The sequence below is a fragment of the Agrobacterium cavarae genome (assembly GCF_004310285.1).
Taxonomy (GTDB): domain Bacteria; phylum Pseudomonadota; class Alphaproteobacteria; order Rhizobiales; family Rhizobiaceae; genus Agrobacterium; species Agrobacterium cavarae.
Genome location: NZ_SISF01000031.1, coordinates 54,921 through 112,591 on the forward strand (window position 1 = coordinate 54,921; position 57,671 = coordinate 112,591).

49 protein-coding genes (2 of these 49 cut by a window edge) are annotated in these 57,671 nt (G+C 60.1%); 28 read left to right on the forward strand and 21 right to left on the reverse strand.

Annotated elements, in window-relative coordinates:
- From EYC79_RS13695 to EYC79_RS13775, 15 genes are all read left to right on the forward strand, one after another.
- Positions 1–1,163: the end of a transglutaminase family protein gene (locus EYC79_RS13695; protein ID WP_130978356.1), read on the forward strand. Its footprint begins 2,188 nt before the window's first position; only the last 1,163 of its 3,351 coding nucleotides appear in the window; the start codon falls outside the window, past its left edge; its stop codon occupies positions 1,161–1,163.
- A 1-nt stretch (position 1,164) separates the two neighbouring features.
- Positions 1,165–3,585: a circularly permuted type 2 ATP-grasp protein gene (locus EYC79_RS13700; protein WP_062439529.1), complete on the forward strand. Its 2,421-nt coding sequence runs from the start codon at positions 1,165–1,167 to the stop codon at positions 3,583–3,585.
- Positions 3,586–3,588: 3 nt separating this feature from the next.
- Complete coding sequence (locus EYC79_RS13705) at positions 3,589–4,467, forward strand: transglutaminase family protein (protein WP_130978357.1); 879 nt, start codon at positions 3,589–3,591, stop codon at positions 4,465–4,467.
- A gap of 209 nt (positions 4,468–4,676) precedes the next feature.
- A complete protein-coding gene (locus tag EYC79_RS23470; RefSeq protein ID WP_165457037.1) occupies positions 4,677–6,032 on the forward strand; it encodes a vWA domain-containing protein in 1,356 nt (451 codons plus the stop codon).
- 436 nt (positions 6,033–6,468) lie between these two features.
- The gene (locus tag EYC79_RS13720; RefSeq protein WP_111849410.1) at positions 6,469–8,931 is read left to right on the forward strand and encodes a glycogen/starch/alpha-glucan phosphorylase; all 2,463 of its coding nucleotides are present in this window, start codon (positions 6,469–6,471) and stop codon (positions 8,929–8,931) included.
- A complete protein-coding gene (gene glgB / locus EYC79_RS13725; RefSeq protein WP_062598901.1) occupies positions 8,931–11,138 on the forward strand; it encodes a 1,4-alpha-glucan branching protein GlgB in 2,208 nt (735 codons plus the stop codon). The genes EYC79_RS13720 and glgB overlap by 1 nt, the downstream gene beginning before the upstream one ends.
- Before the next feature lie 120 nt (positions 11,139–11,258).
- Complete coding sequence (gene glgC / locus EYC79_RS13730) at positions 11,259–12,521, forward strand: glucose-1-phosphate adenylyltransferase (protein ID WP_062427843.1); 1,263 nt, start codon at positions 11,259–11,261, stop codon at positions 12,519–12,521.
- 5 nt (positions 12,522–12,526) lie between these two features.
- Complete coding sequence (gene glgA / locus EYC79_RS13735) at positions 12,527–13,969, forward strand: glycogen synthase GlgA (protein ID WP_062427973.1); 1,443 nt, start codon at positions 12,527–12,529, stop codon at positions 13,967–13,969.
- A complete protein-coding gene (locus EYC79_RS13740) occupies positions 13,970–15,601 on the forward strand; it encodes an alpha-D-glucose phosphate-specific phosphoglucomutase (protein WP_111849406.1) in 1,632 nt (543 codons plus the stop codon).
- A 367-nt stretch (positions 15,602–15,968) separates the two neighbouring features.
- A complete protein-coding gene (gene glgX / locus EYC79_RS13750; protein ID WP_130978358.1) occupies positions 15,969–17,939 on the forward strand; it encodes a glycogen debranching protein GlgX in 1,971 nt (656 codons plus the stop codon).
- 229 nt (positions 17,940–18,168) lie between these two features.
- Entirely contained in the window at positions 18,169–18,654 is a 486-nt protein-coding gene (locus EYC79_RS13755) for a MaoC family dehydratase (protein ID WP_062427840.1), read from the forward strand.
- A gap of 113 nt (positions 18,655–18,767) precedes the next feature.
- Positions 18,768–19,805 carry a DUF2332 domain-containing protein gene (locus EYC79_RS13760; RefSeq protein WP_130978359.1) on the forward strand — a complete coding sequence of 346 codons (1,038 nt, stop codon included), beginning with the start codon at positions 18,768–18,770 and terminating at the stop codon, positions 19,803–19,805.
- 124 nt (positions 19,806–19,929) lie between these two features.
- Complete coding sequence (locus tag EYC79_RS24060) at positions 19,930–20,028, forward strand: QVPTGV class sortase B protein-sorting domain-containing protein (protein ID WP_112520939.1); 99 nt, start codon at positions 19,930–19,932, stop codon at positions 20,026–20,028.
- Positions 20,000–21,370, forward strand: a complete 1,371-nt coding sequence (locus EYC79_RS13770; RefSeq protein ID WP_130978360.1) for an APC family permease — start codon at positions 20,000–20,002, stop codon at positions 21,368–21,370. The genes EYC79_RS24060 and EYC79_RS13770 overlap by 29 nt, the downstream gene beginning before the upstream one ends.
- A 76-nt stretch (positions 21,371–21,446) precedes the next feature.
- Positions 21,447–22,079 carry a LysE family translocator gene (locus tag EYC79_RS13775; RefSeq protein WP_130978361.1) on the forward strand — a complete coding sequence of 211 codons (633 nt, stop codon included), beginning with the start codon at positions 21,447–21,449 and terminating at the stop codon, positions 22,077–22,079.
- A 122-nt stretch (positions 22,080–22,201) separates the two neighbouring features.
- Here EYC79_RS13775 and EYC79_RS13780 read toward each other — a convergent pair whose 3' ends face one another.
- From EYC79_RS13780 to EYC79_RS13800, 5 genes are read right to left on the reverse strand one after another with little or no spacing between them, the layout of a single operon-like run.
- A complete protein-coding gene (locus tag EYC79_RS13780; RefSeq protein ID WP_112520936.1) occupies positions 22,202–22,750 on the reverse strand; it encodes a sarcosine oxidase subunit gamma in 549 nt (182 codons plus the stop codon).
- On the reverse strand, positions 22,743–25,703 hold the full coding sequence (locus tag EYC79_RS13785) for a sarcosine oxidase subunit alpha (protein ID WP_130978362.1): 2,961 nt from the start codon (positions 25,701–25,703) through the stop codon (positions 22,743–22,745). The genes EYC79_RS13780 and EYC79_RS13785 overlap by 8 nt, the downstream gene beginning before the upstream one ends.
- Positions 25,700–26,014: a sarcosine oxidase subunit delta gene (locus EYC79_RS13790; protein ID WP_113261852.1), complete on the reverse strand. Its 315-nt coding sequence runs from the start codon at positions 26,012–26,014 to the stop codon at positions 25,700–25,702. The genes EYC79_RS13785 and EYC79_RS13790 overlap by 4 nt, the downstream gene beginning before the upstream one ends.
- 9 nt (positions 26,015–26,023) lie before the next feature.
- Positions 26,024–26,395, reverse strand: a complete 372-nt coding sequence (locus tag EYC79_RS13795) for a hypothetical protein (RefSeq protein ID WP_245495286.1) — start codon at positions 26,393–26,395, stop codon at positions 26,024–26,026.
- 32 nt (positions 26,396–26,427) lie between these two features.
- On the reverse strand, positions 26,428–27,681 hold the full coding sequence (locus EYC79_RS13800) for a sarcosine oxidase subunit beta family protein (RefSeq protein WP_112520933.1): 1,254 nt from the start codon (positions 27,679–27,681) through the stop codon (positions 26,428–26,430).
- 307 nt (positions 27,682–27,988) lie between these two features.
- Between EYC79_RS13800 and rpsU the strand changes: the two genes are divergently transcribed.
- Positions 27,989–28,219, forward strand: a complete 231-nt coding sequence (gene rpsU, locus EYC79_RS13805) for a 30S ribosomal protein S21 (RefSeq protein WP_062427830.1) — start codon at positions 27,989–27,991, stop codon at positions 28,217–28,219.
- Positions 28,220–28,652: 433 nt separating this feature from the next.
- Positions 28,653–29,477, forward strand: a complete 825-nt coding sequence (locus EYC79_RS13810; protein ID WP_236760235.1) for a tetratricopeptide repeat protein — start codon at positions 28,653–28,655, stop codon at positions 29,475–29,477.
- A gap of 354 nt (positions 29,478–29,831) precedes the next feature.
- On the opposite strand, the gene EYC79_RS13815 is transcribed toward EYC79_RS13810, so the two are convergent.
- Genes EYC79_RS13815 through EYC79_RS13825 form a run of 3 tightly spaced genes read right to left on the reverse strand, consistent with a single transcriptional unit; the run spans position 29,832 to position 35,076 of the window.
- Positions 29,832–32,921: an efflux RND transporter permease subunit gene (locus tag EYC79_RS13815; RefSeq protein WP_130978364.1), complete on the reverse strand. Its 3,090-nt coding sequence runs from the start codon at positions 32,919–32,921 to the stop codon at positions 29,832–29,834.
- Entirely contained in the window at positions 32,918–34,003 is a 1,086-nt protein-coding gene (locus EYC79_RS13820; RefSeq protein WP_130978365.1) for an efflux RND transporter periplasmic adaptor subunit, read from the reverse strand. Before EYC79_RS13820 ends, EYC79_RS13815 begins: the two co-directional genes overlap by 4 nt.
- Positions 34,000–35,076 carry an efflux RND transporter periplasmic adaptor subunit gene (locus EYC79_RS13825; protein ID WP_130978366.1) on the reverse strand — a complete coding sequence of 359 codons (1,077 nt, stop codon included), beginning with the start codon at positions 35,074–35,076 and terminating at the stop codon, positions 34,000–34,002. The genes EYC79_RS13820 and EYC79_RS13825 overlap by 4 nt, the downstream gene beginning before the upstream one ends.
- A 227-nt stretch (positions 35,077–35,303) precedes the next feature.
- Here EYC79_RS13825 and EYC79_RS13830 point away from each other — a divergent pair, with 227 nt between their 5' ends.
- Positions 35,304–35,957 carry a TetR/AcrR family transcriptional regulator gene (locus EYC79_RS13830; RefSeq protein ID WP_130978367.1) on the forward strand — a complete coding sequence of 218 codons (654 nt, stop codon included), beginning with the start codon at positions 35,304–35,306 and terminating at the stop codon, positions 35,955–35,957.
- A 129-nt stretch (positions 35,958–36,086) separates the two neighbouring features.
- Here EYC79_RS13830 and EYC79_RS13835 read toward each other — a convergent pair whose 3' ends face one another.
- Entirely contained in the window at positions 36,087–36,614 is a 528-nt protein-coding gene (locus tag EYC79_RS13835) for a GNAT family N-acetyltransferase (RefSeq protein WP_130978368.1), read from the reverse strand.
- 175 nt (positions 36,615–36,789) lie between these two features.
- Here EYC79_RS13835 and EYC79_RS13840 point away from each other — a divergent pair, with 175 nt between their 5' ends.
- Positions 36,790–38,355 (forward strand): DUF1963 domain-containing protein, encoded by a 1,566-nt coding sequence (locus tag EYC79_RS13840; RefSeq protein WP_130978369.1) that lies wholly within the window; start codon positions 36,790–36,792, stop codon positions 38,353–38,355.
- A gap of 151 nt (positions 38,356–38,506) precedes the next feature.
- Here the strand turns inward: EYC79_RS13840 and EYC79_RS13845 are convergent, their stop codons facing one another.
- Positions 38,507–39,085, reverse strand: coding sequence for a hypothetical protein (locus EYC79_RS13845; protein ID WP_130978370.1), 579 nt, complete (start codon positions 39,083–39,085; stop codon positions 38,507–38,509).
- A 248-nt stretch (positions 39,086–39,333) separates the two neighbouring features.
- Here EYC79_RS13845 and EYC79_RS13850 point away from each other — a divergent pair, with 248 nt between their 5' ends.
- Positions 39,334–40,497 carry a S41 family peptidase gene (locus tag EYC79_RS13850; RefSeq protein WP_130978371.1) on the forward strand — a complete coding sequence of 388 codons (1,164 nt, stop codon included), beginning with the start codon at positions 39,334–39,336 and terminating at the stop codon, positions 40,495–40,497.
- Positions 40,498–40,614: 117 nt separating this feature from the next.
- On the opposite strand, the gene EYC79_RS13855 is transcribed toward EYC79_RS13850, so the two are convergent.
- On the reverse strand, positions 40,615–41,571 hold the full coding sequence (locus EYC79_RS13855; RefSeq protein ID WP_165457038.1) for a LysR family transcriptional regulator: 957 nt from the start codon (positions 41,569–41,571) through the stop codon (positions 40,615–40,617).
- Between the two features lie 93 nt (positions 41,572–41,664).
- Between EYC79_RS13855 and EYC79_RS13860 the strand changes: the two genes are divergently transcribed.
- Complete coding sequence (locus EYC79_RS13860) at positions 41,665–42,531, forward strand: aldo/keto reductase family oxidoreductase (RefSeq protein ID WP_130978373.1); 867 nt, start codon at positions 41,665–41,667, stop codon at positions 42,529–42,531.
- Between the two features lie 51 nt (positions 42,532–42,582).
- Here the strand turns inward: EYC79_RS13860 and EYC79_RS13865 are convergent, their stop codons facing one another.
- On the reverse strand, positions 42,583–43,485 hold the full coding sequence (locus EYC79_RS13865; RefSeq protein ID WP_130978374.1) for a LysR family transcriptional regulator: 903 nt from the start codon (positions 43,483–43,485) through the stop codon (positions 42,583–42,585).
- 90 nt (positions 43,486–43,575) lie between these two features.
- Here EYC79_RS13865 and EYC79_RS13870 point away from each other — a divergent pair, with 90 nt between their 5' ends.
- A complete protein-coding gene (locus EYC79_RS13870) occupies positions 43,576–44,592 on the forward strand; it encodes an NADP-dependent oxidoreductase (protein WP_116491902.1) in 1,017 nt (338 codons plus the stop codon).
- Positions 44,593–44,664: 72 nt separating this feature from the next.
- Complete coding sequence (locus EYC79_RS13875; protein ID WP_062598923.1) at positions 44,665–44,967, forward strand: putative quinol monooxygenase; 303 nt, start codon at positions 44,665–44,667, stop codon at positions 44,965–44,967.
- Between the two features lie 57 nt (positions 44,968–45,024).
- Here EYC79_RS13875 and EYC79_RS13880 read toward each other — a convergent pair whose 3' ends face one another.
- The 5 genes from EYC79_RS13880 to EYC79_RS13900 all read right to left on the reverse strand — a co-directional run bounded on the left by EYC79_RS13880 (position 45,025) and on the right by EYC79_RS13900 (position 48,993).
- Positions 45,025–45,351: a hypothetical protein gene (locus EYC79_RS13880; protein WP_130978375.1), complete on the reverse strand. Its 327-nt coding sequence runs from the start codon at positions 45,349–45,351 to the stop codon at positions 45,025–45,027.
- Positions 45,352–45,502: 151 nt separating this feature from the next.
- Positions 45,503–46,564, reverse strand: coding sequence for a sensor histidine kinase (locus tag EYC79_RS13885; RefSeq protein ID WP_245495287.1), 1,062 nt, complete (start codon positions 46,562–46,564; stop codon positions 45,503–45,505).
- Positions 46,565–46,919: 355 nt separating this feature from the next.
- Positions 46,920–47,738, reverse strand: coding sequence for a GGDEF domain-containing protein (locus EYC79_RS13890; RefSeq protein ID WP_112956116.1), 819 nt, complete (start codon positions 47,736–47,738; stop codon positions 46,920–46,922).
- Positions 47,739–48,152: 414 nt separating this feature from the next.
- Complete coding sequence (locus tag EYC79_RS13895; RefSeq protein WP_130978376.1) at positions 48,153–48,686, reverse strand: hypothetical protein; 534 nt, start codon at positions 48,684–48,686, stop codon at positions 48,153–48,155.
- A gap of 85 nt (positions 48,687–48,771) precedes the next feature.
- Positions 48,772–48,993 (reverse strand): aa3-type cytochrome c oxidase subunit IV, encoded by a 222-nt coding sequence (locus tag EYC79_RS13900; RefSeq protein WP_062427815.1) that lies wholly within the window; start codon positions 48,991–48,993, stop codon positions 48,772–48,774.
- A 429-nt stretch (positions 48,994–49,422) separates the two neighbouring features.
- Here EYC79_RS13900 and EYC79_RS13905 point away from each other — a divergent pair, with 429 nt between their 5' ends.
- The 3 genes from EYC79_RS13905 to EYC79_RS13915 are packed head-to-tail and all read left to right on the forward strand — an operon-like array spanning position 49,423 to position 51,886.
- A complete protein-coding gene (locus EYC79_RS13905; protein WP_062439430.1) occupies positions 49,423–49,962 on the forward strand; it encodes a TRAP transporter small permease subunit in 540 nt (179 codons plus the stop codon).
- 27 nt (positions 49,963–49,989) lie between these two features.
- Entirely contained in the window at positions 49,990–51,492 is a 1,503-nt protein-coding gene (locus EYC79_RS13910) for a TRAP transporter large permease (RefSeq protein WP_113261836.1), read from the forward strand.
- Positions 51,493–51,502: 10 nt separating this feature from the next.
- Positions 51,503–51,886 (forward strand): hypothetical protein, encoded by a 384-nt coding sequence (locus EYC79_RS13915; RefSeq protein ID WP_130978377.1) that lies wholly within the window; start codon positions 51,503–51,505, stop codon positions 51,884–51,886.
- Positions 51,887–51,888: 2 nt separating this feature from the next.
- On the opposite strand, the gene EYC79_RS13920 is transcribed toward EYC79_RS13915, so the two are convergent.
- Entirely contained in the window at positions 51,889–52,995 is a 1,107-nt protein-coding gene (locus tag EYC79_RS13920; RefSeq protein WP_062439429.1) for a TRAP transporter substrate-binding protein, read from the reverse strand.
- Positions 52,996–53,397: 402 nt separating this feature from the next.
- Here EYC79_RS13920 and EYC79_RS13925 point away from each other — a divergent pair, with 402 nt between their 5' ends.
- Positions 53,398–54,153, forward strand: coding sequence for a gamma-glutamyl-gamma-aminobutyrate hydrolase family protein (locus EYC79_RS13925; RefSeq protein ID WP_130978378.1), 756 nt, complete (start codon positions 53,398–53,400; stop codon positions 54,151–54,153).
- Between the two features lie 22 nt (positions 54,154–54,175).
- On the opposite strand, the gene EYC79_RS13930 is transcribed toward EYC79_RS13925, so the two are convergent.
- The 3 genes from EYC79_RS13930 to EYC79_RS13940 form a co-directional block, all read right to left on the reverse strand.
- Positions 54,176–55,138, reverse strand: coding sequence for a 2-hydroxyacid dehydrogenase (locus tag EYC79_RS13930; protein ID WP_130978379.1), 963 nt, complete (start codon positions 55,136–55,138; stop codon positions 54,176–54,178).
- Between the two features lie 175 nt (positions 55,139–55,313).
- On the reverse strand, positions 55,314–56,336 hold the full coding sequence (locus EYC79_RS13935; protein ID WP_062427810.1) for a LacI family DNA-binding transcriptional regulator: 1,023 nt from the start codon (positions 56,334–56,336) through the stop codon (positions 55,314–55,316).
- A 123-nt stretch (positions 56,337–56,459) separates the two neighbouring features.
- Positions 56,460–56,969 carry a MarR family winged helix-turn-helix transcriptional regulator gene (locus tag EYC79_RS13940; protein ID WP_062439424.1) on the reverse strand — a complete coding sequence of 170 codons (510 nt, stop codon included), beginning with the start codon at positions 56,967–56,969 and terminating at the stop codon, positions 56,460–56,462.
- 79 nt (positions 56,970–57,048) lie between these two features.
- Between EYC79_RS13940 and EYC79_RS13945 the strand changes: the two genes are divergently transcribed.
- Positions 57,049–57,671 carry the 5' portion of a creatininase family protein gene (locus EYC79_RS13945; protein WP_130978380.1) on the forward strand. Its footprint extends 172 nt past the window's final position, so 623 of the gene's 795 nt are visible here — the first part of the coding sequence; the start codon lies at positions 57,049–57,051; the stop codon falls past the right edge of the window.

A 57,671-nucleotide genomic window follows, 5' to 3' on the forward strand; every position in this document is an offset into this window, starting at 1 on the left:
TGGTCGTCGGTGGCGCAAACCCCAATGACAGCCCGTTCCTGCGCAGGCCTGATCTGTTGAAGAGCCTCGTGCTGCACTGGCAGCGCCACCCCTCGCTCTCCTACCTCTTCTCCGGCCTCTTCATCGGCCCCACCAGCCAGGCACCGCGCATCGATGAAGCGCGCCATGACAGCATGTATGAGCTGGAAATCGCCATGGCCCAGGTGCCGGCACCGGGCGAAGGCGTGCCGCCCCTGCCGTGGCTGGTCGACCGTCTGTTCCGCAATCTTCTGGTCGACGTGACCGGCAACACCCACCGCTCGGAAATCTGCATCGACAAGCTGTTTTCGCCGGATGGCCCGACGGGCCGTCTTGGCCTTGTGGAATTCCGCGGTTTTGAAATGCCGCCGAATGCCCGCATGTCGCTTGCCCAGCAATTGCTGGTGCGCGCGCTCATCGCCCGCTTCTGGAAGAACCCGATCGGCGGCAAGTTCGTCCGCTGGGGTACAGCACTTGCTGACCGCTTCATGCTGCCGCACTACATCTGGACGGATTTCCTCGACGTTCTCGCCGATCTGAGAGAAAACGGTTTCGACCTGAAGCCGGAGTGGTTCGTCGCCCAGCTTGAATTCCGCTTCCCCTTCTTCGGCGAGGTGGAATATGAGGGCTCGAAGCTGGAACTGCGCCAAGCGCTGGAACCCTGGCATGTCATGGGCGAACAGGGTGCCATCGGCGGCACGGTGCGCTATGTGGATTCCTCCGTCGAGCGCCTTCAGGTGCGCCTCGAAACCACCAACCCGGCGCGCTACACCGTGTCCTGCAATGGCCGCGCCGTGCCCTTGAAGCCCACGGGCGAATCCGGCGTTTCTGTCGCAGGCGTGCGCTTCAAGGCGTGGCAGCCGGCCGCCGGTCTGCACCCGGTGCTCCCGGTCAACTCGCCCTTAACATTCGATATTTATGATACATGGTCGAACCGTTCGATCGGTGGCTGCATCTATCATGTTGCCCATCCGGGCGGGCGCAACTATGACACCTTTCCGGTCAATGGAAACGAGGCGGAAGCGCGTCGCCTGGCGCGTTTCGAGCCATGGGGCCACACGGCCGGTCAATATACCGTCTGGCCGGAAGCCGTGTCGCCGGAGTTTCCGCTGACACTCGATCTGCGACGCCCGCAAGGAGTATAAGGTGGCGAAGGCACCTGCAACGGAACGCAAGACCGGAGAAACCGGCATGGGATCCATGCTGGGCTATCGCGCGTTGCCGGGCGTTGCCGATGAGATGCTGGATATAGACGGGCGCATCCGCCCCGTCTGGCAGCCCTTCGTCAATGCCCTTTCGCGCATGGACGAGCGTGAACTGCACGACCGCTTCTCGCGTACCGACCGCTACCTGCGCGATGCCGGCGTCTTCTATCGCGACTATAGCGCTCAAGGCGTCGGCGGTGGCGGCAGCGAACGCAACTGGCCGATCTCGCATGTCCCGGTTCTGATCGACGATGCCGAATGGCAGGTCGTCACCAAAGGCCTCGTCCAGCGCGCCAATCTGCTCGAGGCCGTGGTGGCCGATATCTATGGCGAGAACACGCTGGTGCAGCAGGGCTATGTGCCGCCAGCCCTCATTGCCTCCAATCCGGAATTTCTGCGCCCCATGGTCGGGGTAAAACCCGCCAACGGCCATTACCTGCACTTCTGCTCCTTCGAGATCGGCCGTGGCCCGGATGGCAACTGGTGGGTGCTGGCCGATCGCGCCCAGGCTCCCTCCGGCGCGGGCTTCGCGCTCGAAAACCGTGTCGCCACCACCCGCGCCTTTTCCGATATCTATGCGGAGGCGCATGTCCATCGCCTCGCCTCCTTCTTCGGCGCGTTTCGCGATACGCTGCAATCGCACCGCCAGCATATGGATGAGCGTATCGCGGTCCTGACCCCCGGTCCGGCCAGCGAAACCTATTTCGAGCACGCCTATATCGCTCGCTATCTCGGCTTCATGCTCCTCGAAGGTGAAGACCTGACGGTCGTCAACAACCGCGTCATGGTGCGCACCGTCGCAGGCCTCAAGCCCGTCGGCGTCTTGTGGCGGCGTCTCGATGCATCCTATGCCGATCCGCTGGAGCTCGACCAGAACTCCCATATCGGCACGCCCGGCATGGTGCAGGCGCTGCGCGCCGGTTCTCTCAACATGGTCAATGCGCTCGGCAGCGGCATCTTGGAAACCCGCGCGCTGCTTGCCTTCATGCCCGCCATCTGTCGCCATATCCTCGGCGAAGATCTCGCCATGCCGTCGATTGCCACATGGTGGTGCGGCCAGCCGACGGAGCGTCAGCAGGTGGCCAGCAATATAGAGCGCATGGTCATCGGCCCCGCTTACTCGCGCCTGCCCTTCTTCGACGACAACGGGCAGTCGGTGCTGGGTTCGAGCCTGCGCGAAACCGCCAAGGATTCGATCAGCGACTGGCTCGCAACCGACGGCCACAAGCTCGTCGGCCAGGAAGTCGTCACGCTGTCCACCACGCCCGCCTTCGTCGATGGCAAGCTTGTGCCACGGCCCATGAGCCTTCGCGTCTTCGTTGCCCGCACCCAGGATGGCTGGCAGGTGATGCCGGGTGGCTTTGCCCGCATCGGCCGCAGCAACGATGTCGCGGCGATTGCCATGCAGGCCGGAGGCCGCGCGGCGGATGTCTGGATCGTCAGCGACAAGCCGGTGGAGCGGACCACGCTGCTGCCCCCGGAAGAAAATTTCATCCGCAATATCCCCGGCAGCCTGCCGAGCCGTGCCGCCGATAATCTCTTCTGGCTCGGCCGCTATATCGAACGCTCCGAAGGCGCGCTGCGCATCCTGCGCGCCTGGCATGCACGCTATGCCGAATCCGCCGATCCGAAGCAGCCGCTGCTTGCCCATGTCACCGACTATCTGGAAACCGTCGATATCGACGTGGAGGAGCCCGTCCCCTCCAGCCTGATCGCCAACATCAACAGCGCCATCTATTCCGCCAGCAACATCCGCGACCGCTTCTCACCGGATGGCTGGCTGGCACTCAACGATCTGGCGAAGACCGCACGCCGCTTTCACAGCAAGATCCATGCAGGCGACGATGCCACCCATGCCATGACTATTCTGTTGCGCAAGGTCGCGGGCTTTGCCGGTCTGGTGCATGAAAACATGTATCGCTTCACCGGCTGGCGCTTCCTGGCGATCGGGCGCTATCTCGAACGTGGCCTGCACATGACACGGCTGCTGGCGCATATGGGCGGGCCGGAAGCACCAGACGGCTCCTATGACATGCTGCTCGAAATCGGCGACAGCGTCATGACCCACCGCCGCCGCTACAATGTGAATACCGCCGCGCTGACCGTGATGGATCTTCTGGCGCTCGACCCGCTCAACCCGCGCTCGATCCTCTTTCAGCTGAACGAGATCCATGCCGAGGTCGAGCAATTGCCCAACGCCTCCATCAACGGCCAGATGTCGCCCTTCTGCCGAGAGGCGATGCGCATTCAGTCCACGCTTGCGGTCATGACGTCGGAAAATCTCTCCGGCGATGTCTTCCGCCAGCTGGAGAAGGATCTCGAACGGCTTTCCGATATTCTCGCACAAACCTATCTCGGATAGTCGATGCTTTACGATCTCTCGCTGCATATGGGTTATGTCTACGACACGCTGGCCTCCGGCGCGCGCCACATCATCCGTGTCACGCCGCTTTCCATTCAGGGCAGGCAAAGGCTCGTCGCCTCTGCTCTCACCGTCTCGCCGACGCCCGAAGAGCGTACCGTCTTCGACGACTTCTTCCACCAGAGCGCCACCTCGATTTATCTGCGCGCATCCCACGACAAGCTCGACATCCGCATGCAGGCCCGCGTGTCGGTGGAGAGCCCGTCGCTGACGGCGGATCTCTCGCCACCGCTCGATAGGCTGCAGGCGGAGCTTTCCAGCATCAACTCGCTGGACGCTGAGGCCCCGCACCATCTGGCAGGAGCCAGCCCCCGGATCGGCGAAGATGCGGCGATTGCGTCTTACGCGCGTGAAACGGCCAAGCCTGGCATGACGGTGCGCGAAATTGCCTTTGCGCTGTGCAAGCGCATCTACAAGGACTTCAAATATGATGGCGAGGCCACCACGGTGGACACGACACCGGGCCAGGCCTTCAAGCTGAAGCGCGGCGTCTGCCAGGATTTCTCCCATATCATGATTTCAGCACTGCGCAGCCTCGGCATTCCCGCCGGCTATGTCAGCGGTTTCCTGCGCACCCTTCCGCCACCTGGCAAGGAGCGGCTCGAAGGCGCAGACGCCATGCATGCCTGGGTGCGCGTCTGGTGCGGCGAAGCGGACGGCTATATCGAACTGGATCCGACCAACGATATCCTTGCCGGCAGCGATCACATCGTCGTCGGCTATGGTCGTGATTATGCCGATGTGGCACCCGTCATCGGCGTATTGAAAAGCTACGGCAACCAGAAGATTACACAAGCGGTCGATGTCGTCCCGGTCAGTTGATCGTCACCCTTTCAACCGCCTATGCCATCCTTCACCGATCGAGAGTTGTCTACGGTAGAAAAGCTGCAAGTAAAAAGCGTCACAACTGTAATTATTATCAAATAAAACGCCGCTTTGCTCAAACTGGAGTGCTTGAGTTAGCAAATCATCAATAAAGCGTCGGTAAGCCTGCCCCTTATAAAACAAGGCGATAGCTGGGTGGTGGCCGAATGATGATGGGACGGACGTTTAAAAGGTTACTTGCCGACAAGCGCGGCAACTTCGCAATTCTGACTGCACTTGGTCTGCCTCTCCTCTTTGGTGCCGTTGGCGCTGGCATGGAAACCACCCGCGTCATGCAGGTGAGAAACGACATGCAGATCGCACTCGACAGCGCCGTTCTCGCGGCAGCGACGCATGCCCGGCTCGATGAGGGCCGCAAGTCCGACGCAGAGTATGCCGCGGAGGTAAAGAAGGTCGTTGAAGAGGCTTCCGGGGGTCAACTTGACAACGGGAGCGGCAATGGAGGTGGAGGCGGAAACGGCAGCGGAAGCGGGCCCCGGCACCCGCTCGACCCCGGGCTCGATCATGGCCTCGATCACGGCCTGGGTAAAGGAAACGGCAAGGGTAACGGTAACGGCAACGGCAACGGTGCCGATAAGAGCAACCCCAAAAAAGACAAAGCCGAAGTCGATGCGACGGCGAGCCGCAATGAGACCAAGAAGGGAACGAGCTTCAAGATTTCCGGCTCGCTCACCCGTCAGGTGCCCCTTAACCCGCTGATCGGCTTTATCGGCGTCAATACGGTCACCATCACCGTCAGAAGCACGGCCGAAAGCAGCTTCAGCAAGGGTGCGGCCATGTCTCTCTATCTGGTGCTGGATCGCTCCGGTTCCATGGCCTTCAAGACCGATACGTTGGACAAGTCCAGGAATTCCTGCGACAACTACACGGAACAATCCTGGCCGAGAGTGGCCTTCACCACCCCCTGCTACATCAAGAAGATGGCGTCGCTGCAGGCGGCAGTGTCCTACCTGGTGGACACGCTGAACAAGTCGGACCCGTCCTATAACCAGTCAGGCAATCCTGAGTCTGAACTCATCCGCACCGGGGCCATTGCCTATAACTCGGCAAGTTTCAGCGCGCAGAAGATCACCTGGGGTACATCAGCGACGAAGCGATATGTCGACTCCATCCCTGCGGTGCCGACGGGGGGCACCAATGCCTATCCATCACTGACGACCGCATACAACGCTCTGAGAGGCTCCAATCCGGAGGAGCGCACGCGGCATGATGAAAAAGGCAACAAAATGTTCCAGCGCTTTATCGTGTTCATGACCGATGGTGAAATGACCAACTCGAGCATCGACGGACAGGTGCGTTCCATTTGCTCTTCGATCAAGGAAGATGGCATCAAGATCTTCACCGTGGCCTTCATGGCGCCGGACAAGGGCAAATCGCTGCTGAAATATTGCGCGAGCAGCCCTGACAATTACTTCGAGCCCGATAACATGGAAGAGATCGTCGCCGCCTTCGGCGAGATCGCCCGCAAGGCGGCAAGCGTTCCCACCCGGCTGATCAACTGACCTTCCGATCCACCCGATACGTTTTTAGGAGCGCGTGGCGAAAGCCGCGCGCTGCAGCTTCGCCCTGAAAATCGGAAGCGATTTTCCGCAAAGCACAATGCGTGGACGTAAAAAGAATAGATCGTCTCTTACGCGTCCAAATGGGCGCATAGGAGACGATCTATCTGCGTTTCAGTCAGCCTTTTCGCCACCGCTCGCGCCCCTTTCTGGGCAATCGCTCCTCTTGCGAAAAGGGCTGTTGCCACAGCCGCTTATCGATGCATAAACTGCAATCGAAGCAGTGCAGCATGTCGTGCAATCCGCAAGGCGATTTTCGATCGTGACATGCAACAATGAAAGGATTGAAAGCGTGACGAGCCGCTCCCAAGGATCGCGACGCGCTTTGATCGACAGATAGACTCAGGCCCTCTCCTCCCATCAAGGTGCTGACCGACCCATGATCAACAAACTTGCCACCAACGACCTTCCCCGCCCCGCCCCGCGCAGTTCCGAACCGGATGTGCTTGCCTCTGAAATCATCGAGCGCCTCACCTACCGCATCGGCAAGGACGTCAAGGTCGCAAAGCCGCATGACTGGTTGACGGCCACCATTCTCGTCGTTCGCGACCGCATCATCGACAAGTGGATGGAATCCACCCGCAAGGCCTATCAGAACGATTCCAAGCGGGTCTATTACCTGTCGCTGGAATTCCTCATCGGCCGGCTGATGCGTGACGCCATTTCCAATCTGGAACTGATGGAGGAAATTCGCCAGGCACTTACCTCGCTCGGCGTCGAGTTCGACGTGATCGCCGGACTGGAGCCCGATGCCGCACTCGGCAATGGCGGTCTTGGCCGTCTCGCCGCCTGTTTCATGGAATCCATGGCCACCGTCGATATCGCCGCCTATGGCTACGGCATCCGCTATGTCCACGGCCTGTTCCGCCAGCAGATGGCCGATGGCTGGCAGGTGGAACTGCCCGAAACCTGGCTTGCCCACGGCAACCCGTGGGAATTCGAGCGGCGTGAAAGCGCCTATGAAATCGGCTTCGGCGGCACGGTGGAAACCATTGGCGGCTATGAAGATCCGCAGCGCTTCCTGTGGAAACCGGCCGAGCGCATGATCGCCATGGCCTATGACACGCCGGTGGTCGGCTGGCGCGGCACCCGCGTCAACACGCTGCGCCTCTGGTCCGCCCAGCCGATCGATCCGATCCTGCTCGATGCCTTCAATGCCGGCGACCACATCGGCGCGCTGCGTGAAAGCAACAAGGCCGAGTCCCTCACCCGCGTTCTTTACCCGGCCGACGCAAACCCTGCCGGCCAGGAACTGCGCCTGCGCCAGGAATACTTCTTCTCGTCCGCTTCGCTGCAGGACATTCTGCGCCGTCACCTGCAGCAATATCCGGATTTCACCAATCTCCCGGACAAGGTCTCCATCCAGCTCAACGATACCCATCCGGCCATATCCATTGCCGAAATGATGCGCCTTCTCTGCGACGTGCATGGCATGGATTTCGAAGAGGCCTGGACGATCACCCGTGGCACCTTCTCCTATACCAACCACACGCTTCTTCCCGAAGCGCTGGAAAGCTGGCCGGTGCCGCTGCTCGAGCGCCTGCTGCCGCGCCACATGCAGATCATCTACGCGATCAATGCCAACACGCTGATCTTCGCCCGCAAGGAGAAGAAGCTCTCGGACGGCCAGATCCGCTCGATCTCGCTGATCGACGAAGGCGGCGAGCGCCGGGTGCGCATGGGCAATCTCGCCTTTATCGGCTCGCATTCCATCAACGGCGTGTCGGCGCTGCATACCGAGCTGATGAAGGAAACGGTCTTTTCCGACCTGCACATGCTGTTTCCAAACCGCATCAACAACAAGACCAACGGCATCACCCCACGCCGCTGGCTGATGCAGTGCAATCCGGGCCTGACGAGCCTGATCCGCGACGCCATCGGCGATGCTTTCATGGACGATGCCGAGAAGCTTCTCGATCTCGACCGTTTTGCCGAAGATTCCAGCTTCCGCGACAAGTTTGCCGAGATCAAGCGGCAAAACAAGGTGCGCCTTGCCAACACGGTGGCGCAGCGCATGGGCATCCGCGTCGATCCCTCCGCGCTCTTCGATATCCAGATCAAGCGCATCCACGAATATAAGCGCCAGCTGCTGAACCTGATCGAGGCGGTCGCCTTATACGACCAAATTCGTTCGCACCCGGAACTGGATTGGGTTCCGCGCGTTAAGTTCTTTGCCGGTAAGGCCGCGCCGAGTTATCACAACGCCAAGCTTATCATTAAGCTCGCCAACGATATCGCCCGCGTCATCAATAACGATCCGGCAGTGCGTGGGCTTCTGAAAGTGGTATTTATTCCGAATTATAACGTCTCGCTGGCCGAAATCATGGTGCCGGCCGCTGACCTGTCGGAGCAGATTTCCACCGCGGGCATGGAAGCCTCGGGCACCGGCAACATGAAATTCGCGCTCAATGGCGCACTCACCATCGGCACGCTCGACGGCGCCAATGTCGAGATGCTCGAGCATGTCGGCGAAGACAATATCGTCATCTTCGGCAAGACCGCCGACGAGGTCGCCAAGGCGCGCTCCGAGGGCCACAATCCGCGCGCCATCATCGAAAATTCGGCCGAGCTTGCTCAAGCCGTCTCTTCGATTGCGTCCGGCGTGTTTTCGCCTGACGACCGCTCGCGCTTCACCGGGCTGATGGACGGTCTCTACAACAATGACTGGTTCATGGTCGCCGCCGATTTCGATGCCTATGCGCAAGCCCAGCGCGATGTCGATGCCATCTGGAGCAACCCCTCCAGCTGGTTTGAAAAAACCGTTCGCAATACCGCGCGCATGGGCTGGTTCTCGTCCGACCGGACGATCCGCCAATACGCCACGGAAATCTGGAGAGCCTGATGAAAAAACCGCTCAATTCGGCTGAAGAGAAGACTTTCAACTCCATACCCACGGCCGAAATCGAGGCAATCAAGAGCGGTTTGCATTCCAATCCTTTTGCGGTGCTCGGCGTCCATCAGACGCCGGGCACTCTCGTCGCCCGCTGTTTTATCCCGGGCGCCGAAGAAGTGACGGTCATGACCTTGGACGGCAACGTTGCCGGAGAGTTGACCCGCGTCGATGACGACGGCTTCTTCGAAGGTCCGATCACGATTACCAAGCGCCAGCCCGTGCGTTACCGCGCGCTGCGCGACGATGCCGAATGGGCGGTGACCGACCCCTATAGTTTCGGCCCGGTGCTCGGCCCAATGGATGATTATCTGGTGCGCGAAGGATCGCACTTACGTCTCTTCGACAAGATGGGCGCACATCCCCTGAAGCTTGAAGGCGTCGAGGGTTTCCATTTCGCGGTCTGGGCCCCGAATGCGCGCCGCGTCTCGGTCGTCGGCGATTTCAACAATTGGGATGGCCGCCGCCATGTGATGCGCTTTCGCAAGGACACCGGCATCTGGGAAATCTTCGCACCGGATGTCTATGCCGGCTGCGCCTACAAATTCGAGATCATCGGCCCCCATGGCGAGCTTTTGCCGCTGAAGGCCGACCCTTACGCGCGCCGCGCCGAGCTTCGCCCGAAGAATGCCTCCGTCACCACGCCGGAGCTTGTCCAGCAATGGGAAGACGACGCGCACCGCAAGCATTGGGCCAGCATCGATCAGCGTCGCCAGCCGATCAGCGTCTATGAGGTCCACGCCGCCTCCTGGCGCAAGCATCAGGACGGCTCCATGCTGACCTGGGACGAGATGGCCGCCCAGCTTATCCCCTATTGCGCCGATATGGGCTTCACCCATATCGAATTCCTGCCCATCACCGAACACCCGTATGATCCGTCCTGGGGCTACCAGACGACCGGCCTTTATGCGCCGACCGCCCGCTTCGGCGAGCCGGAGGGTTTTGCCCGCTTCGTCAACGGCGCCCATAAGGTCGGCATCGGCGTCATCTTGGATTGGGTGCCGGCCCATTTCCCCACCGACGAGCACGGCTTGAAATGGTTCGACGGCACCGCCCTCTACGAGCATGCCGATCCGCGCCAGGGCTTCCACCCGGACTGGAACACCGCGATCTACAATTTCGGTCGCGTCGAGGTCATGTCCTACCTCATCAACAATGCGCTCTACTGGGCGGAAAAATTCCACCTCGATGGCCTGCGCGTCGATGCGGTCGCCTCGATGCTCTATCTCGATTATTCCCGCAAGGAAGGCGAGTGGATCCCCAACGAGTATGGCGGGCGCGAGAACCTGGAATCGGTTCGCTTCCTGCAGAAGATGAACACGCTGATCTATGGCAACCATCCCGGCGTCATGACCATTGCGGAAGAATCCACCTCTTGGCCGAAGGTCTCGCAGCCCGTGCATGAGGGCGGTCTCGGCTTCGGCTTCAAGTGGAACATGGGCTTCATGCACGACACGCTGAGCTATTTTGCCCGCGAACCCGTGCATCGCAAGTTCCACCATCAGGAACTGACCTTCGGTCTGCTCTACGCCTTCACCGAGAATTTCGTGCTGCCGATCTCGCATGACGAAGTGGTGCATGGCAAAGGTTCGATGATTGCCAAGATGCCGGGGGACGACTGGCAGAAATTCGCCAATCTTCGCGCCTATTACGCTTTCATGTGGGGCTATCCGGGCAAGAAGCTGCTGTTCATGGGTCAGGAATTTGCGCAGTGGAGCGAATGGAGCGAGAAGGTCTCGCTCGACTGGAACCTCCTGCAATATCATATGCATGAAGGCATGCGCCGCCTGGTGCGCGATCTCAACTTCACCTACCGCTCCAAGGCCGCCCTTCACGCCCGCGACTGCGAGCCGGAAGGTTTTGAGTGGCTGATGGCCGACGATCACGACAATTCCGTGCTGGCATGGCTGCGCCGTGCACCGGGCGAAAAGCCGGTGGCGGTCATCTCCAACCTGACGCCGGTCTACCGCGAGAATTTTTACGTGCCGCTTCCCGCCGCCGGGCGCTGGCGCGAAATTCTCAACACCGATGCCGAGATCTATGGCGGCACGGGCAAGGGCAATGGCGGGCGCGTGCAGGCGGTGGATGCCGGTGGCAGCATCGGCGCGACGCTCACACTTCCGCCGCTCGCCGTCATCATGCTGGAGCTGGAAAACTAATCCGCCTCTCGTCGCAGGGACATGAGGCAGAGGAAAATGAACACGTGATGGGAAACCTTAAAATCTCCCCACACGTTTGAGACCAAGGGAACCGTGGAATTTTATGGGAGGACAGGACCGATGAGTGAAAAGAGAATTCAGCCTCTGGCACGTGATGCAATGGCATATGTGCTGGCTGGCGGGCGCGGCAGCCGCCTCAAGGAACTCACCGACCGCCGCGCAAAGCCTGCCGTCTATTTCGGCGGCAAGGCACGCATTATCGATTTCGCGCTCTCCAATGCGCTGAACTCGGGCATCCGCCGCATTGGCGTCGCCACGCAGTACAAGGCGCATTCGCTGATCCGCCATCTGCAGCGCGGCTGGGACTTCTTCCGCCCGGAACGTAACGAAAGCTTCGATATTCTGCCCGCCTCCCAGCGCGTTTCCGAAACGCAATGGTATGAAGGCACCGCAGACGCCGTCTACCAGAACATCGACATCATCGAGTCTCACGGGCCCGAATATATGGTCATCCTCGCTGGCGACCATATCTACAAGATGGACTATGAATACATGCTGCAGCAGCATGTGGATTCCGGCGCGGACGTGACGATCGGTTGTCTGGAAGTGCCGCGCATGGAAGCCACCGGTTTCGGCGTCATGCATGTCAACGACAAGGACGAGATCATCGCCTTCATCGAAAAGCCTGCCGACCCGCCGGGCATTCCGGGCGATGAGGAAAATGCTCTCGCCTCCATGGGCATCTACGTCTTCCACACCAAGTTCCTGATGGAATGCCTGCGCCGCGATGCCAGCGACCCGAATTCCAGCCGCGACTTCGGCAAGGACATCATCCCCTATATCGTTGAACATGGTAAGGCCGTTGCGCACCGCTTCGCCTCCTCCTGCGTGCGCTCGGATTTCGAACACGGACCCTACTGGCGCGACGTCGGCACCATCGATGCCTATTGGCAGGCCAATATCGATCTGACCGATATCGTTCCGGATCTGGATATCTACGACAAGTCCTGGCCGATCTGGACCTATGCCGAGATCACGCCGCCGGCGAAATTCGTGCATGACGACGAAAACCGCCGCGGCTCGGCGGTCTCCTCCGTCGTCTCGGGCGATTGCATCATCTCCGGCGCATCTTTGAACCGCAGTCTGCTGTTTACCGGCGTGCGCGCAAACTCCTATTCGCGCCTCGAAAATGCCGTCGTGTTGCCAAGCGTGAAGATCGGCCGCCACGCGCAGCTCAGCAATGTCGTCATCGACCACGGCGTCGTCATTCCGGAAGGGCTGATCGTCGGCGAGGACCCGATCCTCGATGCCAAGCGGTTCCGCCGCACGGATAACGGCATCTGCCTGATAACCCAATCGATGATCGACAAGCTGGACCTGTGAGCCTCATGAATGTTCTTTCGGTCACATCCGAAATCTATCCGCTGATCAAGACCGGGGGGCTTGCGGATGTTTCCGGCGCGCTCCCCATCGCGCTGAAAGCCTGCGGCGTTCACACCCGCTCGCTGATCCCCGGCTACCCCGCCGTCAAATCGGCAGTCAAGGACGCCCACAAGGTCGGGGAATTTCCCGATCTTCTGGGCGAACATGCCGATATTCTGGCAGGCGAGCACGAGGGTCTGGACCTCCTGATCCTCGACATTCCCTCGCTCTATGACCGCCCCGCCGGCCCCTATCTCGATTCCACCGGCAAGGATTTCGCCGACAACTGGAAGCGCTATGCCGCCCTGTCGCTTGCCGCTGCCGAAATTGCCGCAGGCAAGCTTGCCGGCTGGCAGCCGGATCTCCTGCATGCGCATGACTGGCAGTCCGCCATGGCGCCGGTCTATATGCGCTATGCCGAGACGCCGGAAATTCCAAGCCTGCTCACCATCCACAATATTGCCTTCCAGGGGCAGTTCGGCGCCAATATCTTCTCCGAACTGCGCCTGCCGGCCCATGCCTTTTCCACCGAAAGCATTGAATATTACAACGATATCAGCTTCCTGAAGGGAGGCTTGCAGACGGCAACGGCGCTCAGCACGGTGAGCCCGTCCTATGCCGAGGAAATCCTGACCCCGGATTACGGCATGGGGCTCGAGGGCGTCATCCGCGCCCGCGCCCAGGCGCTGCATGGCATCGTCAACGGCATCGATGCCGAGGTCTGGAACCCGGCGATCGACCATCTGATCCAGGAAAACTATACGGCTGCAAACCTGAAGCTGCGCGCCATCAACAAGGCCGCCGTCGCCAACCACTTCCGGGTCGATCACGATAACGGTCCGCTCTTCTGCGTCATCTCCCGCCTCACCTGGCAAAAGGGCATCGACCTGATTGCCGAGGTTGCCGACGATATCGTCGAAATGGGCGGTCGTCTGGTGGTGCTGGGTGCTGGCGAGATTGCGCTGGAAGGCGCGCTGATGGCCGCTGCCACCCGTCATCCCGGACGCGTCGGCGTTGCTGTCGGCTATAACGAGCCGCTGTCGCACCTGATGCAGGCCGGCTGCGATGCCATCATCGTTCCCTCCCGCTTCGAGCCCTGCGGCCTGACCCAGCTTTATGCACTGCGCTATGGCTGCGTGCCCGTCGTTGCACGCAACGGGGGCTTGAACGATACCGTGATCGATGCCAATCACGCTGCTGTTTCCGCCAAGGTCGCCACCGGCGTCCAGTTCTCCTCCGTCACCCCGGAAGGACTGCGCCAGGCGCTCCGCCGCACTATGCGATATTACCGAGACCCGAAGCTGTGGACGCAGATGCAGAAGCAGGGGATGAAATCGGATGTTTCCTGGGAAAAGAGCGCAGGACTCTACGCCGCGCTTTACACCCAACTTTTGTCGAAAGGCCATTGAATGTCGATCAAGACCGTCCAGACCACGCCATTTCAGGATCAGAAGCCCGGAACCTCCGGCCTTCGAAAGAAGGTGCCGGTTTTCGCGCAGGAGAACTATGCGGAAAACTTCATCCAGTCGATCTTCGACAGCCTCGAAGGCTTTGCCGGTGAGGCGCTGGTGATCGGCGGCGATGGCCGCTACTACAATCGCGAGGTCATCCAGAAGGCAATCAAGATGGCCGCAGCCGCTGGCTTCGGCAAGGTTCTGGTCGGCCAGGGCGGCATTCTCTCCACGCCGGCGGCCTCCAACGTCATCCGCAAATACAAGGCCTTCGGCGGCATCGTTCTCTCCGCCAGCCACAATCCCGGTGGCCCCAACGAAGATTTCGGCATCAAGTACAATATCGGCAATGGCGGCCCGGCCCCTGAAAAGATCACCGACGCCATCTTCGCCCGCACCAAGTCGATTGAAACCTATCGCATCGCCGATGTCGCCGATATCGATCTCGACCGGATCGGCACGAGCGACGTTGCCGGCATGCAGGTGGAAGTCATCGATCCGGTGGCCGATTACGCCACGTTGATGGAAGAACTCTTTGACTTCGGCGCGATCCGCGATCTGATCGCCGGCGGCTTCAAGGTCGTGGTCGATTCCATGAGCGCGGTAACCGGCCCCTATGCGGTCGAAATCATCGAAAAGCGCCTTGGCGCACCGGCGGGCTCGGTTCGCAACTCCGTACCGCTGCCCGACTTCGGCGGCCATCACCCGGACCCGAACCTCGTTCACGCCAAGGAACTCTATGACGACGTGATGAGCCCGGAAGGCCCGGATTTCGGCGCCGCTTCCGATGGCGATGGCGACCGCAACATGGTCGTCGGCAAGGGCATGTTCGTCACCCCTTCGGATTCGCTTGCCATCATCGCTGCCAATGCCAAGCTGGCACCCGGCTACGCATCGGGCATTTCCGGCATCGCCCGCTCCATGCCGACGAGTGCCGCCGCAGACCGCGTGGCCGAAAAGCTCGGCATCGGCATGTATGAAACGCCAACCGGCTGGAAGTTCTTCGGCAATCTGCTCGATGCCGGCAAGGTCACCGTCTGCGGCGAGGAAAGCTTCGGCACCGGCTCCAACCATGTGCGCGAAAAGGACGGTCTCTGGGCCGTGCTCTTCTGGCTGAACATCGTCGCCGCCCGCAAGGAAAGCGTCAAGGACATCGTCACCAAGCACTGGGCCGAATATGGCCGCAACTATTACTCGCGCCACGACTATGAAGAAGTCGACAGCGACGCCGCCAACACGCTGGTCGCCATACTGCGCGAGAAACTCGCGACGCTTCCCGGCACCACCTACGGCAATCTGAAGGTCGCCAAGGCAGACGACTTTGCCTATCACGATCCGGTCGATCAGTCGGTCAGCAAGAACCAGGGCATCCGCATCCTCTTCGAAGGCGGCTCGCGCATCGTGCTGCGCCTCTCCGGCACAGGCACATCCGGCGCGACGCTGCGCCTCTATGTCGAGCGCTACGAGGCCGACGCGGCCCGCCACACTATCGAAACCCAGGAAGCGCTGGCCGACCTCATCGCTGCGGCAGACACGATTGCCGGCATCAAGAAGCACACAGGCCGCGATGCGCCGACGGTGATTACCTGATCGAGTGGGCTTGAAGCTCCAACCCTTTGCCAGTCTTGTTGGTGAGGCCCCCCCCTCTGTCCTGCCGGACATCTCCCCCTCAAGGGGGGAGATCGGCCAGAGGTAAACTTGCCCTCATCATCAACCGTCGAGAGTGGAGTAGCCTCTTCGCTGAGTTAGCCAAAGAGGCGAGCGGCCAACCCAACCCGATCTCCCCCCTTGAGGGGGAGATGTCCGGCAGGACAGAGGGGGGTCCCTTCACAAAAGACCACCAGCGCCCCCGACAAGCTAGACAAGCCGCACCATCGCCCTCACAAAAATCCTCTGGTCTTCGACCAACAAGACGGCGGCGCAAGCCCCACCCACAAACCACCAAAGGGACCAGCCCATGCCAACCCACCCAGCGTTCCCCCAAGGTGCAGTCCCCACGCCAGCAGGCACCCAGTTCTCCGTCTATTCCCAAAACGCCACGAAAATCGAACTCTGCCTCTACGACGCCACCGGCAATACCGAAACCGCCCGCCTGCCCATGCAGCGTGACGAGGACGGCATTCATCGCCTCACCGTTGCGCAAGCCACCACGGGCACCCGCTATGGCTACCGCGCCCACGGCCCCTACGCGCCAGACCACGGCCAATGGTTCGACCCGGCCAAGCTCCTCCTCGACCCCTACGCCACCACGATCGACCGCCCCTTCCAGAACCACGCCTCCCTCTTTACCTTCGGCGAAGACACCGCCGCCGTCATGCCGAAGGCAGTCGTTTCAGAGGCCCCGATCGTCACCAAGGAAGCACCCCGCTTCACCCGCACCGGCCTGATCTATGAAGTGGCCGTCAAGCCCTTCACCATGCAGCACCCCGACGTGCCGGAAGCCATCCGAGGCACGGTCGCCGCCCTCGCCCACCCCGCCATCATTGCCCATCTCAAGACGATCGGCGTCAGCGCCATGGAACTGATGCCGATCACCGCCTGGATCGACGAGCGGCACTTGCCGCCGCTGCACCTTGCCAATGGCTGGGGCTACAACCCCGTCGGCTTCATGGCGCTTGATCCGCGGCTCTGCCCTGGCGGTATCGCCGAACTGCGCGACACGGTTGCCAAACTGCATGATGCAGGCATCGGCGTGATCCTCGATCTCGTCTTCAACCATACCGGCGAGAGCGATCGCTTCGGCTCGACGCTGTCGCTGCGCGGTCTCGACAACCTCACCTATTACCGTCACGCATCTGATGATCCCGGCACGCTGATCAACGACACCGGCACCGGCAATACGCTTGCTTGCGATCACCCACAGGTGCGCCATCTCGTCATCGAAACGCTCCGCCACTTCGTCGCCCATGCCGGCATCGATGGCTTCCGCTTCGATCTCGCCCCCGTTATCGGGCGCACAGCGGAGGGCTTCGATCCACAAAGCGAAACCTTGCGCCAGATGCATGAAGACCCGCTTCTGGCCGATCGGGTGCTGATTGCCGAACCCTGGGATATCGGCCCCGGCGGCTACCAGCTCGGCAACTTTCCGGCATCCTTCCTCGAATGGAACGACCGGGCGCGTGACGATATCCGCCGCTACTGGCGCGGCGACGATTATACGATCGGCGCGCTCGCCGATGCGCTTGCCGGTTCCGCCCCGATCTTCTCACGCAACGCGCGTACCGGAACCCGCAGCGTCAACTTCATCGCCGCCCATGACGGCTTCACGCTTTTCGATCTCGTCTCCCACGCCCACAAGCACAATGAGGCGAATGGCGAGGAGAACCGCGACGGCCACAATGACAATCACTCGTGGAACAATGGCATCGAGGGCCTGACCGACGATCCGGCGGTCAACGCGGCCCGGATCGCCGACGTCAAGGCGCTGCTCGCCACCCTCTTCGTCACACGCGGCACGGTGATGCTGACGGCGGGCGATGAAGGCGGGCGCAGCCAGCGCGGCAACAACAATGCCTATGCCCAGGACAACGAGATCACCTGGGTGGACTGGAAAGCCCTTTCGCCGGATCTCATCGACCACACCGCCTTTCTGGCAAAGCTGCGCCAGCGCTTCGCAGTCTTTGACGAAAGCACGTTCTTCTCACCCGACAGCGGCGAGATCGAATGGCTGTCGCCCTTGGGCGACCCCATGCGCGACGAGGACTGGAACCGCCCGGATGCCACGACCTTCGCCATGGTGCTGAACACACTGGACAGGCAGACCGGCAAGACGGTTCGCTTGGCCATTCTGTTCAACCGCAGCCGCAACGCCATTCCCTTCACCTTGAAGGGCCAAGGCTGGAAGCCGCTCGGCGTCGATTTCGGCGTTCCCGCCTGGTTGCCACCCCGCTCCGTCGTCTTTTATGTGGGTGCACCCCGCCTCTTTTAGCGGACGCCCTCATTCTTTTAGCATCTGCTTTGCGAAATCGGTTCCGATTTCCCGTCCGATGTTGTAGCCGTTGATGACACGCATTCACCTGCCCTATAGAGCGTCGCCGTCCTATTGGACGCATAAAAACGCTCTATCTCGTAGACTCACCGCATCGTGCTTTCCGAAAATCGATTCCGACTTTCGGGCCGATACGATAGAGTCTCCATCATGAAAAGGACCACGCGCTGTGAAAGACGTATCGCTTGCTGAAGTGAAGGGTTTGGTCGGCACGGAAGTGGGAGTATCCGACTGGATCACCGTCGATCAGGCGATGATCGATGCCTTTGCGGGGGCCACGCTGGATGACCAGTTCATCCATACCGATCCCGAACGCGCCAAGGCCGAGAGCCCTTTCGGCGGCACGATTGCCCATGGCTTCCTGACGCTCTCGCTGCTGTCGGCCATGAACTACAGCGCGCTGCCGAAAATCCGCGAACAGACCATGGGCATCAATTACGGCTTCGACAAAGTCACCTTTGTCGCCCCGGTCAAGAGCGGCGCGCGCGTGCGCGGCCGTTTTACCCTGGCCGAAGCCCGCTTTCGCGGCGCGTCCATGCTGACCAACACCTATGACGTGACGGTGGAAATCGAAGACGAACGCAAACCGGCGCTCACCGCCCGCTGGACCACCATCTCGCAATTCGATCCGAAGGACAGGCCGGAGGACGCGTAAGGCATGGTCGGCGCAAACGGTTCGACGATTTGCGATCGCAAAGACCTGAGGCGTTTGACGCGTATCTGAAAGATCGCGACACGTCTTAGAACAGGCAGAGGACGGAGGGCACCATGCCGGAAGCAATCGTTCGAGAGGCGTTCCAGACGCAGGCGCAAGCGTGCGATGCGCTGGGGTCCCCCTTCACCGCCAGGCTCTGCCGGCTGCTCGCCGAAAAGCTGGATAGCGCGCAAGGCCCCGTTGCCCACGCCCTCCTCACATGGCCCGGCTCGCCCGGTCCCAGCGACGATTCCGTGCCGCTACGGACCGCCGGTTCCCTGCATGCGCTGGTTCGCTTAAACCGTATTGCTCCGATGACGGAACTTCACGACGACCAGCTCTGGTCTGCCTGCCAGCAAGCCTTTCTGGAGCACGAAGCCTTCATCCTCGAACGGCTGAAGTCCCCGCCGCAAACCAACGAAGTCCGCCGCTCCGCCGCCCTCCTGCCCGGCCTCTTCATCGTCGCCGAGCGCACCGGCAAGCCGCTCATCCTCTCAGAGGTCGGCGCCAGCGCCGGCCTCAACCTCCAGCTCGACCGCTATCGCTACCGCCTTGGCGAAACGCAGTGGGGAACGGACAGTCCCGTCTTCCTCTCGCCGGAATGGCGCGGCGAAGCGCCAGCCATCCCGCTGAGCTTCAGCGTCCTCGAACGCGCCGGCTGCGACCTCAACCCATTGAACCCGTCTTCCCCTGACGACCGCCTGCGCCAACTCTCCTACATCTGGGCAGACCAGACGGACCGCCTGGAGCGCACGCAAAATGCGCTCACCATCGCCGCCGACAATCACCTGCAGGTGGAAAAGGCAGACGCGATCGACTGGCTGGCAAGACGGCTCGAAACATCGAAGCCCGGCGCTACCCATGTCATCTTCCACTCCGTCGCCTGGCAGTATTTTCCGGACAGCCTCAAGCAAAAGGGCGAAGCGCTGATCACTGAGGCCGGAAGCCGCGCCACCCCGGACGCCCCGCTCGCCCGCCTCCAGATGGAAGGCGACGGCCAACCACGCGGTGCCGCGCTGACCCTGCAAATCTGGCCCACGGGTGAAAAACAGGAGATCGGCCGAGCGGATTTTCACGGGCGCTGGGTGGACTGGAAGGGCTGGGCGAATTGAGCGCTCCGGTTGGCAGCAGATGGTGCGACCGAACCAAGCCGAGGTTCATCTTTTAGCTGCAACCCCGTGACGCAAGCCATCACGCTCTGCGCGGACAATGCCAGGCTTAAGCACCTGAACTCATTTGTTCTTCAGGCCGGGAACCCTCGCACCATTCCTTGCGTTATCGCCATTATTGTTAGGGGGAATTCTATATGGCGCAAAACATTACGCAACCGGATGATGCAGGCGAGCAAAGCACTGAGCTTAAACGCGTCATGGGGCCGGGGCTGCTTCTTCTGTTCATCGTCGGGGATATTCTCGGCACCGGCATCTACGCGCTGACCGGACAGGTCGCCGCGGAAGTGGGTGGCGTGGTCTGGCTACCCTTCCTCATCGCTTTTGCCGTGGCACTTCTGACCGCCTGCAGCTATCTCGAACTGGTGACGAAATATCCGCGTGCTGCGGGCGCTGCCCTTTATACCCACAAGGCCTTCGGCGTTCACTTCATCACTTTCCTCGTCGCCTTCACCGTCATGTCGTCGGGCGTGACCTCCGCTTCGACAGCCTCGCGCGCCTTTGCCGCCAATTTTGCCACCGTCACCGGCTTCGATTTCGGCGGCTTCGGCGTCACCGGCATCGCCATTGCCTTCATCGTTGCCGTCGCACTCATCAATTTTCGTGGCGTCGGTGAAAGCGTGAAGATGAATGTGGTGCTGACGGTGGTGGAGTTGACCGGCCTGCTGTTGATCATCTGCATCGGCTTCTGGGCCATCGGCAACGGTCAGGGGGATGTGTCGCGCGCCTGGACCTTCCAGCCTGCGGGCGAGCACGGCGTCATCTGGTCGGTGGTGGCCGCCACCACACTTGCCTTCTTCGCCATGGTCGGTTTCGAGGATTCGGTCAACATGGCCGAAGAATGCAAGCAGCCCGCCCGCATCTTCCCAAAAGTGCTGCTCGGTGGCCTCGTGATTACCGGCATCATCTATATTCTGGTCGCCATCTCCGCCATCACCCTCGTGCCCGCAGCCGAACTCGGCGAAGGCGAAACGCCGCTCTTGAAGGTGGTACAGGCCGGCGCGCCAAACTTCCCGATCGGCATCTTCGCCGTCGTCACCATGTTTGCCGTCGCCAATTCGGCGCTGATCAACATGATGATGGCAAGCCGGCTGATCTATGGCATGAGCCGGGAAGGCGTGCTTCCGCCAGCCCTCGGCAAGGTCCATTCCGGCCGCCGCACGCCCTTTGTGGCGATCATCTTTACCTCGCTGATCGCGGTTGGCCTCATCGCCTTTGCCGGCGGTGTTCCAGCGCTTGGCGGCACCACGGCACTGCTCCTGCTCGGCGTCTTCACCATCGTCAATGTCGCGGTGCTGGTGCTGCGCAAGGACAAGGTGGCGCACAAGCACTTCCGCACGCCAACCATCCTGCCGGTGCTCGGCGCCGTCAGCTGCTTCTTCCTCGTCGGCCCATGGACGGGGCGCGATCCGGTGCAATATTCGATTGCGGGTGTCCTGCTCCTCATCGGCGTCATTCTCTGGGCAGCGACGGTGGGATTCATGCGGGCACAGGCGAAATCGGCATAGCGGCACAACGGCGCTTGCTATCTGCGTTGTCCATGATAGATCGGAATTCCGGCCTCATTTTCAAAAGGAAAATACCATGCCGGAATTCCCGACCCTCATGCTCTTTGCCACCGCAGCCCTGGTGCTGACGGCTACACCCGGTCCCGATATGCTGCTGATCGCCTCGCGCAGTGTCAGCCAGGGCCGGTCCGCAGGTTTTCTGACCTATTCCGGTATAGCCGCCGGGACCTATTGCCACGCGGCTGCCGCAGCCTTGGGCCTCTCGCAATTGTTTCTGACGGTACCGGTCGCCTACGAGATCGTCCGCTGGGCGGGCTGCGCCTATCTCTTGTATCTTGCCGTCAAAACCGTGCGCTCACAGGGCGCAGGCTTTTCACCCACAACCGGACTGAAACGGCTGTCCTCAAGACGGATTTTTCTGGAAGGTCTCGCCACCAACATCCTCAACCCGAAAATGGCGCTCTTCGTTCTGGCGCTCTTTCCGCAGTTCATCAATCCGGATGGCAATGCGCTCGTGCTCCAGATGGCGATCCTCGCCACCATCCTGAACGGCATCGGCTTTCTGGTGAATGGCACCGTGATCCTTCTTGGCAGCAACATCCGCCAGCGGCTTTCCGGAATCAGCCGCCTTCCCAAACTGCCGCAATATCTGCTGGCAAGCGTCTTTGCCGGGCTCGCCTGCCGTCTGGCGCTGGGATCAAGGCAGTAGGAAAAACGGGAAAGGGATGCTCGTCAGGATCACGGGCAAAACTCAACCTGCGTCATCCTCGGGCTCGACCCGAGGATCCATCTTTTCAACGGCTGAGGGCGCCTGAGTGACTTAGGCGCGCCTCAAGCGTCCCGCGAACCCTCGTCCAGCAAACCGAACACATAGTCTGCAAAGGAGCGCCAGCACTCCACGCGGAAGGTGTCATCCGCCACGCGCAGCAGCACCACTTCCGCCTTGCCGAAGACCGTGCGGGTGCAGGCGCCGACCGGGAAGGCGGCAAGCGACAGGTCCTGCGGGCAGCCGGCATTGATCGTCGTTTCGGCCCCGGGGCCGGAGACGATGATGGCGAGGTTGCGGTGGGAGACGTCGGTGGCGGAAAACAGTCCGGTTGTGCCGGAAAGTGCTGCCATCAGGTCGGCTTCGCCCTGGTCGATGACCAGCCACTCATCCGGGCCGATCCACAAGGCCGAGCGCAGTCCCGATGTCGCAGAGGTTTTCGGGCGTGTCGGCAGGGCAAGTTCAAGCGCCTGAGACACCGCCTCGATTGCCTCTGGCCGCGCGCGCAGCACCAGCCGGTAGGCCGGTGCCGCAGGCTTGATGGAGGTGCCGGCGGAGCCGCCATGCACGCCGTCGAGAACGAATGTACGCTTTGCTGTCGCCAAATCAGCCATTGATCCGGCCTCCTTCCTTGTCGAAGAACACCATGTCCGTCACCTCGACTGCAATCGTCTTGTCGGCAAGCGGAATGTAGAGGGTCTCACCCATCCGCGCCCGGCCATCGGCCACCAGACCGAAGGCGATGGAGCGGCCGAGATTTTCGGACCAGTAGGACGACGTGACGTGACCGAGCATCGTCATCGGCTTTGGTGAATTCGGATCGACGACGATCTGGCCGCCCTCTTCCGGCACATCATGCGCGTTCTTCGGCAACAGACCGACGAGCTGCTTGCGGCCGCTGCGGGTCAGATCCGGGCGCTGCAGACCGCGAATACCGACGAAGTCCGTCTTCTTCTTGGAGACGGCCCAGCCAAGGCCGGCATCGTCGGGCGTCACCGTGCCGTCGGTATCCTGGCCGACGATGATGTAGCCCTTTTCGGCGCGCAGCACGTGCATCGTCTCGGTGCCGTAGAGGCAGCCGCCGACAGCTTTCGCCCGCTCGGCAATGGCCTGCCACACGGCCGGGCCGTAATCGGCGGGCACGTTGACTTCGAAGCCGAGTTCGCCGGTAAACGACACGCGGAAAAGACGCGTCGGCACACCGCAGATCTTGCCCTCGGCCACCGCCATATGCGGGAAGGCTTCCGGCGACAGATCGATACCTTCCACCAGCGGCGCAATCACCTCGCGCGCTTTCGGTCCCTGCACCGCGATCACCGCCCATTGTTCGGTGGCGGAGGTCAGCCAGACGTTGAGATGCGGGAATTCCGTCTGCAGATAGTCTTCCATGTGGTGCAGCACGCGCGGCGCGCCGCCCGTCGTCGTCGTCACATGGAAGCGATCTTCCGCCATACGACCGACAACGCCGTCATCATAAACGAAGCCGTCTTCGCGGGTCATGATGCCATAGCGGCAGCGACCGGGCTTCAGCGTATCCCAGGCATTGGTGTAGAGCAGGTTGAGGAACTTCGCCGCATCCGGGCCGACAACCTCGATCTTGCCGAGCGTGGAGGCATCGAAGACGCCGACGCTTTCGCGCACCGTCTTGCACTCGCGGTTGACGGCCTCATGCATGTCTTCGCCCGCACGCGGATAATACCAGGCGCGCTTCCAGTTGCCGACATCCTCGAAGGCCGCACCTTCTGCCTCTTCCAAGGCATGCATCGGCGTCTTGCGGGCCGGGTCGAACAGCTTGCCACGCGAATGGCCAACCAGCGTACCGAAAGTCACCGGCGTGTAAGGCGCGCGGAAGGTGGTGAGACCGACCTTCGGCAGATCGCGCCCAAGGGCTTCGGATGCAATGGCAAGACCATGCATGTTGGACATCTTGCCCTGGTCGGACGCCATGCCGTTGGTGGTGAAGCGCTTGATGTGCTCGATGGAGTGCATGCCTTCGCGCACCGCAAGGCGGATATCCTTGGCGCAGACATCGTGCTGGAAGTCGATGAACGCCTTGACGCTGTGGTCGGCACCCGCACCTTCGGCAGCGCCGATCATGCCGCCGGTCCAGGTGTTGGCATTGCTGCCGGAAACGGCAACTTCGCCGCCCCCAGCCGCCGCCGCTTCGGAAAGCAGCGCGGAGAGATCGTCGGTGCCGTTGCAGGCGCCGATCGAAACGCAGTCCTGCACGTGCACGTCGGGCAGGAAGCGCTGGTTCGGCGCATCATATTTCAGCTTGCCGCGAGACTGCGAGAAGAGATGCACCGATGGCGTCCAGCCGGCCGAGACGATCAGCGCATCGATCGCAATCTTGCGCTTGCCCGAACCGCCATTGCGGCCAGCGGTCATGGAGGTGACGCGAAGACGGCCCGCGGTATCGTAAACGCTGTGGCCAGCCAGAACCTCGATGCCAAGCGCGCGTGCCTCGTCCAGAAGCTTCGCGCTCGGGTTGGGACGGCAATCGACGATCGCCGCGATCTTCACACCGGCGCGCTTCAGGTCGAAAGCCGCCTCGTAGGCGCTGTCATGGGCGGTATAGACACCGACATTGTGGCCGACAGCCACGCCATACTGGTTGAGATAGGTGCGTGCAGCGGACGCCAGCATGATGCCGGGGCGGTCGTTATTGGCAAAGACCATGTGGCGCTCGATAGCGCCGGTCGCCATCACCACCTTCTTGGCGCGCACCTGCCACAGGCGCTCGCGCGGCTCATGCAGCGCCGGGCTTGCCAGGTGGTCGGTGACGCGCTCGGCCAGGCCGATGAAGTTGTGGTTGTAGTAACCGAAGACGGTGGTGCGGGTCAGCACTTCCACATTCGGCATGGCCTTCAGCTCGGCCAGCACAGACTGCGCCCAGTCATAGCCGTTCTTGCCGTCGATCACGGTGGCGCTTTCAAAGCGCAGCGCACCGCCAACCGTCGGGTTCTCATCCACCAGCATGACCTTGGCGCCGGTCTTGGCCGAGGAAAGCGCCGCCGTCAGACCGGCAGCACCGCCACCGGCCACCAGCACGTCGCAATGGGCAAAGCGACTGGCATATTGATCGGTATCGCCCTCTCTCGGCGCGCTGCCGAGACCGGCGGCACGGCGGATGATCGGCTCATAGAGCTTGTGCCATGCCGCCTTCGGCCACATGAAGGTCTTGTAGTAGAAGCCCGCCGCAAAGAAGGGCGAGAAGAAATCGTTGATCGCGCCGACATCGAAGGACAGCGACGGATAGCGGTTCTGCGACGAGACGATCGCACCATCGAAGACTTCCTGCACCGTGGCGCGCACGTTCGGCTGGCGGCGGGATGCATCGCGCGACACATCGATCAGCGCATTCGGCTCTTCCGGACCGGCAGACAGAAAGCCGCGCGGACGGTGATATTTGAACGAGCGGCCGATCAGGTGAACGCCGTTTGCCAGCAGTGCGGAAGCAACGGTGTCACCCTGAAGCGCGGTGTAGCTCTTGCCGTCGAAGTTGAAGCGGGCGGTGCGGGCGGGCGTCAGGCGGCCGGCACCCTTGATACGGTAAGCGCCACTCATCGGGCTGCTCCTTCGCTGGAGGAGAGAAGCGAAGCCTCATCCGGCTTCGGCTCGCCCGCCTTGTATGTCAGGTAAAACTTGTCGGTCACGGAATGGCGCGCCGCGTTGAAGAAGCGGCCGCAGCCATGGATATGGCGCCAGCGCTCATAGACCATGCCCTTGTCGTTATCGCGCATGAAGAAATATTCGGAAAACTCCTCGTCGGAGATCCCGGCAATGTTTTCAGGGCGGGCAATATGCGCCTCGCCAGCCCAGCGGAACTCCAGCTCGGAGCGTTCTTCTTCGCAATATGGACAACGGATCAGCAGCATGATGTTCCCTCAAAGAGAGCTTTCCGGAATCACCGTTCCGGCGGGTTGGTCACACAGGCGCTTTCCCATGGTGATGTAGGGGGAGAGCCTGTTCGTCAGATCTTCAAAATTCGCATAGGGCCGAAACGCGTTGCCGCGCCCGATATTGACCATCGCCATCGACATCAGATTGCTGTCGAGGGCAACGGGATATTCATTCTCGCCATACGCACCCTTCGGCACGAAATAGACGAGCTTCTGGCCAAGGCTTGGAGCGCACATCAGGAAGCCCTCTTCTGCCAGAAACGGCCAGTTGTCCTCTCCTTGCACCTTGCGGATGGCCTGCACTCGAAAATCGCCAGCCTCGGGAACGACCGGACCGGCCTCGGCCGCAGAGGCCATACACATAGCTGCAAGGAGAGCAGCCGGCATCTTCAATGGGCAACCGCCGCGGCTGCCGCCTCGTCGATCAACCGTCCGGTGCGGAACCGGTCGAGGTTCAGCCCCGCCGCCAGCCGGTGCGGCTCGCCGCGCGCAATCAGATGCGCGAAGAGATGCGCAGAGCCTGGCGTGGCCTTGAAGCCGCCCGTGCCCCAGCCGCAATTGACGAAGAGGTTTGGAACCGGCGTCACGCTCTGGATCGCCGAACGATCCGGTGTGTTGTCGGTAATCCCGCCCCACTGGCGCATCATCTTCACACGACGGAAGATCGGGAAGAGTTCGCAGATGGCGTCCAGCGTATGGGTGATGATCTGCAAGCCGCCGGTCTGCGAATAGGAATTGTACTGGTCGGTACCGGCACCGATGACCAGCTCGCCCTTGTCGGACTGCGAGATATAGGCATGCACGGTGTTGGACATCACCACGCAGGGGAAGATGGGTTTCAGCGGCTCGGAGACCAGCGCCTGCAACGGGTTGGAAGCAAGCGGCACGCGCACATCGGCCATTTTCATAATGACGGAGGAATGACCGGCCGCCGATACGCCGATCTTCTTGGCACCAATGAAGCCACGATTGGTTTCCACACCCGTGACCGCGCCATCCGGACCACGACGGATCGCGGTGACTTCGCAGTTCTGGATGATGTGGACGCCGCGATCGGACGCCGCACGGGCATAGCCCCAGGCGACCGCATCGTGACGGGCCGTACCACCGCGACGCTGCAAGGCAGCACCATTGATGGCATAGCGGGCGTTCGCAGAAATATCGAGCGGCGGACAGTAGGCCTTGGCCTGCTCTGGCGTCAGCCATTCATTGTCAATGCCATAGAGGCGGTTGGCATTGATATGGCGCTTGAAGGACTGCTGGTCATGCACATTGTGCGACAGCATCATCACGCCGCGTGCCGAATACATGACGTTGTAGTTCAGATCCTGGCTCAAGCCTTCCCACAATTTGAGGGAATGCTCGTACATATCCATGCTCTCTTCATAGAGATAGTTCGAGCGGATGATGGTGGTGTTGCGGCCGGTATTGCCGCCGCCGAGCCAGCCCTTTTCCAGAACGGCGATGTTGGTGATGCCATGTTCTTTGGCCAGATAATAAGCGGCACCGAGACCGTGGCCGCCGCCGCCAATGATGATGACGTCATATTCCTTGCGCGGCTCGGGAGACGCCCATTGGGCATCCCACCCCTTGTGGGCCCGCATTGCCTCGCGAGCCACGGCAAAAACAGAAAATTTGCGCATTCGCAAGCAACTCCCTGAAGACACGCTGGATTATTCCGGCTGAGACCTATGAATGGCAAATATGCGCAGTGTTCAGTGTTCATTTTGCGACGCCGCGACATGATTGTTTTGACATGCGTCATAACTTTCTCGGCACCCCTTGTATTTTCACCGAGAGACACAGTTAACGGCTGGACTTCAAGGAAACGATCTGATATTGCACCACACCAATCGCGCGGCCAACCCGGCCACACGAACGCTTTTTTGTTTGCCTGCGAATGCCTTTATTCGCATGGCAAGATAACCAACCTAAAGGAACGGGATTCACGTGCAGGTACTAGTCCGCGATAACAACGTTGATCAGGCGCTTCGCGCTCTCAAGAAGAAAATGCAGCGCGAAGGTATCTTCCGCGAAATGAAGATGCGTGATTATTACGAGAAGCCTTCGCAGAAGCGCGCTCGCGAAAAGGCTGAAGCCGTTCGCCGCGTTCGCAAGCTTGCTCGCAAGCGCATGCAGCGCGAAGGTCTGATTGCTGCTCCACGTGCTGCGAGCCGCTAATAGGCCGTCTTTTCGACGTTTTTGAATGCTTATGGGGCGGGGGCGATTATTTCGCCGCCGCTCTTTGAGTTTTACAGCATCGGCCCAAAAATCGGATAGGGTTTTTGGAAAGCACGATGCGCAGCTCAAAGAAGATAGAGCGTCCTTTGTGCGTCCAATTGGATGCACGGCGGTCTAAAGCATGTCGCGCAAAAGTGGTGACTGGTTTTGCGATAACGACATGCGAAAGAAGAAGGCCTAAAGCGTGAAGGAGCGGATCTGAAAGATCGCGACACGGTTTAGCATGTCTGAATTCGCTTTGCACGATCGGGCCTGCATAATTGGCTCTGCATGATCAGCCTTGAGAGGGAACCCATACCGCATGAACGCTGTTGATACCGGTGAATCCAGACGTCCTATCGCCCTGTTCCACGGCGTATCTCAGAGAAAAACCATGCGGCTTTCTTCCACCCTCATCCTCTGCGGCATGGTTGCGGCGCTTGCCGGCTGCGCCACCACCAACACCACGAACGACGTTTTCCAGATCGACCGCGCGCAAGGGTCTGAACAGAACATCGCCTCACTGACCTCGGTCATCAACGCCAACCCGCAGGATCCGGAAGGCTACAACGTCCGTGGCTCGGCTTACGGCCGCGCCGGTGACTCCAAGCGCGCCATTGCCGACTTCAATCAGGCACTGCAGCTCAATCCGCGCTTCTACCAGGCTTACGCCAACCGCGCGCTCGTCTACCGCAACATGGGCCAGCAGCAGCAGGCGCTGCAGGATTATAACAGCGCGCTGCAGATCAACCCGAATTACGACGTGGCGCTGATCGGTCGCGGCAACCTCTACCGCCAGACGGGCCGCACCAACGAAGCCTTCAACGACTTCACCGCCGCCATCAACACCGACACCACCGATGGCCGCGCCTATCACAATCGCGGCCTGATCTACCAGCTGCGCAACCAGCACAGCCAGGCCATCGAAGATTTCTCCAAGGCCATCTCGCTTTCGCCCAACTCGCCCGAGCCATACAATGGCCGTGGCATTTCCTATGTGGCGCTGAACGACGACGAAAACGCCTTCGCCGATTTCAACCACGCCATTGCGCTGGATGACAGCCGTGCGGAATCCTGGGCAAACCAGGCACTGGTCTATGAGCGCCGCGGCGAACGCGACAAGGCGCTGAAGTCCTACAACCACGCCGCCCGCCTCGACCCCAAATACAAGCCCGCGGTCGACGGCCTCGCCCGCATGCGCGGCGCCGGCGCGTCGTAAGATCGGTTAACGGTTTCAGCGGTTTAGCGACACCACAGTCGACGACGCGAATTATTCGTAGGTCGTATACTCTGTCCTATGAGGTAGCCGAGTTCCGTTCCACGCGACGTTGATGTGAAGCCAAACCTCTCCTCCCCGTCATCCTCGCCCTTGAGGCGAGGATCCACTTCCCCATCGTTAAGCAATTGAAAAACATGGATCCTCGGGTCAAGCCCGAGGATGACGACCGAAAGGTTTTCGCCCCTTGATCACGGGCACGCGCCAGTTTCTCCAATACGTTGAGCGGACACCACGACGCTAAAATCATGGGCGAAAGAAAAAGCCCTGCCCGTGAACCACGAGCAGGGCCTTTTGTCACACCGGCTTGGCGTCGCCTTCGGCCTTCGCCTCTGGCTCGGCCGTCTTCTCCTCCGGCTTGATGCGGAACCAGGTCACGTAAAGCGCCGGCAAAAAGAGCAGTGTCAGCACCGTGCCGACCACGATACCGCCCATCATCGCATAGGCCATCGGCCCCCAGAAGACTTCGCGTGAGATCGGGATCAGGGCCAGTGTTGCAGCCGCCGCGGTCAGCATGATCGGGCGCATGCGGTGCTCGGTCGCCTCAATCACCGCCTGCCAGGCAGGCACGCCCTCCATGCGCAGATGTTCGATCTGCACCACCAGAATGACCGAGTTTCGGATGAGGATGCCGATCAGCGCCAGGATGCCGAGGATCGCCACGAAGCCCATCGGCGCGTTGCTGAGAAGCAGTGCCGCCACCACGCCGATCAGCGCTGTTGGAGCCACCGCAAAGACCAGGAACAGGCGGCTGAAGCTCTGCAGCTGGATCATCAGGATCGTCGCCATGGCAAACAGCATCATCGGTGCGACAGCGGCAATCGGTCCCTGCGCTTCGGCGCTCGATTCCACGGCGCCGCCGATCTCGACCTTGTAGCCGACCGGCAGCGTCTTGCTGAAAGCGTCCACCTGCGGCTGAAGCTGGGTGACGATCGTCGCCGGCTGTGTCGGGCCCTTGATCGCCGCTTTCAGCGTGATGGTCGGGATACGATCGCGCGATGCGATCATCGCCTGCTCCACATCATAGCGCAGGTTTGCCACGGCCGAGAGCGGGATGAGCTTTCCGTCGGAGCCTGCAATCTGCAGGTTTTGCAATGTCTCGATCGAGCCACGCTCCTGAGCATCCGCGCGTCCGATCACATCGATGAGGTAGATGTTGTCGCGCACCTGCGTGGCGCTCGCGCCTTCGACGATGCTGTTCAGCACGGTGGCAATATCTTCCGAGCTCACGCCAAGCTGGCGGGCCTTGTCCTGCAACACATCGACCTTGACCACGCGCGATGGCTCGTTCCAGTCGAAGATCATGTTGGTCAAGAGCGGATGCTGGCCGACGACACCAGCAAAGCGCATGGAGATATCGCGCACCTTCTGGATGTCGGGCCCACTGATGCGGTACTGCACCGGCTTGCCGACAGGCGGGCCGATATCGAGCAGCTTCACGAAGGCATCGGTGCCGGGGAAGGTCTCGTTCAGATATTTCTGGAAATCGCCGCGCACGCGGTCACGCGCTTCCAGGCTTTTCGGCACGATCACCGTCTGGCCGAAGAAGACGTTCTGGTTCTGCACGTCGAAGGACAGAATGAAGCGCGGCGCGCCCTGCCCCACATAGGTCGTCCAGTGGTCGATATCGGGATTGTTGGCGAGCTTGTCCTGCTCGAACTTTGCCATCTGCCGGTTGGTCTCGGCAATCGAGCTGTTCTGCGGCAGGTTCCAGTCGATGATCAGTTCCGGACGGTCGGAGCTTGGGAAGAACTGCTGCTGCACCAGACCCATGCCCGCGACGGACACGCCGAAGACGCCGATGGTCAACAGAATGGTCACCCAGCGCCAGCGCATGGCTGTCGTCAATAGACGCGAGAAGATCGTCGCAACCCGGCCCTTCTTGTCGTGGTGCTGCTTCATCGTCTTGGGCAGCATCAACACGCCGAGAAGCGGGGTGAAGAGAACCGCGACGATCCAGGAGACCAGCAGCGAAACCGCAATCACCACAAACAGCGTGAAGGTGAACTCACCCGCCGCACTGCTGTTGAGGCCGATCGGGATGAAGCCCGCGACGGTGACGAGTGTGCCTGTCAGCATGGGGAAGGCGGTAGACGTGTAAACATACGTCGCCGCCTTGCGCAGATCGTCGCCCTCCTCCAGCCGCGCCACCATCATCTCCACCGCAATCATCGCGTCATCGACCAGAAGACCGAGCGCAATGATCAGCGCGCCAAGCGAGATGCGCTGCAACGAAATGCCGGTATATTCCATGTAGACGAAGGTGATGGCGAGCACGAGCGGAATGGACACCGCAACCACCAGACCGGCGCGAAGACCAAGGCTGATGAAGCTGATGACGAGAACGATGGCAACGGCTTCGAACAATGCGCGGGTGAAGCCGGAAACAGCCTCCTCCACCACCGCCGGCTGGTCGGACACGCGGTTGACCTCGACGCCGATCGGCAGGTCTGCGACGACCGCCTTGATGTGCTCGTCGACGGCCTCGCCGAACTCCAGCAGGTTGGCACCGGCCCGCATGCCGATGGCAAGACCGATGGCCGGCTTGCCATTGTAACGGAAGAGTGCCGTCGGCGGATCGACATAGCCGCGATGGATCGTCGCCACATCCGTCAGCGGGAAGAAGCGATCATTGACGCGCAGGTTGATCGATTCCAGCGCGTTTTCCGAGGCGAACTGCCCGCCCACCCGGATGGCGATGCGCTCCGGCCCGGCGGTCACGAAGCCGGATTGCGTCACCGCATTCTGCGCCTGCAGCGTAGCGATGATCGACTGGCGATCGATGCCAAGGGCTGCGATCTTGCGGGTGGAGAACTCCAGATAGATCGCCTCGTCCTGCGCCCCGATAATGTCGACCTTGCCGACATTCTCGATGGTCAGGATCTTGGAGCGCGCATCTTCGACGAGATCGCGCAACTGCCGCTGGGACAGCCCATCACTGGTAAAGGCAAAGATGTTGCCGAAGACATCGCCGAAGCGATCGTTGAAGAAGGGCCCCTGCACGCCGGAGGGGAACTCGCCCTTGATATCGCTGATCATGTTGCGAACGCGACGCCAGGTCGGCTCCACATCCCGCGCCTTGGTGGTGGGCAGAAGTTCGAGGAAGACGGTGGTCTTGCCGGCGGTCGTCTCGCTGCGGGTATAATCGAGCGATTCCAGTTCCTGCAGCTTCTTCTCGATGCGGTCCGTTACCTGACGGCTGACCTCTTCGGCCGTCGCACCCGGCCAGGTGGCGGAAATCACCATCGTCTTGATGGTGAAGTTCGGATCTTCCTCGCGCCCGAGATTGAGATAGGAAAACACGCCCGCAATCAGGAAGACGATCATGAAGTAGGAGACGAGCGAGCGGTGCGCCAATGCCCATTCGGAGAGATTGAACTTTTTCACTGTACGCGCTCCTGATCGATGCGAATGGACTGCCCGTCCTCAAGCGAGTTGACGCCTGCAATAACGACACGCTCCCCCGGCTTCACGCCCTCTTTGACAACCACATAGCCATAGGCGTTCGGCGGACCCTCCAGCACGACCGGGCGAAGCGCAACCTTGGCGGCGGCCTCATCGACGATCCACACGGCGGTTTGGCTGTCGCGCGTGCGGATGGCGGTGGCCGGCAGCATCAGATTGGGTTTGGAGGCGATGCTGGCCGAGGCGCGGATCACCGCACCCAGCCGGAAGGCATCACCCGGATGGTCAAGCGCGATCTTCGTGCGGCGCGTGCGCGTGGCCGTATCGGCCTGCGGCGCAATCTCGCGCACCGTGCCCGCCACCCGCACCTGCGGATCGAGCTGCAGCGCCACATCGAATGGCGTGCCAAGCTTCAACTGCTCGGCAATGGACTGCGGCACGTCGATCACCGCATCGCGCTCGTCCGGCTTGGCAATCGTCACCACCACCTGGCCGACGGTCACGACCTGGCCGAGTTCTGCCGAGGTTGCCGTCACCACGCCGTCGAATTCGGCGGCAAGCTGCGCATAGCTCAGCTGCTCATTGGCCTTGTTGAGATTGGCCTGCGCCCGCGCCACGGAGGCGCTCGCAGTCTTCAGCCCTTGTTCCGCCTCTTCCAGCGCGGCCCGGGTGCCGGAGCGCGTTTCGGCAAGCTGCAACTGGCGCTGCTGCGTGCTCTGCGCATTGCGAAGCTGCGCCTGCGCATTGGAAAGATCCGATTGGGCGCTGCGCACGGCAAGCTCCAGCGATGTCGGATCAATGGTGGCAATGACCTGATCTTTCTGCACGAGATCGCCGACGCTGACGGTGCGCGAGGTGAGACGCCCCAGCGTGCGAAAGCCAAGCTCGGCCTCGAAGCGCGGAGACACCGTTCCAGCAAAGCTGAGAGACTGCACGGGAACCTCCTTCGCCACAACCGAAAGCACGGGGCGCGGCGGCGGCGGTGGGGCCTCGGACTTATCCTCGCTGCAGGCGGAAAGCAGCAGTCCCGACAGAAGGAGGGTCGCAATATTCGTTCTGATCATTGTGCTGCCACCTTCTCGAAAGCGACCTTTTCATCCGGGCGCAGGAACTTGCCACCCTCGGCCACCACGCTCTCACCGGGCTTCAGCCCCTGCTTGACGATGAAATGACCCGTTTCATAATCTTCGACCTCGATGACGCGCAGCGCCACTTTGGACGAGGCAGGATCGACAACCCAGACGGCCGGCTTTCCATCCTTGGAGGAAATCGCCGACCAGGGCAGCACCATGGCGGCCTGCGGCTCATAGAGGAAATTGCCCTGCACGGCAGCGCCGAGCGGCATGGGAACGTTCACACCAAGCCCGACCTTCACCTTTACCGTTCCGGTGGAGGAATCGATGGTGGGGGAAATTTCGCGGACCTTGGCCATCACCTGCCGCTCGGGATCGGTCAGAAGCGTGATCTTCACCTCCGGCTGAATCTCGCGGCCGAGGAAGAGGGTTTCCACCACCTCGAAGATCGCATCGCGCGGGCCATCCTGCGCCAGCGTGAAGATGGGCGATGCCGCCTGCGCCACCTGCCCCACTTCGGCATTGCGCGCGGTGATCAACCCATCCTGATCGGCTTTCAGTTCGGTATAGGACAGCGCTTCCTTGGCGCTGCCGAGCTGGGCCTGCGCCGACCGCTCACTGCCCTGCGCGGTGGAAAGCGCTTCCTGCGCCTGATCGAGCGCCGAGCGTGGCGTCACCTGCGTTTCGAAGAGTTTCTGCTGGCGGGCAAAGGCCAGCTCCGCCTGGATGCGCTGCGCCACCGCGGCCTCGAGATTGGCCTCGGCAACCGCCAGATCGGCCTGCTGCTCTTCAGCATCGATGCGCGCCAGAACCTGTCCCGCTCTCACATGGTCTCCAACATCCACCTGACGATCGATGATCTTGCCGCCCACACGGAAGGACAGATCGGTCTCGATACGCGCGCGGATTTCGCCGGTCACGGCTCCGCCGGACACCACCTGGCTGTTCTCAACCGTCACCACCCGGACCTGGCGCAAGTCCGGTTCTCCTTCGCCTTCCTTTGGACTGCACGCGGTCAAAAAACCGGCGCTCGCAATCAGGAGCACGCTCAAAATCTGCTTCATGGGTGGCTGCTTCATGGCTGGGCCTTATCATCGAGATATCGTGATTGCGTATATTTGACTGACTGGAAAGTCAATGATAACTTCTGAAGCCTGCTGCACGAAAAACTGTACAGCGGTTTTGCGATAACGATATGCGATAAAGCAAGCAACGAAGCTGGACGCGAATCTGAGAGATTGCGACTTGCTTCAGCACTATCGATGCCAAAGGAATGGGATGCCGATCACCGATGTTTAAGCTGTGCCACTCCAAGGCGGGAAAGAAACTGACGCGCGCCGAGCAGAAAGAGCTCCGCCCCGCGCAGATCCTGGACGCGGCCTTCACCGAATTCGTCAAGAACGGATACGCCGCAACACGGGTTGAGGACATCGCCAAACATGTCGGCGTCACCAAGGGCACCATTTATGTGTACTTCGAAACCAAGGAAATTCTCTTCGAAGCCACCATCCGCCACGCCTCGACATCCTTCGCCGACATCGTCAAGAGCGAGGACACCCGCACCGGCACGGCCTCCGAGAAGATCCGGTCGCTTCTGGGCGCACTCTACGATCATCTCGACCAAGACCGCCAGAACCGCGAAATCCTCAAGCTGATCATCGCCGAGGGCCAGAAATTCCCCGACATCGTCGCCCGGCATGAGCAATGCGTCTTCCAGCCCCTGATCGACAGGATCATCGAACTCATCAAGGAAGGTGCCGCAGCCGGCGAACTGAAAAGCGACTACATCGCCTTCCCCGAACTCGTCATCGCGCCGCTGATGACGCTCACCGTTCTGAGGATCATCTTCGAAGAAGCCATGGACATCGACATAAAGGGCTACCGCGCTGCTCACCTCGATCTGCTTCTTAACGGGCTTCTGGCGAGGAAGACCGGAGAGGGTTGAGGGCGGGTCGGCGAGCAGAGGGTCGCGATAACGAAAGATGCGCCGAAGCTGACAGGAGAACTGGCGCCGGTGCGAGAGCCGGTCAGCTTCCCTGATTTCTTCTCTAGGACTGGTTTGCGTCAATTGCAGTCACTGCTCGTCCAGCATCAGCGCCATGTTAACTGCGTCGATGAAGCGACCATCGATGAGGACGCTGCGCCTCTGAACACCTTCACGGATGAAGCCAATCTTTTCGTAGAGAGCCATAGCCCTTGTATTGTCAGCGTGCACCGACAGCTCAACGCGAATAAAACCTGAGGCTCTAGCTTGGTTTAGCGCCGCCAGCAGGAGACGTTTTCCGAGACCTCTGCCCCGGTAGGCCGGAATAATGCCCATCGCTAGACTCCCTCGATGTCTATGCGCCGGAAAGAAGTGGCGGGAAATGTCGCACCAGCCGACAACCTGATCTGCTACTGTCGCAACGAAATGGGGATTTCCCTGATTTATCATATCGAGGACGAACCTTCGCGTGTCTGGGAGCGGTAACGCCTCCATCATCGTAAGATACCTCCTTTCCCGCGCCACAAGATCGAGCGCTTGATGGAAACTATCAATGTGATCAGCGGTCGTTGCAGTCACCGCCACATGATGTAGGCTACTTCCCTCTACAGGTTCCATTTGCTTCCCATCAACGTCTCGACCTCATAGCTCAAGTTAAGAGCTTCAAGTAGCACTGGCAACGACCGCTAAGGGCCGGAACCTGTCGCGAATAGACCACGCCATTTCTGGTGGTTGCGCAAGTTTCTGATCTGGCCGAGTATCGAAGCGACTATGTCCGCGTTGGGAGTCTCATATGAAGTTGGTCGAAACGCCGGAGTTCTCCGTTGAAGCAAATCCTATGTTTGAAAATACCCGTGTCTTTGCAGGGTCAATAGGATTGCGTCGTCATCAGGAGACGGCGTTCTCACCACAGATGAGCGTGTGGTCTGCTAAGCGCGAGAGAAAATCGCCCGAAAAATGGCTCAGCGACCGCCTCAAAGATGATGGCGGCAAGATCATTGGGCGTGAAGCTGTGACCTTCGCAGGCATGCCAGGCGAGATGAGCAAAGTAAAGGATCGTTTGCAGGATTGGGAGACGAAGGAGAAACGCAACTGGTATCGGCTGCGTGCGCTTCTGGTGTCGGCCGATGGCTCTACCTGGTATCACGCCACTGCTATGGTCAGTGAGCCGGAGCTCGCCGAGATCGAGACAGATTTCAAGCGTCTGCTAGAATCGATCCGCCTCAAGCTCGAAGGCAATGCCGCGAACGAGGTAAGAGCTGCGGCGGAGGCTGAGACAGCAGCCGTCGTTGAAAAACTGAAGGACAGCATGGAAAAGGTGTCGGCCATTCGCATCCAGCAAAGCCAGGAAGAACGGCGCCTTGAAAATGCAGCAGCCTCGATGGCACCCGTGGCCGGTATCGAGGAGCGCTTCAACGCGGCGGTAGCTGACGCTGGGTTGCAGGATAAGCGTGAGGCCCTGCGACTGATCGTCATGCCGACGGTTGCCATGGTTGAATCCAATGCCGCCGACCCCGAAATGACGGGCCTGAGCCGCATCGGCGGAGGCCCTGACCTGCCCGCCGACACGGATTGGCCGCGCGACGACAACGGCTGGCACCTCAATTATCTTGCCCAGATCAATCTTGCTGACGTGCCTGATCGACCGGAAGAGCTACCGGCATCCGGGCTGATCTCCTTCTTCACGGGAACGGACTACACGGATTGGCGCGTCCTCTACACACCGGCGGACGCAACTCTCACGCCCCATACAGTTTCGGCAGACGCGATGGACACGGCAATCTCGGTATCGCAGATGATCGTCTGGGATAGCGACCTCAAGCGGTTCGTTCCAAACGGACAGGCCGTCGACGGACTATCGGTCAGCACGGACGAGGGCGGTCGCTTGACATTCAGCCGTGACGGGATACCCGTCAGGGCTTTCGCCTCTGAATACGAGTTCAGCCGCTCGGCGCAAACGCTGCGCTTCGAACGCTCGCTTAGCGCTCCCTTCGGCCAGCGTGGCCCAAACAACAACCCGAGGGCCTATGCTGATATTGGGATCGAAGACCCGTCGGATTTTTCTATCGCGGTCAGCGAGCGCTTTAAAATCGGAGATGGACCGCAGCACCAGATGTTCGGAATAACCGGCGTGCGTGATCTCGCTGCGATCCAGCAGATGGCTGCGAAACATGCAGCACAAAACGGCTGGTCTGATATCTCCGCGCCGGATGGCTGGTTCATTCTGGTCAAGCTCGCATCCGGAGGCGAAGCGGATTTCAACTTCAGTGATCACGGCGACTACGTTTTTATGATCAACCGAAATGACGCCGTTCGAGCGGACTTCTCGCGGGTCTACGCCTTCGTCGATTCTGGTTGAGTAAGAGATCGCGACATGACGCCATGGCTTCACGTCCAATCGCAACATGGAAACGACTGGTCGAACGTCGGTCTCGCGTTAACAGCGGACGATGCGCGGAAGGCGGTTTCCCTTATGCTGGGCCCCTCATCGGCGGCACGCTCGGGCACTTCTAGGGTTGACGCCCAAAAAGAATGAGTGGTTCGCCCTGCCAGGAAACAGCCACCCCGTCGTTAAGCTCGTTCACTGCGCGGTAGAGCGCAGCGAAGGGATCGGCGGAAGCACCAACACCTAGTCGTTCTCGGATAGCTTCCCTTGCCTCGCCGGGTGTCGCGACAGAATAGCCTCCGGGCTTATATGGCCACGGCTTGTTTAATGCCTCGTCCATGCCCCATTTTTGAATATAGGCAGTCCAGGCGGCACGCGCTTGCCGTAAGTCTGGCTGGCCTACAAATCTCAACGCGTCACGCCAGCTTGGTAATCCCGTGGCTATAGCGACAAACCCGTTAAAGTCGGACGCGACGACCCCAAACGATCCCTCAGAGTCGATGAGAAGAATTTTGCCGTCCGGCATCAGGTTGAACGTTCCGCCACTACCATCCATTGCAAATTGCTGAGAGCCTTCCGGGGTGATTTTATATTGGTCTCCATCGATTTCCGGCGGCTCCCCTAACTCCAATTCAAAAATTGTACTTATCTCAACCTCAAGCGCAGATGCCTTGATTTGTCGGATAATTCCACTTCTCGTCATCACTCCTCCGGAGGCCGATCCGTGCCCCAAGATCGCCGTAGCGATGACGCAGAATAGTGTCAGTGCCTGTCGTGCTCTCATGACAATCGGTATCTCTTTCTTTTCAACGCTAGCACAAGCACTGGTCTGTGGACACCATGACTGCTTCGGGCCAGTTACGGTCTCCGCTTTGCGCCAACACCAGCCGTTGACATGCAGGTCAATATAGCCACGTCATCTCAACATCGCCTATTGAGCTGAGGCTGGAGATGGCAACGCAAGACATTGATCGATCGGAAGCGCAAAGGACATTGTCAGCGTCGCGGCGCGGTGAGACCGTCGCTGGCATATATGAAGCGATCCGATCTTGCTTCGCGCACTGGGAGGCGCTTGCCAGTTTCGACTTTGAGGCTGAGTTCAAGGCCTATGTCGAAGAGGCTTTCGAGGCGCCGGATCGCCTCGGCTTCGATCTGGCCACGATGCGGTTTATCGCGAAGCTGAGGAACGGGCACACCGCATTTTCCGATGAATGGCTCTGGCAGGAGCATGGTGCGCCCATAGGACTGGACGTAACGCACGACGAGGCTGGATGGTGCGTTACCAAATCAGCCTATGATGATATTTCTCTGGGAGCTCGAATTCTCCAGATCGACGACCGGCCAATCGATGAGATGGCGTCGAGGCTTTTGGCGTTCGTGCCGGGCTCCAGCATTCGTGAGCAACGCACCCGCCTTTTCTCGAAGCCTTTCCTGTTTCCACCTTCCTTTGAAATCGTGATGGACGATGGCTCGAAGAAAAAAATCGATCGTGGCAAGGAGCTTCCCGACGGCGGTACTGCAACGACAGGTCGCTGGCTGGTGGACGGCGAGAGATACCTCTTGACCATACCAAGCTTCGCTCAACCTCACTTCGAAGCTGATGCTATCCGACTTCTGAAATCTCTCGACAACACCATTCATCTGGTGATCGATGTTCGCGGCAACTCCGGCGGCAACACACCCGACAAACTCGTCGCCGCGCTTATGCCTGATCGATATCGGTTCTGGACATATGTCACACCCGTCACGAACGCCCTTGCGCGCGCTCAAGGCAAGCCACCTTCCTTGCTGGCCGAGGAGGCCGAATGGAGACAACCGATCGAAGGAGCATTCGAAGGACCGCTGACCATCCTCATTGACAGACGCACCTTCTCAGCCGCTGAGGATTTTGTGATGCCTTTCAAGGACACCAAACGTGCCGAACTCGTCGGTGAGACAACAGGCGGAAGCAGCGGACAACCTTGCCTGCGGGACCTTGGCGATGGGATGCGGTTGTGGGTCAGCACCAAGAGGCAGATGTTTCCAAATGGCGCCCCATTCGAAGGCTTGGGGATTGAGCCCGACACTTATAGAACCTGGCCGCCCTGCGCGGATCTCACAACGTCTTCTGCGTAGCTTTTCCCCTCTAGGTATCCCAGGCTTAAGCCCGATAGTCTCCATCCAGAAAGCCCTTACGATTCCTTCCGGCGATCCCGCCAGACAGAGCAATGGAAATGACCCCGTCACCAATCTTCACAAGACTGGACCCAAACCCTTCCCCGCATCCCTGTTCATTTGCCGCACGAAATCGATAAACGCCCGCAGAGGCGCAGGCACAAGCCGGCGTCCGGAGTAATAAAGAAACGGGCCGGGAAACCGTAGCCACCATTCTTCCATCACCGGCACCAGATCGCCACGCTCGAAGTGGGGCCTCAGCCAATCCTCGAAAATGTAAGACATCCCGCAGCCGGCAATGGCGGCGTCTATGCCGAGATCGGTGCCGCCGCCGAATTGGACGATGAGGTTGCCTTTCGGATTGATGACCACCTCTTCTCCGTTCCGTTCGAATTCCCAGGGCGGAATGGCGCGCCCTGAAAACCGGCCGAGAATGCAATCATGCAAAAGCAGGTCTTGCGGGTGTTGCGGCATGCCTCTTCGTGCCAGGTAATCCGGCGATGCGCCAAGGGCAAAGCGCTGCTGGCGTGGGCCGATCGGTAAGGCGAGCATATCCTGCTCCAGCCTTTCGTCATAACGGATGCCGGCATCGCAGCCGTTCTTGATGATGTCGACGAAATTCTCATCGGTCACGATTTCCAGGCTGATGTCCGGATAGGCTGCGAGAAACGGTGGCACGATGGCAGGCAGGACCAGCTTTGCCGCACTCATCGGCACATTGAGCCGAAGCTCGCCCGAGGTGCGGCCGCGGCTGCTTTTGACCTCATTCAACGCCGAGGCCACCTCTGCGAATGCGGGTGCGGTGCGCTCCATGAGGAGACGTCCTGCATCCGTCATCAACACGCTCCTTGTGGTGCGATTGAACAGGCGTACCCCAAGCTCGTCTTCCAGCCGCTTCACCGCATCGCTCAGCGCCGAAGAACTGATGCCGCTTTCGCGCGCCGCCTGCCGAAATCCCTGGGATCGCGCCACCAGCAGAAACGCATTCAGATCCGTTAAATCCGCCACTCTTGCTCTCCCAACGCCCGTCGCCATTGTCCGCGCTGACGGACAACCTGTCCTGATTATAGCGCCTTGTCGCACATATGCCACCTGCCTATTTTCCAGCAACACAAAGGAGATAAGGCGATGAGCACGATGACAAATTCAGCAACATTCAAGCTTGGCGACCACACGGTGCGCCGTTTGGGCTATGGCGCGATGCAGCTTGCGGGCAAGGGCGTTTTCGGCCCGCCGCGCGATCGTGCGGAGGCCGTAGCCGTGTTGCGCGAAGCGGTGGAAAGCGGCGTCAACCACATCGACACCAGCGATTTCTATGGCCCGCATGTCACGAACGAAATCATCCGCGAGGCCTTGCATCCCTACGCGAGCGACCTTCTGATCGTCACCAAGGTCGGCGCGAGCAGAGGCGCGGACGCATCCTGGAAGCCGGCCTTCTCACGCGCGGAGCTGACACAGGCCGTTCATGACAATCTGCGCAATCTCGGGCTCGATGTGGTCGATGTCGTCAATCTGCGCGCCATGTTCGACGTGCACGGCCCTGCGGAAGGGTCATTGGACGAAGCGCTCGACGTGCTGGCGGATCTGAAGCAAGAGGGCCTGATCCGGCATATCGGCCTGTCCAACGTCACGGCAAAGCAGATCGAGGATGCCGGAAAGATTACCGACATCGTCTGCGTGCAGAACCAGTACAATCTTGCGCATCGCCACGACGACGCCCTGATCGACACGCTCGCCGCCCGCGGCATCGCCTATGTGCCGTTCTTCCCGCTCGGCGGCTTCTCGCCACTGCAATCCTCCGCCCTGTCCGACGTGGCCGCAAAGCTCAACGCCACGCCGATGCAGGTGGCGCTTGCCTGGCTGCTTCAGCGATCGCCGAACATTCTCCTGATCCCCGGCACCTCGTCACGCGGCCATCTGCGCGAAAACCTCGCAGCCGCGACGATCGAGCTTCCCTCTGAGGCATTGTCGGAGCTGGAGAAGGTGGCTGGCTGATATCGCCTTTAGAACGCGTAGCCCCCGCGAGTCGCGAAGGCTCCTGCCCCCTCACGACAACGCCACCAGCGCGTTCAGGAAGGCGCGCATGGCGGGGTTGGACCGTCGGCTTTCGGGCCATAGGGCCGTGATATTGTGCCGGTCCACCGCGTAATCGGAAAGAACCGGCACGAGCGCGCCACGCTTCACCCAAGCGCTGGCCATGAAACTCGTCGCCATGCCGATGCCGGCACCGGCTGAAATTGCCGCCAGCACGGCTTCGCTGGCATCGACGATGATGCCGGAGGATGGCACGATCTCCACGTCCTTCTCCCCGATGCGGAAAGGCCAGCGAAACAGCTGGCCGCTGCTTTGATAGCGCAGGCTGACGGTCTCGTGCTCCTCCAACTGGTTTGGGTGAGTCGGTGGGCTGCGCCTGGCCAGATAGTCGGGCGAGGCGTAGCAGCATAGCCGATGTGGCATCAGACGGCGGGAAAGCAGGCGTGAATCCGACAAATCGCCGATGCGGACTGCAAGGTCGAAGCCGCCTTCGATAAGATCCACCATGTGATCGCTCAAACGCAGATCGATGGTCACCTTCGGGTGGAGCGCGCGAAACTGCTGCAGCACCGGTGCGATGACATGCAGGCCGATCGGCAGGGATGCCGCAATCCGCAATGTGCCTGCTGGCTCGGTGCGCGCTGCCTTTGCCGCCTGCTCGATCTCTTCGGCGGCGTGCAGCAGCCTCAGCGCCCGATCATGCAGATCACGCCCCTCGCTCGTCAGCGTCAGAGAACGCGTCGTGCGCGCAAACAGCGAAACGCCGAGCTGCTGTTCCAGCCGCTGGATGCTTTTGCTGACCGCGGACGGTGAGATGCCCAGGGAGCGGGCGGCGGCGGTGTAGCTTCCAAGCGAACCGGCGCGCGCAAATGCGATCAGCCCCGTCAGCCGGTCAATTCCGATTTGTTCCTTCATGGCACTATTAAAGCGAATTACCGCCTGATTTTCAAATGAAACCGCTGGCCGTATCTTCCCTCACACGACGACAATCCAAGTGAGGCAATGATGAGTGAAGTAATGAAAGCCGTGCGATTGCACGAATTCGGTGGACCGGGTGTGCTCCTCTATGAGGATGCGCCACGGCCGCAGATCTCTGCGGATGAGGTGCTCGTCCGGGTCCATGCCGCAAGCATCAACCCACCGGATCTCTATTTGCGCGACGGTTATCGCGCACTTCCGCCGGACTGGCAGCCCAATCCAATCTTTCCGCTGATCCTTGGCACCGATATCTCCGGCACCGTCTCGGCGGTGGGTGAAAAGGTCTCGCAGTTCAAGGTTGGCGATGCCGTCTTCGCCATGGTCCGCTTCCCGCATGATCTGATGACCGGAAGCGGCGCCTATGCCGACTATGTCCGGGTTCCCGCGTCAGACCTGGCGCCAAAACCCGCCAGGATCGACCACATCCATGCGGCTGGCGCACCCATGTCGCTGCTGACCGCCTGGCAATTTCTGGTGAGCCTCGGGCATGATGTGCCGAACCCCTTCCAGACCTTCCCGCACGCGCCCATTCCGCTTGGCGGCAAGACGGTAGTGGTGAACGGCGCGGGCGGAGGCGTGGGGCATCTCGCAGTCCAGATCGCCAAATGGCAGGGCGCCAAGGTGATTGCCGTGGCTTCCGGCAAACACGAGGCGCTTCTCAAAGACCTCGGTGCGGATCTCTTCATCGACTACAGGAAGGCGGATGTCGAAACCGTGGTGAAGGATGTCGATCTGGTGCTCGACTTCGTGGGCGGCGCGAACATGGAACGCTTCCTCCCCTTGATCAAGCCGAATGGCGCATTGTTCCTCGTAAACCCGCTGGGCTTTTCAGGCCACGCCGAAGCCGCCCAGCGCAACATAACCGTCTCGACGACGCAGGTGCGCTCGAACGGAGCGCAGTTGGCAGAGGCTGGCCGGCTGCTCGATGATGGCACCGTTCGGGTGGTCATCGACAGCACCTATCCCCTGGCCGAGGCTGCCGCTGCGCATCGCCGTGCGTCCGAAGGCAGCATTCAGGGCAAGATCGTGCTGGTCGCCGCCTGATCATCCACTTGACCAGTCAATGCCCCGGTCGTCGCAAACACGCGGTCGGGGCACCTATGGAAGGCAATATCCATGTTGATCATAACCGGCCATATGCATGTCGATCCGGCCGATCTCGCGCCGTTCACCGCAGACCTCAAAGCATTGGCAGCCGAAACACGAAAGCGGCCAGGATGCATCAGCTATGATGCGGCCGTGGAGGATCCGCTTTTGGGGCGACTGCTGATATCGGAACGCTGGGCCGATCAGGCAGCGCTCAGCGCGCATCTGCAGGCAGCCGACACCATCGCTTTCATCCGCCGCTGGAGCGGCAAGATGCGCGGCGACATCCGAAAATACGACGCGTTCAACGAACGTGACATCATGGATGGATGACGCGCTTCATGAGATCGGTTGCTTCGGGGCTTCGCCGCTGAAGACACACTGACCGCTTCACCACACGCCGGAAATAAGCGTGAAAAACCAGGCTGCACTGCGGGGGAATCGCCCCGCAAATTTCCAGTAGCTGTTTCTGAGATATTGTACGCTTCGCCACTTCGTCGACAGCATCAGATAGTCGAAATGGGTGAAGCGCAGCACGGATCGTGCGCGATCGCGCAAGGTTTTTTCCACCTCCGTCTGGTGTCTCGCCAATGCCCGCTCGACTTGCACGCCATATGAGACCAAAGCGTCTTCCGTGGCCTGCGGTTGAGGGGCAATCAGCTCGGTTTGCACCGGCCGACAGTGAGTTGTCTGCGGCTTTGCGCCAGAAGCGGTCATGGTGACGTACCGAGGTTTAGTCTAACAAGCCAGAAATGGGCCACGGAACACAGTTTGAACAGTCAACAGTTAGTGGAGGCGTCGCGGCCGCAATCGATGACCGCCACGTATGTTAAGTTCCACGCCAATAACCTTGCTACACTCTCTCACGCTAGCCCGCAGCAAAGGGTTTGAGCTTACCCTCGAGTTCATACTCGATGCCGTCTTCATGGAAGTGGGTGGCAGCGGTACCCTCAAAATATCCCGCTACTATGCTGTTGGTCAGCCGCGATCCGAATCCCTTTCGGACCGGCGCTTTGACAGGTGGGCCACCGGTTTCTCGCCAGACGAAGCGCAACGCGCCCGCATCATTCCAATTCCAGGAAACGAAGACTTTTCCTTTGTCGCTCGATAGAGCCCCGTATTTCACCGAGTTCGTGGCTAATTCGTACACAGCCAGAGACAACCCGATTGCCTGTTGGGCGGCGAGCGTGAGGTCGGGTCCGTGGATATCGATACGTCCGGGATGATCGATGTGGGCACTCAAGGCGACGCCAATCATTTCGCGCATCGACACCTCTCTGGCATCACCGTGTAACAGGTCCTGGGCTCGACCCAACGCATTGATCCGATCGATGACGATCGTTCGTGCTTCATTGAGATCGGAGGCGTTACGCAATGTCGACGAGACGATCGCGCTTGCGACCGCGAGCGTATTCTTGAGGCGATGGATCATCTCGTTGTGCAGCGCCGCTTCCCTTTCGCGTGCGACAACCGTCGGCGTGGCGTCCGACGCGACATTGATCATTCCGACAATCTTGCCGCCGTCGTAAAGCGGGCTGTAGGAGAAGGTCCAATATGTTTGCTCGGGGAAGCCGTTCCGCGTCATGACGAGCGGAAGCTCCTCTGACCACGTGCCTTCGCCGGAAAGCGCCTGATCCACGAAGGGCTTAATGTCATTCCACACATCCCACCATATTTCTGCCGCAGGCTGTCCTAGTGCCCCTTCCTCCTTCGCTCCGAGGATCGGCGCATAGGCGTCGTTGTAAAGCAGAGTGAGGTCAGGTCCCCAGAACACGCATATCGCATGCCTTTGCCCCAGAATCAGTTCCACGACAGAGCGAAGAGCCGCTGGCCAGGTCTCCAGGGACCCTAGTGACGTCGAGGTCCAGTCGTATGCCGCAATAAGCTTGCCCATGCGGCCTTCGCCGAGCTGCGTCGCATATTGGTTCATGTCGTCGGTCCGCCTGCAACATTGAGGCTTGTCGCCTCAGATTCCAATTGATCGGTATCAAATCTCTCGAAAAGATCAAGAAGTTCAGTGATTTGATAATTGTCAGTTTCGGACGGGCGTCGTCCGCCGGTCTCAGGAACCCACGGTGTTGAAGTAGCAGTCGAGAAGGGGAAGGTGCACTCATTGCACATTTACGCCGATGTTTGCCTTGAGCTATCTTGTGCTACACCCCGACCATGATGGCGGCCTGAGAGGGCGGGTATGACGGCTTTGGGCCAATAGCAGTCACCGGAAGCATGGTCCAATCAAAAATGTGCAGCGGCTTTGCGATAGCAACACGCAATAATACAAGGCGCTACACAGCCACGCTGGCTTTCGCTTTAAAGTCCTCCGGCAGCAGGTCGCTATGGAGGATCTGATTGCGACCGGATGATTTCGCCAGATAGAGCGCCCTGTCGCAGGCGTTGAACAGATCCTCGAAGGACGCGTAGGATTCCTTATCGGCCACACCGCCCGACAGCGTGATATGAACAAGCCTGTCCTTGAGGTTCACGGGCCGGGCCGCCAGCATTTCATTGCACCGCTGTGCAAGCGTCAAACGTTTCTGGGCGGTGAGTTGAACCGCCAGAACGGCAAATTCCTCGCCGCCGATCCTGGCGACGACATGGGGTTGCGGGAAGGCAGACATCAGGTGCCGTGCCACCGTCACGATTGCATGGTCTCCGACGTCGTGGCCGAACTCGTCATTGATGCGCTTGAAGCGATCGATATCGAACAGGATGAGCGACGCATTCTCGTCCGCCTTCGCCACCTCTTCCATGAAGGCACGACGATTGAGAAGCCCAGACAGCATGTCGGTGCGGCTCAGCCGTTCGAATGTCGCGCGCGAGATGGACAGATGATGGATGGCGAGACCCACGAGATACACGATGGAAAACGTCAACGACGAGGCCACCACGGTCGATATGATCACGCCGACGGTTGCCCCCTGCCAGACGTCGTAGGGCAGCAAGCCAAATGCGTTCATCAGATGGTGGGCGACGATATTCAATATGTCGGCAACCAGCGTCACGACGATAGCCGTGCGAAGGGCAAAGGAAAGGACCTTGCTCTTCGTCTCAAAGCGGTCCGTGGCGCATGCCTGCTTTATATGGCGTTCAACAAATGCAAGCATCGACCTTCAGGTCCCTTGTTAGAGCGATAGAGCGCCGTGCGTCCCTCTGGACGCACAAAGGACGCTCTTCTTAAAATCTACGCAGCGGCTTAGCCGATGCTCTAATCGCCCCCGACCGGGTCGAACTGTTGCATGAGAGGTTTTGATATCTCATGAAGAACGAAGGTGAATGTTTGATTGAAGCCTGTGTCGACTGCCCGATGCGGCTGCACCATCAAGGCTTTGAGCCCGCAAGCTCCAGTTGCTGCATCATGATGGATGCGGCGGTCGCGATGGACGGAGGTCACCTTGCCATCCTTCATGCGAAAGAGGGTGAAAGAGCTTACAAAGCTGTCACAAGGAGGCTGCTGTGGCCGAACCACAAATCCAACGGCGAAATGTCGGCATCGCTTTCACCGTATCAGCAGGGGCGGTTCACTCCACCGGCGTCATCGTTCCCGTCGGGAACTCGACAGCGGCAAGCGGCGGATAGACCTCGCGAACGATATTGATCTGCTGGGCGTCATCGATCCTGACCAGATACCACTTTCCGCCATCGATCAGCGCCAACGTCGCGGTCTTCGCCTCGATCTTCTGGCCCTTGGTTTCCATCAGACTGCGCGAAGGCACCAGCACATAGGGGGTGCCATCGGGGGCTTGCTTGTAAGCGGCCTTGTCGACATCCATTTTGAAATCGAGAAATTTGACCGAGGCGAGCGCAATCTGCATCTGCGCCTGCATGGCGCTTCGAAGCGTTGCCATATCCACACCGGCCTTGCTGGCAATATGCTGAAGAACCTTGGGTGGGACGGACTCGGCGACGATACCGAAGTCGCCCTGCTTCAGCGCGGTTTCGAAGCGCACGATCTGCGCCTGAAGGTCAGCCTTTTCCTCGGGGGTGAATTCACGCGCCGCCGCACCCTGCCAGAAGCAGACAGCCAGACACAGCGACAGGAAAAGAGCCTTCATGACACGCGCCTCTCATCGGTCTTATGACGTTGAGTGAGATGAAGCGCGACGGATGCCGCGCTGTCGTGAATGACGGCAAAACCGCTTAGAGAATGAAGAAACCCGCAGCCGAGAGGATGATGAAAACCAGCAATCCGCCGAAGAAACCGCCCGTCGTGAAGAAACCAACGGCCATGGCGATCATCAGCATGCACACCAGCATCGTGCCGTATTTCGAAGCCAGCAGAAAATGATTGTAGGTCTTCTGATGCTCGGCAAGGTCCATCTTCGCACCGACTTCGACTGGACCGCTATGGTGTTCGCTCATGCTTGTTTCCCCTCTATTGATCTGCGCGCGCCGTCATCGTCCCATCATCCGATGGATGTCTTCCCTGATAACGAAGCAAGCGACAGAACGCTCCGCGTCAAGACCTACACAAAATTTGAAGCCGACGCAACGCGGGTAACGCGCTGTTTGCCCGGCTAAATCGCTCCGAATTCGGGCAATTTATCCCGGGCTCGCGCCGCTGGAAAACCTTGGCATTTGTCACATCGACGCCACCGGCGCGCAGGAAAGACCGGGATGGCGCATGGTCGACCTTCTTCCTAGTTGCATTTGGTAAATCCTGCCCATAACGATGGAAGCAGGGAGGATTTCTGGTGGGGGCAGCAGGCGTGGGAGGACGATTCGCCTGAGGGGTTTCCGCCATAAACATTCCTCCTCGAAAACCCGCAAAGGGATCGAAAGGGGAAAACAATGCACGCGCTTTTGAAACTGAGCCGCGCCATCGACATGTTGAGCGAGGCGCTGGGAAAATTCTCAGGCTACCTGGTTCTCATCTGCTGCCTCGTCAGCGCCGGCAACGCCATTGTGCGTTACCTGTTCAACTACAGCTCGAACGGCCTCCTGGAAATCCAGTGGTACATGTTCGGCTTCATCGTGCTCATCGGCGCGTCCTATACGCTGCGGATGAACGAGCATGTGCGCGTCGATATCATCTACGGCGCCATTGCACCGCGCACCCGCATCTGGGTGGATATCATCGGCCTCGTTCTCTTCCTGCTTCCCGCCTGCTTCTATCTCGCTTGGCTGAGCTGGCCGGTGTTCCTGCTCTCGTGGCAACAGAACGAAGTCTCCTCCAATGCCGGCGGCCTCATCCGCTGGCCGGTCAAGTTCATCATCTTTGCGGGCTTTGCCCTCCTCGTCCTTCAGGGAATATCCGAACTGGTGAAGCGCATCGGTGCGCTGAACGGGCTCTATCAGCTCGACACCAAATACGAAAAACCGCTCCAGTAACGCCGGCGCCATTTCAAGGATATTCTGATGTTCGAATACGGTATTCTTCCGCCGGCCATGTTCCTGGGCATGATCATCTTCATGCTCTACGGCTTTCCGGTCGCTTTCTCTCTTGCCACCGTCGGTCTTCTGTTCGGCGTCATCGGCATCTTCACCGAGCATTTCTCGCCCGCCTTCATGCAGGCGCTGCCGCTGCGCATCTTCGGCATCATCTCCAACGATCTACTGCTCGCCATTCCCTTCTTCACCTTCATGGGGGCAATCCTGGAACGGTGCGGCCTTGCGGAGGATTTGCTGGAGGGCACGGGCAAGCTCTTCGGCGCGATCCCGGGCGGCCTTGCCTATGCGGTCATTCTGGTTGGCGCCATTCTCGGCGCCATCACCGGCACCGTGGCAGCGTCCGTCATCACCATGGGCGTCATCTCGCTGCCGATCATGCTGAAATACGGCTATAATCCGCGCGTCGCCACGGGCGTGATTGCCGCATCCGGCACCATCACGCAGGTTATTCCGCCCTCTCTCGTTCTCATCGTTCTCGCCGACCAGCTCGGCCGCTCCGTCGGCGATATGTATCTCGGCGCCATCGGCCCGTCCTTCCTGCAGGTCGCAATCTTCATGCTCTTCATCCTCTTTCTCTCGGTCTTCCGGCCGAAGGATGTTCCCGCACTGCCGCCGGAAGCCCGTGGAGAGCTGAACCGGGCGCTGGTGCTGAAGGTGCTGGGCGGCATGATCCCGTCCATCGTGCTGATCTTCCTCGTGCTCGGCACGATCTTCCTCGGCCTCGCAACGCCGACGGAAGCCGGCGCACTTGGCGTCGTCGGTGCCATGGCGCTTGCCGCAGCCCACCGTCGCCTGACCTGGGATCTGGTCAAGCAGGGCATGCATTCCACCATGCACATCACCTCCATGGTGGTGTTCATTCTGGTCGGCGCCACCTGCTTCTCGCTGGTGTTTCAGGGCATGGATGGCTCGCTGTGGATCGAGCACATGCTGTCGGGCATTCCAGGCGGCCCGATCGGCTTTCTGATCTTCGTCAATATCTTCATCTTCTTCCTCGCCTTCTTCCTCGATTTCTTCGAGATCGCCTTCATCGTCGTCCCGATGCTGGCGCCCATCGCCCAGTCGCTCGGCATCGATCTGATCTGGTTCGGCGTGCTGCTGTGCATCAACATGCAGACGAGCTTCATGCATCCGCCCTTCGGCTTTGCGCTCTTCTACCTGCGCTCCATCGCGCCGCGCACGGTAAAGACCTCCGATATTTACATGGGCGCGATCCCCTGGCTCGGCATGCAGCTCATCCTCGTCGCCATCGTCATCTTCTGGCCGGAATCCGTCACCTACTGGCTGGACAAGACCCCGGAAGTCGATCTCAACACCATCAAGATCGAGGTCCCCGCCTTCGGCAACCAGGGCGGCAACACCATGCCCAACTTCGGCCTGCCCCCCATGGACGGCGCACCCGGCCAGGGCGGCGGCAACGGCCTGCCCGGCATGCCGAACCTCAACGAACCGCCGAAGATCAATCCCTGACGGCGAACGCTTGTTTGATCAGGATGAAAGCGTTATATTGGTGGAGTGGAAGGTAGGGTTGCACACCTACCTTCCGTTTATTTACTTCCTGAAGAATGTGAACCGGACAGTCATTGACCAGCCTGTCCGGTTTTTCTTCACGATAAACGTAATGCTCAGCGGCTTGCGCATCACATCACCTCCACAGTTGAACAGCAAGGCCTTTGCCAAGGTCGGCGTGGCCAATCCTCGCCGATATTCCGGCTGGTCTCCGAAATGTGCTGCTTCGCTGCTCAACGCTGCCGATCATAACCACGCGCCGTTACTTGTCCATAAACGCGCGAGAGCCCTGTTTAAGCTCAAACGAAAAAGCCCGGACCTTTCGATCCGGGCGTTCAATCAATCCTACGGATAACGTCAGAGCTTGCCGTTGCGCTGCTGTATCATCATGAAAGTGTCATAGGTGTACTCGGCGAGCTGCATCCACAGATAGCCTTCGCGCTTGAAGGCGACCTGGTCGTCATAGACCTTCTTGAAGTCCGGGTTGACGGCAGAGATTTCCGCGTAGACTTCGAGAGCGGCCTTGTAGCAGGCGTCCAGAATATCCTGGCTGAAGGGACGAAGCGTTGCACCTTCGGAGACGATCTGCTTGATCGCCTTCGGGTTTTTGGCGTCGTATTTCGCCAGCATGTTGGTGTTGGCGAACGAGCAGGCGTCCTGCAGCACGGCCTGATAGTTCTTTGGCAGGTCGTTCCACTTGTCCAGATTGACGAAGGAGTGGATGACCGGGCCACCTTCCCAGAAGGCCGGGTAGTAGTAATATTTTGCCACTTTCTGGAAGCCGAGCTTGTGATCGTCATAGGGGCCGACCCATTCGGCCGCGTCGATCGTGCCCTTTTCCAGCGCCGGGTAGATATCGCCGCCGGCGATCTGCTGCGGCACGACGCCGAGCTTTTCAACCACCTTGCCGGCCAGACCGGCAATGCGCATCTTCACGCCCTTGAAATCGTCGACGGTGTTGATTTCCTTGCGGAACCAGCCGCCCATCTGCACCCCGGTATTGCCGGAAATCATGCCATAGAGCTTGTGCTTGGCATAGAATTCGTTGAGCAGCGTGTTGCCATTGCCCTCATAGAACCAGGAATTGGTCAGGCGCGCATTCAGCCCGAAAGGGATCGCGGTGCCGATCGCAAAGGTCGGGTCCTTGCCGACGTAATAATAGGAGCAGGTATGGCACATTTCGACCGTGCCGGAGGAGACGGCATCCGCCGCCTGCAGGCCGGGAACGATTTCGCCAGCTGCAAACACCTGAATGTTGAAATTGCCGTCGGTCGCGTTCTTCACGTGGTTGGCGATATCCTGCGCGCCGCCAAAGATCGTATCGAGCGATTTGGGGAACGAGGAGGTCAACCTCCATGTGATCTTGGCATTTTCCTGCGCGATTGCCGGTGCCGCCAGAACCGTTGCTGCCGCAGCACCCGTGCCCGCAAGCGCACCTTTTTTGATGAATGAACGTCGATCCATATTATCCTCCCAGATACGAACCTGTCATCGTGTCGCATCCCTCCACGCACACGACATCAACTGAGAAAAGCATGGGCCATGGCAACTGACAAGCGGCCCATCGAAGAATAAATCTCATGACATGCTTGGGAGCGATAAAATTGGTCGCCCCATGGGAAAGTCGATCGTCCAAGCGGCATCGTCTTATACTTTAGACCAATAAATTGCGTCACTTACGCAAAGAGAATGCTTGACGAACCCGCCCCTTCGGCTTCACTGACGGCAGCCTTAGGCGTGTTGCGATCTTTCAGATTCGCGCACACACTTTCGGCCCTTGCTTTTTCGCATGTCGTTATCGCAAAACCGCTGCACAGTTTTGCGCAACATGCTTTATTTCAAGACCGCATCACATTCGGAGCCATCATGTCGAAGCCCATCATCGCGATCCCTGCCGATATCAAACAGGTGGACGGTGCCGAGTGGCACGCGGCGCAGACGCAGTATCTCAAAGCGGCGCTGAAGGTGGCCGGCGTCATGTCCTTGATCGTACCCGCCTTCGAGACCGGCAATGAGGTTGACACCATTCTCGACCGGGTGGACGGGCTGCTCGTCTCGGGCTCCGCCAGCAATGTCCACCCCTCGCTCTATGGCAAGCAGGCCACCGACGCCGATGGCCCCTTCGATGCAGGGCGTGATGCGACGAGCCTCGAACTCATCCGCCGCGCGATTGATCGCGGCATTCCGATGCTCGCCATCTGCCGCGGAATTCAGGAGTTGAACGTGGCCCTTGGCGGCACGCTCGCCAGTGAAATCCAGGAACTGCCGGGACGCTGGGACCATCGCAAGCCGGAGACCACCGAGCGCGACGTGATGTTCAGCATCCGCCAGCCCGTGCATGTGCGCGAAGGCTCCTGCATTGCGGAGCATCTTGGCCTGTCCGGCGAAATCCAGATCAACTCGGTCCACCGCCAGGCAATCGCGCAAACCGCGCCCCGGCTGCAGGTGGAAGCGACCGCCGAAGACGGCACCATCGAGGCCGTCTCCGTCATCGACGCCAAGGGCTTTGCCATCGGCGTCCAGTGGCACCCGGAATATTGGGCCGAAACCGATGGCCCGTCCCGGGCGCTGTTCGAAGCCTTCGGCGAGGCGGTGCGGGAGTATCAAGCGAGCAAGGCGTAAAGCGCCTCGCTCTCTTTTTCGGTCATCCCTTCACAGGCGTTTCCGGCACCGGTGTCAGTACCTTCCGCTCCGCAAACCAGCCGAGGATATTGTCCGCCACGAGATCCGCCATGGCATTGCGCGTCGGCACCGAGGCGGAGGCAACGTGCGGCAAGAGCGAAACATTGTCGAATGCCAACAGCGCTTCGGGCACATTTGGCTCCGAATAGAACACATCGAGACCGGCACCACCCAGCGTGCCGTCTTCAAGCGCCTTGATCATCGCATCCTCATCCACGCTTGAGCCACGGCCGACATTGATAAAGACGCCATTCGAGCCAAGTGCGGAGAAGATCTCGCCATTGATGGCCTTGTGGGTTTCCGGCGTGCCGGGCACGATGCAGATCAGAATATCGACCGCGCTCGCCATGTCCTTCAACGAGGCGTAATATGTGTAGGAAAGCTCGTCGCGCTTGCTGCGCGTGTGATAGCCGATCTCCACCTTGAAGGGCTCGAGGCGCTTGGCGATTTCCTGGCCGATGCGGCCCATGCCGAAGAGGCCGACCTTGCGACCGCGCAGCGAAAAGGGCGAGAGCGCAAACGGCCCCTCCTTCACCCACTTGCCATCTCGCAGATAGCTTTCGGCCTGATAGAGGCGGCGCACCGTGTTGATCAGAAGCGCAATCGTCGTATCAGCGACTTCGTCATTCAGCACATCCGGCGTGTTGGTGACGATGATGCCGCGCTTGGCCGCATGCTTGGCATCGACGCCATCATAGCCCACACCGAAATTGGAGATGATCTCAAGGTTGGGTAGTCCATCGATCCAGTCCGCATTGACGCTGCCGGAGACGGCGACGGCGCGAACGCGCTCCGCCACCTCGGCAGAGAGGGCAGGCTTTACCCCCACAGGTGCGGTCACCACCTCCACCTTGCCTTGGAAGCGCTCCAGCACGCGCGGATGAATTTTTCCCGGAACGAGAACGACGGGTTTTTGATCGGACATGGGCGGTCATTCCTCCTGCAGACGCATTTCCAGAGAGGAGAGCCAGTCGCTCTCAAGACCCGGAAATGCAAAAAATGTCGAAGCGGCGGGACCGCTCCGTGATGCGGAAGGCAAAGCTAACCGATGCGAGACGAAACCGAAACCCGCGAAAAGACGAGATTGGTACTGTCGTGGACTACTGACGCGGAATGCACGGCCCGGTGGACTGGCGGATGCGCATTTCCGGCTTGATCAGGTGAATGCCGTCCGGCTCATGGCTGCCGGCCAGCCTGTCGAGCAACGCGCGGGCCGCAAGCCGCCCCACTTCCGCCTGACCGTTGGACACGGTCGTCAGCGAGGGCGTGGAAATCGACGCCTCTTCCAGATCGTCATAGCCGGTCACGGAAATATCCTTGCCCGGCACGAAGCCTGCGCGCGAAACGCCGTTCATCAGGCCGATGGCGACGAGGTCGTTCCAGCAGACGGCAGCTGTCGGTTTCTGCGGCAGCGACAGGAAATTCACCGCCGCCTCGAAGCCGCCCTGCTTGGAGCGGGCACCGGGAATGCGCAGGTTCGGATCGACCTCGATACCAGCCTTGCGCAGCGCATTCACATAGCCCTGGTAGCGGTCGCGCCCGGTGGACGTCTGGTCGGTACCGCCCACCATGGCGATGGTGCGGTGGCCAAGGCTGATCAGATGGTTGGTGGCAAGCGAGATGCCGTAGCTGTCGTCGCCACGGAAGGTCGGCATGTCGACGCCATCCATGGAGCGCGCCACCAGAATGGCCGGCATGCCGTTTTCTTCCGCAAGCTTCAGATCTTCCGTCGGCGTGCCGATCGCCGGAGACATGATCACGCCGTCGCTGCCAAGCTGCAGCAGCGTTTCCAGAAAGGTGCGCTGCTTTTCCACCGAGTCGTAATGATTGGACAGAATGAAGGTCTGGCGGCTGCGATCGAGCTCGCTTTCGATGGCCTTGAGAATTTCGCCATAGAACGGGTTCATCACGTCGTGAAAGACGACGCCGATAATGCCGGAGCGGGATGTGCGAAGGCTGGCGGCACGGCGATTATAGATATAGCCGAGCGCGCGGGCCTGATCCTTGATCTTCTCGCGGGTGTCGGATGCGACCAACGGGCTGTCGCGCAGCGCCAGAGAAATGGTTGCCGTCGAAAGCCCCAGGCTTTCGGCAATCGTTGAAAGCTTCACCTTCTGCGCCATGTCCCCTCCCCGAGATCGCGCGTCGCACCCCCGCGACGTTTAAATCGTGATTAAACAATTTAAACAACACGCGCAACAGGTTTAAGGGTTTTGCGAACTATTGAAGGCTTTCACTTCAAATTTTTAATCGATTAAATCGAGAGACTGAAGATTGGCGTCGATGGCGCGCAAAAGCTTGACGACGTTTTTCACGTCTTTGGCGGACAATCCCTCCACCGCGCGCGCACCGCAGGCCGCAAGCGACGTGTTGATGTGATCGACGCTTTTCTGGCCGGCTTCGGTGAGCTTCACCATGGTCAGGCGACCATCGCCTTCGCCTGCACTGCGCTCGACAAAGCCTTGCGCTTCCATGCGACCGATGGTGCGGGTCATGGTCGGCGCCTTGACGCCAAGCTTCTGGGCAATCTGGCCGGGCGTCATGCTGCCTTCCTGGGCAAGCGCCAGGATCACGCCGTCCTGGCCCGCATAAAGGCCGCTCGTCGCAAGATTGTGGCTGAGCGCCGTGCGCATGGAGCGTGCGGCTTGCGTGATGGATTGCGCCAGCTCTTCCGGGCTGAAGGCAATATCCTTCTTCTTCTGCGACTTGTCCTTCTTGGACGCCTTGTCCTTTTTCGAGGCCTTGTCCTTGCTCATTCAGCCCGTGCCTTTTGCCAGATCGCGAAACGACTATATGATGTTGTAACTTCTAACGAATACAGGCGCGGATCGCCATATGCCAAACACATACACGCAATTTGACGACGAAACGATAACAGCCGGATTTCAACCGTCGGAGATAATCGCAGTTCTGCCGCTCGGCGCACATGAACAGCACGGCCCGCATCTGCCCTTCGAGACCGATACGCTGATTGCCAAAGGCATCGTCGCGCGCCTGAAGGCAGCCCTGCCGCAAGACTTCCCCGTGACTTTCCTGCCCGTAGAGCCGGTCGGCTACTCCATCGAGCATATGGATGTGGCAGGCACCAAGACGCTCGCCTTCGATGAGGCCGTCAATCGCTGGCTGGAGATCGTCCGCGCCCAGCATGAGAAGGGCATCCGCAAATTCGTCATGCTGAACGCCCATGGTGGCAATGCGCCGCTGATGACGATCGTCGCGACCGAGGCGCGCAAGCGCTTTGCTATGCTGGCGGTTGCCACCAGCTGGACGCGCTTTGGCCTGCCGGAAGGGCTGATTGCGCCGGACGACAAGGCGATCGATATTCACGGCGGCGATATTGAAACGTCGGTCATGCTGGCGCTCAACCCTGATGAAGTCGCCATGGACAAGGCAGCAAGCTTTCCCTCCCGCCAAAGCGAGTTTACAAACCGCTTCACCCATCTGCGCGCCTACGGCCC

Excerpts from the sequence above, each read along its gene's own strand:
- EYC79_RS13705 (WP_130978357.1), top strand. The coding sequence starts at position 3,589 with ATGCTTTACGATCTCTCGCTGCATATGGGTTATGTCTACGACACGCTG.
- EYC79_RS23470 (WP_165457037.1), top strand. The coding sequence starts at position 4,677 with ATGATGATGGGACGGACGTTTAAAAGGTTACTTGCCGACAAGCGCGGC.
- EYC79_RS13720 (WP_111849410.1), top strand. The coding sequence starts at position 6,469 with ATGATCAACAAACTTGCCACCAACGACCTTCCCCGCCCCGCCCCGCGC.
- glgB (WP_062598901.1), top strand. The coding sequence starts at position 8,931 with ATGAAAAAACCGCTCAATTCGGCTGAAGAGAAGACTTTCAACTCCATA.
- glgC (WP_062427843.1), top strand. The coding sequence starts at position 11,259 with ATGAGTGAAAAGAGAATTCAGCCTCTGGCACGTGATGCAATGGCATAT.
- glgA (WP_062427973.1), top strand. The coding sequence starts at position 12,527 with ATGAATGTTCTTTCGGTCACATCCGAAATCTATCCGCTGATCAAGACC.
- EYC79_RS13740 (WP_111849406.1), top strand. The coding sequence starts at position 13,970 with ATGTCGATCAAGACCGTCCAGACCACGCCATTTCAGGATCAGAAGCCC.
- glgX (WP_130978358.1), top strand. The coding sequence starts at position 15,969 with ATGCCAACCCACCCAGCGTTCCCCCAAGGTGCAGTCCCCACGCCAGCA.
- EYC79_RS13760 (WP_130978359.1), top strand. The coding sequence starts at position 18,768 with ATGCCGGAAGCAATCGTTCGAGAGGCGTTCCAGACGCAGGCGCAAGCG.
- EYC79_RS13770 (WP_130978360.1), top strand. The coding sequence starts at position 20,000 with ATGGCGCAAAACATTACGCAACCGGATGATGCAGGCGAGCAAAGCACT.
- EYC79_RS13775 (WP_130978361.1), top strand. The coding sequence starts at position 21,447 with ATGCCGGAATTCCCGACCCTCATGCTCTTTGCCACCGCAGCCCTGGTG.
- EYC79_RS13780 (WP_112520936.1), bottom strand. The coding sequence starts at position 22,750 with ATGGCTGATTTGGCGACAGCAAAGCGTACATTCGTTCTCGACGGCGTG.
- EYC79_RS13785 (WP_130978362.1), bottom strand. The coding sequence starts at position 25,703 with ATGAGTGGCGCTTACCGTATCAAGGGTGCCGGCCGCCTGACGCCCGCC.
- EYC79_RS13790 (WP_113261852.1), bottom strand. The coding sequence starts at position 26,014 with ATGCTGCTGATCCGTTGTCCATATTGCGAAGAAGAACGCTCCGAGCTG.
- EYC79_RS13795 (WP_245495286.1), bottom strand. The coding sequence starts at position 26,395 with ATGGCCTCTGCGGCCGAGGCCGGTCCGGTCGTTCCCGAGGCTGGCGAT.
- EYC79_RS13800 (WP_112520933.1), bottom strand. The coding sequence starts at position 27,681 with ATGCGCAAATTTTCTGTTTTTGCCGTGGCTCGCGAGGCAATGCGGGCC.
- EYC79_RS13810 (WP_236760235.1), top strand. The coding sequence starts at position 28,653 with ATGCGGCTTTCTTCCACCCTCATCCTCTGCGGCATGGTTGCGGCGCTT.
- EYC79_RS13820 (WP_130978365.1), bottom strand. The coding sequence starts at position 34,003 with ATGATCAGAACGAATATTGCGACCCTCCTTCTGTCGGGACTGCTGCTT.
- EYC79_RS13825 (WP_130978366.1), bottom strand. The coding sequence starts at position 35,076 with ATGAAGCAGATTTTGAGCGTGCTCCTGATTGCGAGCGCCGGTTTTTTG.
- EYC79_RS13830 (WP_130978367.1), top strand. The coding sequence starts at position 35,304 with ATGTTTAAGCTGTGCCACTCCAAGGCGGGAAAGAAACTGACGCGCGCC.
- EYC79_RS13835 (WP_130978368.1), bottom strand. The coding sequence starts at position 36,614 with ATGGAACCTGTAGAGGGAAGTAGCCTACATCATGTGGCGGTGACTGCA.
- EYC79_RS13840 (WP_130978369.1), top strand. The coding sequence starts at position 36,790 with ATGAAGTTGGTCGAAACGCCGGAGTTCTCCGTTGAAGCAAATCCTATG.
- EYC79_RS13845 (WP_130978370.1), bottom strand. The coding sequence starts at position 39,085 with ATGACGAGAAGTGGAATTATCCGACAAATCAAGGCATCTGCGCTTGAG.
- EYC79_RS13850 (WP_130978371.1), top strand. The coding sequence starts at position 39,334 with ATGGCAACGCAAGACATTGATCGATCGGAAGCGCAAAGGACATTGTCA.
- EYC79_RS13855 (WP_165457038.1), bottom strand. The coding sequence starts at position 41,571 with ATGGCGACGGGCGTTGGGAGAGCAAGAGTGGCGGATTTAACGGATCTG.
- EYC79_RS13860 (WP_130978373.1), top strand. The coding sequence starts at position 41,665 with ATGAGCACGATGACAAATTCAGCAACATTCAAGCTTGGCGACCACACG.
- EYC79_RS13865 (WP_130978374.1), bottom strand. The coding sequence starts at position 43,485 with ATGAAGGAACAAATCGGAATTGACCGGCTGACGGGGCTGATCGCATTT.
- EYC79_RS13870 (WP_116491902.1), top strand. The coding sequence starts at position 43,576 with ATGAGTGAAGTAATGAAAGCCGTGCGATTGCACGAATTCGGTGGACCG.
- EYC79_RS13875 (WP_062598923.1), top strand. The coding sequence starts at position 44,665 with ATGTTGATCATAACCGGCCATATGCATGTCGATCCGGCCGATCTCGCG.
- EYC79_RS13880 (WP_130978375.1), bottom strand. The coding sequence starts at position 45,351 with ATGACCGCTTCTGGCGCAAAGCCGCAGACAACTCACTGTCGGCCGGTG.
- EYC79_RS13885 (WP_245495287.1), bottom strand. The coding sequence starts at position 46,564 with ATGAACCAATATGCGACGCAGCTCGGCGAAGGCCGCATGGGCAAGCTT.
- EYC79_RS13890 (WP_112956116.1), bottom strand. The coding sequence starts at position 47,738 with ATGCTTGCATTTGTTGAACGCCATATAAAGCAGGCATGCGCCACGGAC.
- EYC79_RS13895 (WP_130978376.1), bottom strand. The coding sequence starts at position 48,686 with ATGAAGGCTCTTTTCCTGTCGCTGTGTCTGGCTGTCTGCTTCTGGCAG.
- EYC79_RS13900 (WP_062427815.1), bottom strand. The coding sequence starts at position 48,993 with ATGAGCGAACACCATAGCGGTCCAGTCGAAGTCGGTGCGAAGATGGAC.
- EYC79_RS13905 (WP_062439430.1), top strand. The coding sequence starts at position 49,423 with ATGCACGCGCTTTTGAAACTGAGCCGCGCCATCGACATGTTGAGCGAG.
- EYC79_RS13910 (WP_113261836.1), top strand. The coding sequence starts at position 49,990 with ATGTTCGAATACGGTATTCTTCCGCCGGCCATGTTCCTGGGCATGATC.
- EYC79_RS13920 (WP_062439429.1), bottom strand. The coding sequence starts at position 52,995 with ATGGATCGACGTTCATTCATCAAAAAAGGTGCGCTTGCGGGCACGGGT.
- EYC79_RS13925 (WP_130978378.1), top strand. The coding sequence starts at position 53,398 with ATGTCGAAGCCCATCATCGCGATCCCTGCCGATATCAAACAGGTGGAC.
- EYC79_RS13930 (WP_130978379.1), bottom strand. The coding sequence starts at position 55,138 with ATGTCCGATCAAAAACCCGTCGTTCTCGTTCCGGGAAAAATTCATCCG.
- EYC79_RS13935 (WP_062427810.1), bottom strand. The coding sequence starts at position 56,336 with ATGGCGCAGAAGGTGAAGCTTTCAACGATTGCCGAAAGCCTGGGGCTT.
- EYC79_RS13940 (WP_062439424.1), bottom strand. The coding sequence starts at position 56,969 with ATGAGCAAGGACAAGGCCTCGAAAAAGGACAAGGCGTCCAAGAAGGAC.